The organism is Pseudomonas sp. M47T1 (assembly GCF_000263855.1).
GTDB lineage: Bacteria > Pseudomonadota > Gammaproteobacteria > Pseudomonadales > Pseudomonadaceae > Aquipseudomonas.
The window spans coordinates 1-56,463 of record NZ_AJWX01000034.1 but is presented as its reverse complement, the minus strand read 5'-3'; the positions used below and the strand labels follow the sequence as shown (position 1 = coordinate 56,463).

The following is a 56,463-nucleotide window of genomic DNA, read 5'->3' as shown; positions in this document are numbered from 1 at the left end:
CGCGGTTGTTCCGCGGTGTCGAGCAAGTGGCCGCCACGCCCAAGTTTGTCATTCTAAAAGCCCGCAAATAGCGGCGACGACAAATCCCAGACGAAAAAAACCCTCCGAAGAGGGCTATAAAACCGCTGCCTGTGCTAAACAGCGGATGGGATGAGACGGGTGTTTCAATGCGACTTCATGCCCGCAGCGGTCATGAACATGCGCAGCAGTTCAGCGACGATGCCCAGGGCCACGATGCTGCCAGCCCAGATCACCAGCAACCAACCCACGCGCTTCCACCAGGGGGTGTTGGCGGCCGGGTCGGGTTCGTGTTCCTTGATGCTCATGCAAACTTCCTCCAAAGATCGCTGAAACCCGTAACGGCTCCCGTAGGAGCGGGTTCTACCCGCGAAAAGAACACCGCGTACTACCTGAAACACCGCGTTGCGTTTTTCGCGGGTAGAACCCGCTCCACAGACAGTTGCCGTTACACAGCACTGTCAGTGGTAGCCATCCTCATGGGTCACCTTGCCGCGGAATACGTAGTAGCTCCAGAAGGTGTACACCAGGATGAACGGGATGATGAACAGCGTGCCCACCAGGATGAACCCCTGGCTTTGCGGCGGCGAAGCTGCGTCCCAGATCGATACGGCCGGAGGGATGATGTTCGGCCACAAGCTAATGCCCAGGCCGCTGTAGCCCAGGAAGATCAGGATCAGGGTCATGATGAACGGCATGTAGTGAGCGCGTTGCGATACTGACTTGAGCAGCGCGTACACCGACAGCAGCACCAGCAACGGCACCGGCATGAACCACACCAGGTTAGGCATGCTGAACCAACGGGTGGCGATGTCGGCGTGGGTCAGCGGGGTCCAGATACTGACGATACCGGTAACCAGCAACAGCACCAGGGCCAGCGGCTTGGCCAGCTTGTGCATGGCCTCCTGCAGGCTGCCTTCGGTCTTCATGATCAGCCAGGTGCAACCCAGCAGTGCGTAAGCCGCGATCAGGGCCAGGCCGCAGAACACGGTGAACGGTGACAGCCAGTCCAGGCCACCGCCGGCATAGGCCCGGTTGACCACCGGGATACCGTCGATGTACGCGCCCAAGGCCACGCCTTGGGAGAAGGTGGCCAGCAGCGAGCCGCCGATGAAGGCCTTGTCCCAGATGTGACGCTTTTCCGGGCGAGCCTTGAAACGGAACTCGAACGCCACACCGCGAAAGATCAGGCCGATGAGCATCAGGATCAGTGGCAGGTACAGCGCTTCCAGCACCACCGAGTAGGCCAGCGGGAAGGCGCCGAACAAAGCCGCGCCGCCCAGTACCAGCCAGGTTTCGTTGCCGTCCCATACCGGGGCGACGGTGTTCATCATTACATCACGGTCCGACTCGCCCTTGATGAACGGGAAAAGAATCCCGATACCCAGGTCGAAGCCGTCCATGATCACGTACATCATGACGCCGAAGATAATGATCACGGCCCAGATCAGTGGAAGATCGATACCCATGACTCAGTTCCCCTTGCTCAGGCTGTCGACGGTGCCTTCTTCGCTGCCTTCGTGGGCGGCGGAGAGAGGACGGGCAGGCGTACGTTGCTGGCCAGGGCCACCGTGGGATGGAGCGTCACCTTCGTGGGTTTTAGGCCCTTTGCGCACCAGGCGCATCATGTAGCCGAAACCGGTACCGAACAGCGAGAAGTACACCACCACGAACAACACCAGGGTAATGCTCATCTGCGTGACGCTGTGGTTGGACACGGCATTGGCAGTGCGCAACAAGCCATACACCACCCACGGCTGACGGCCGATCTCGGTGGTGAACCAGCCCGCCAGCATGGCGATCAGGCCAGCCGGGCCCATGCACATGGCCAGGGTCAGGAACAGGCGGTTGGTGTACAGGCCACCGCGCCAGCGCAGCCACGCGCTCCACAGGCCGACGAAGATCATCAGCATGCCCAGGCCAGCCATGACGCGGAACGACCAGAACACGATGAGCGAGTTGGGACGGTCTTCAGGCGGGAACGACTTCAGGGCCGGGATCTGCTTGTCCAGGCTGTGGGTCAGGATCAGGCTGCCCAGGTACGGCACTTCAATGGCGTACTTGGTCTTCTCTTCCTTCATGTCCGGGATGCCGAACAGGATCAGCGGGGTCGGCTCGTTGCCAACGTTTTCCCAGTGACCTTCGATGGCAGCGATTTTCGCCGGCTGGTGTTCCAGGGTATTCAAACCGTGGGCGTCACCAACGACGGCCTGGATAGGCGCGACGATCAGTGCCATCCACATGGCCATGGAGAACATCTTGCGGATGGCCGCGTTGTCGCGGCCACGCAGCAAGTGCCAGGCAGCCGAGGCGCCAACGAAGAACGCAGTGGCGACGAAGGCGGCAATGGCCATGTGCGCGAGGCGGAACGGGAACGACGGGTTGAAGATCACCGCCAGCCAGTCCACCGGAATCACGCGACCGTCGACAATCTCGTAGCCCTGCGGGGTCTGCATCCAGCTATTGGACGCCAGGATCCAGAAGGTGGAAATCAGCGTACCCACGGCCACCATCACGGTGGAGAAGTAGTGCAGGCCACGGCCCACGCGGTTCCAGCCGAACAGCATGACACCGAGGAAACCGGCTTCGAGGAAGAACGCCGTCAATACTTCATACGTCAGCAACGGCCCGTTGACCGCCCCGGCGAAGTCCGAGAAACGGCTCCAGTTGGTGCCGAACTCATACGCCATGACCAGGCCCGAGACCACGCCCATGCCGAAGTTGACGGCGAAAATTTTCGACCAGAAATGGTACAGGTCGCGGTAGGTATCGTCCTTGGTCTTCAGCCACAGGCCTTCGAGCACTGCCAGGAAACTGGCCAGGCCGATGGTAATGGCAGGGAACAGGATGTGAAACGATACCGTAAACGCGAACTGCATTCGGGCGAGATCTAGAGCCTCTAAGCCGAACATATGGTTTCCTCTATCAGATGATTCATCTGCGTATGCCGGGGGAAAGCCCCGCCAACCCGCGCTACGCCCCTCACGGTTAATGAGTGCAGCACGCGAAAAAGTGTTGAAGTGCACCAATGACCCACGTTCGGTAAACCCTGCCGTGGAAAAGCGTTTTGACGTGGATCAAGGATTCCTGAAAGAGTAGACCCAATCTGCGCACACAACCGCGTGGTCTATTGTCACGCGGCACGTTGCCTCACCCGGCTACAGCAGGGGTCGCAGGCAATTTCGGGGATCGCGCAGGAGAATATCGGCGATCAGCGTCGACCTGCATTTGCGTAACCCGCCGTTACAAAGTAATGATAATCTCGCGCCTTCCGCTCGCGAGGTCGCCCTGCCCCATGTCCAGTTCCGCTGTGCTGCTGTTGCGTCGTCACCGACCTTTCATGGCTTTCTGGCTGGCGCGCGTATGCACCGCCAGCGGCTTCCAGATGCTGACCGTGGCCATTGGCTGGCACCTTTACCAATTGACCGGGAGCGTACTGGACCTGGGCCTGGTGGGCCTGGTGGAGTTCACCCCGCGGGTGCTGTTCATGCTGCACACCGGCCATGTGGCCGACCGCTATGACCGCCGCAAGGTGGCCGCACTGTGCCAGACCGCTCAAGCGCTGGTGGCCCTGGCGCTGGTGATCGGCAGCAGCACGGACAACGTCAGTCGCGACATGATCTTTGTGCTGGCCTTCCTGCTGGGTAGTGCGCGGGCCTTCGAAATGCCCACCACCCAGGCCCTGCTGCCCAATATCGTGCCTACCCAGCTGTTTCCCCGCGCCGTGGCCGCCTCGGCCTCGGCCATGCAAACCGCCACCATCGTCGCCCCGGCCTTGGGCGGCTTTCTATATGCATTCGGCAGCGTGTGGGTGTATGGCCCCACGGTGGTGCTCTATGTGTTGGCGCTGTCGCTGATGCTCAGCCTGCCCGCGCGCCAGACCCCGCTGAACAAAGGCAAAGCCACCCTGCAGTCATTGCTGGCGGGCATCAACTTTATCCGCAGCCGCCCGGACATCCTCGGCGCCATCTCCCTGGACCTGTTTGCCGTGCTGCTGGGCGGTGCCACGGCGCTGTTGCCGGTGTTTGCCCGCGACATCCTGCTGACCGGCCCCTGGGGCCTGGGCCTGCTGCGTTCGGCGCCGGCGGTGGGCGCGCTGCTGATGTCGTTCTGGCTGTCGCGTTTCCCCATCGAGCGCAAGGTGGGCCGCACCATGTTCGCAGGCGTGGGCGTGTTTGGCGTGGCCACCATTGCGTTCGGCCTGTCGACCTCGTTCTGGTTCTCGCTGGCGACCCTGGCGGTGCTGGGCGCGGCGGACATGATCAGCATGGTCATTCGCGGCGCGTTCGTGCAGTTGGAAACCCCGGACGAGATGCGCGGCCGGGTCAGCGCGGTCAACGGACTGTTCATTGGCGCCTCCAACCAGCTGGGCGAATTCGAGTCGGGCCTGACGGCGCACTGGTTCGGCACCGTGCCGGCGGTGGTCCTGGGCGGCGTGGGCACCCTGGTGGTGACCGGTACCTGGATCAAACTGTTCCCAAGCCTGGCCAAACGCGACTCTATGCACTCACGCGGCGCGTCTGTGTAGCGGCAGCCACCAGGCCGCGTCGCCAGGCATCGCGTAACGACCGGACGCAGCTTGGCGGCGGCTACGGGACGGTATGGGCACAAATCGCAAGCATGCTGGTATGATGCGCGGCTTTTTTCGGCCCCTCGGCGAGCTTGTGCTTTGCTTGAGGGGTCAATTCATTCACGGCGCCGGGGCGCGCCACGGGGAGCAGGCATGCTGGAAAGGCTGTTTCAACTCAAAGCACACAACACCAACGTGCGTACCGAGATACTGGCGGGCATCACCACATTCCTGGCCATGGCCTACATCCTGTTCGTCAACCCGAGCATTCTCGGCGAGACAGGCATGGACAAGGGCGCAGTGTTCGTCGCCACCTGCCTGGCAGCCGCCATTGGCTCGACGGTGATGGGCCTGATCGCCAACTACCCGATCGCCCTGGCGCCGGGCATGGGCCTGAACGCCTTCTTCACCTACACCGTGGTCCTGCACATGGGTTACACCTGGCAGACGGCGCTGGGTTCGGTGTTCATCTCGGCGGTGCTGTTCTTCCTGCTGTCGATCTTTCGCATCCGCGAATGGATCGTCAACAGCATCCCCCTGCCCCTGCGTTCGGCCATTGCCGCCGGTATCGGCCTGTTCCTGGCGCTGATTGCGCTGCACAACGCCGGCATCGTGGTGGGCAACCCGGCCACTTTGGTGGGCCTGGGCGACCTGAAGCAGCCTGCACCTATCCTGGCCACCCTGGGCTTCGTACTGATCGTGGCCCTGGAAGCCCTGAAAGTGCGCGGCGCGGTGCTGATCGGTATCCTGGCGGTGACCATCGTCTCCATCGTCATGCACTTCAGCCCGTTCGGCGGCGTGGTCTCGATGCCACCTTCGCTGGCCCCGACCTTCCTGCAGCTGGACATCAAGGGCGCGCTGAACGTGGGCCTGGTGAGCGTGATCTTCGCCTTCCTGTTCGTTGACCTGTTCGACAACTCCGGCACCCTGATCGGCGTGGCCAAGCGTGCCGGCCTGATGGGCAAGGACGGCCACATGCCGAAAATGGGCCGCGCGCTGATCGCCGACAGCACCGCCGCCATGGCTGGGTCCCTGCTGGGTACCTCCACCACCACCAGCTACATCGAGTCGGCGGCAGGCGTGAGCGCCGGTGGCCGTACCGGCCTGACCGCCATCGTGGTGGCCATCCTGTTCATCCTGGCGCTGTTCTTCGCCCCGCTGGCCGGCAGCGTGCCTGCGTTCGCCACCGCCCCGGCGCTGCTGTTCGTGGCTGTGCTGATGATGTCGGGCCTGGCAGAAATCAACTGGGATGACATTACCGAAGCCGCGCCGGTGGTGGTCACCGCCCTGGCGATGCCGTTCACCTACTCGATCGCCAACGGCATTGCCTTCGGCTTCATTTCCTGGACACTGATCAAGCTGCTGTCGGGCCGTACCCGTGACCTGAACCCGGCGCTGATCATTCTGTCGATTCTGTTCGTCATCAAGCTGGGCTGGTTCAACGCATGACTACGGTAGTGAACCCGGCGGACTACAGCCGCCAACTGGACGAGAAAACCGCGCGCCTGCGTGAATTGCTGGCGCCGTTCGATGCCCCGGAACCGGCGGTGTTCGACTCGCCGCGCGAGCACTACCGCCTGCGCGCCGAATTCCGCCTGTGGCGCGAAGACGGCCAGCGCCACTACGCCATGTTTGCCCCGGGCGAGAAGCACCAGGCCATCCTCATCGAGGAGTTCCCCATTGCCAGCCTGCGCATCAACGAACTGATGCCCAAGCTGAAAGCGGCCTGGCAAGGCAACGCGGCGCTGAGCAACAAGCTGTTCCAGGTGGAGTTCCTCACCACCCTGGCCGGCGACGCCATGGTTACCCTGTGCTACCACCGCCCGCTGGATGAGCACTGGCAGGTGGCGGCCGAGCAATTGGCTGCCGAGCTGAACATCAGCCTGATCGGCCGCTCCAAGGGCAAGCGTGTGGTGATTGGCCGCGACTTCGCCGTGGAAAAGCTGGAAGTGGCGGGCCGCGTGTTCAGTTATCAACAGCCTGAAGGCGCGTTCACCCAGCCCAATGGCACGGTGAACCAGAAGATGCTCAACTGGGCATATGAAGCCTTGGGCGAGCGCCAGGACGATTTGCTGGAGCTGTACTGCGGCAACGGCAACTTCACCCTGCCCCTGGCCACCCGGGTGCGCAAGGTGCTGGCCACCGAGATCAGCAAGACCTCGGTGTACGCTGCCCTGAACAACCTGGCCGACAACGCTGTGGATAACGTCACCCTGGTGCGCCTGAGCGCCGAGGAGCTGACCGAAGCGTTGAACGAAGTACGGCCGTTCCGTCGCCTGCAGGGCATAGACCTGAAGAGCTACGAATTCGGCAGCGTGTTTGTCGACCCGCCGCGCGCCGGCATGGACCCGGACACCTGCGAGCTGACGCGGCGCTTCGACAATATCCTGTACATCTCGTGCAACCCGGAGACGTTGGCGGCCAACATCGCGCAACTGAACGACACCCACCGTATCGAGCGTTGTGCGTTGTTTGACCAGTTTCCGTATACCCATCATATGGAATCGGGTGTGCTGCTGGTTCGCCGCTAAGGCACGCAAACCTCACAGGCTAACCATTTGTGGGAGCGGGCAGAGCCCGCTCCCACAAATGGCTCCCTGTGAACTAAAACGCAAAGCACGAACACCCAAACGCCCCCCAGAACCCCTGAAAATCACTGACCGGCACGCTCGACTGTCGCGCCCGGTCGTGGCTGTGGGCGTGCACGCCGCACGGGCCGCTGCACTGATGCACGTGCTGCAATACCGGCGACTGCGGCCGCCAATGGCCCGGCACGATCGCCACCGGCGACCAGTTCGGGGTGACCGGCAACGTCGGCGGCGCCAGCCTGTCGAACTCGCCGGCCGCATGCACCACCTTGCCACTCACCACGGTCAGCAACGACTCGATCCATTTGATGGCCTCTTCCTCGATGCTGAAATAGTCCGCCGACAACGCCACCAGGTCCGCCAGTTGCCCCACCTTGATCTGCCCTTTTTTGCCCTGCTCGGATGAAAACCAGGCACTGCCGTGGGTGTACAACTCAAGTGCGGTGTCGCGCTCCAGGCCCTGTTCATACAAGGCCAGGCCACCCACGGTCTTGCCGCTGACCATCCAGTACAGCGAGGTCCACGGGTTGTAGCTCGACACCCGAGTGGCATCGGTACCCGCGCCTACCGGCACGCCTTCGGCCAACATGCGCTGGATGGGCGGTGTCTGCTCGCCGGCCTTCTTGCCGTAGCGGTCGACGAAGTATTCACCCTGGAACGCCATGCGATCCTGAATGGCAATGCCGCCCCCCAGCGCCTTGACCCGCTCGATGTTCCTTGGGGTGATGGTCTCGGCATGGTCGAAGAACCAAGGCAGGTCGTTGAACGGGATCTCGCGGTTCACTCGCTCGAACACATCAAGCATTCGCGAGATCGACTCGTCATAGGTGGCGTGCAGGCGGAACGGCCAGCGCTGTTCGACCAGGTGGCGTACCACTGGCTCCAGTTCCTGCTCCATGGTGGCCGGCAGGTCCGGGCGCGGCTCCAGGAAGTCCTCGAAGTCGGCGGCGGAAAACACCAGCATCTCGCCGGCGCCGTTGTTGCGCAGGAAATCGTTGCCCTGGCCGTAGCGGGTGCTGGCGGTCCAGTGCTGGAAGTCGGCCAGCTCTTGCTTGGGCTTCTGAGTGAATAGGTTGTAGGCGATGCGCACGGTCAACTGGTCCTTGGCGGCCAGCTCGTTGATCACCTCGTAGTCATCGGGGAAATTCTGGAAACCACCGCCGGCGTCGATGGCGCTGGTCACCCCCAGGCGGTTGAGCTCGCGCATGAACTGCCGGGTCGAGTTGACCTGGTATTCCAGTGGCAGCTTGGGGCCCTTGCTCAGCGTGGAATACAGGATCATGGCGTTGGGGCGGGCAATCAACATGCCCGTGGGGTTGCCCTGGGCGTCACGCTGAATCTCGCCGCCCGGCGGGTTGGGCGTGTTGCGGTCATAGCCCACCACACGCAAGGCTGCGCGGTTGAGCAGTGCGCGGTCGTAGAGGTGCAGCACGAACACCGGGGTGTCGGGCGCGGCCTTGTTGAGCTCTTCGATCGTGGGCATGCGCTTTTCGGCGAACTGGAACTCGTTCCAGCCACCCACCACGCGCACCCACTGTGGCGACGGCGTGCGCAGCGCCTGCTCGCGAAGCATGGCCAAGGCGTCTACCAGTGACGGCACGCCTTCCCAGCGCAGTTCCAGGTTGTAGTTCAGGCCACCGCGGATCAGGTGCAGGTGCGAGTCGTTGAGCCCGGGAATGACCGTGCGGCCACGCAGGTCGATCACCTGGGTGGCGCTGCCGCGCAGGGCCATGGCTTCGGCGTCGGTGCCTACCGCCACAAACTTGCCGTCCTTGATGGCCACGGCGCTGGCGGTGGGCTTGGCGCGGTCCACGGTGTGCAGGCGGCCGTTGTGCAGGATCAGATCAGCGATGACAGCATTCATGACAGCATTCCTTGTTGTAGTGGGTTCAACGGGCTTGCAGCCAGCCGCTCAGCCAGCGGGTGGCCCGTGGCATGAACACGTAGACCACCAGCAGTACCACGCTCAGGGTGATGACGATGTTGGCCGGGGCGTAGCCGCCCAGCCAGGGAATCAGCTTGAAGACCGGGCCCCATAACAGCGGCACGATGAAACTCAGCGGCAGGATGACCATGAAGGTCACGCAAGCCTGCTTCCAGCGCGGAGGCTGGGGGGTGCCGGCGTCCACGGGGGTGAACCAGAATTCGCGGTCGTTGTTGATTTCAAGCTGGTCGCCGTCTGCCAGCATGGGCTTGGCTTCGTCCACCAGGCGCTGGCGGTCGCTGGAATCAAGCCAGGTTTGCAGCTGCTCGGTGCTGGCGAAGCGCAGCACGCTGGTGAACAGTTGCAGGCCGCCGCTGTTGCCACGCATGACATCAATGCCCAGGTGGCCGGGGTAGCTGCGGGCGGTACCGATGATGCGACGCAGCCATTCTTCGTAAGCCGATTCGCAACCTTTGCTGACGCGGTGGCGAACCAGCAAGGTAACCACGCCATCTGCCATTTCGATGTTCATGCCTGACTCCTTTCACACCCGTGCGGGAAGGCGAACCGGGGCCTGTCGGCCCCGGGCGCTGAGCTTAGTTGACTTGGCGTTGAGGCGCCTTGTGCACCATGGTGTAGGCGTAATCCACGCCCATGCCGTAGGCACCGCTGTGCTCGCGCACCAGGCCCATGACCGCGTCGTAGGTGTCTTTGTGCGCCCAGTCACGCTGGAACTCGAGCAGCACTTGTTGCCAGGTCACCGGCACTGCGCCTGCCTGAATCATGCGCTGCACCGACATGTCATGAGCTTCCTGGGTGGTGCCGCCACTGGCGTCGGTGACGATGTACACCTCGTAGCCTTCGGCCATGGCTTCCAGCGCCGGGAAGGTCAGGCACACTTCAGTCCACAGGGCGGCAATGATCAGCTTCTTGCGGCCGGTGGCTTTTACCGCTTCCACGAACTTGGCGTCTTCCCAGCTGTTCATCGAAGTGCGCTCGATGGGCTTCTGGCCAGGGTTCACGCCCAGCAGCTCGGGCCAGATGAAACCGCTGAAGCTTTCGGTTTCCACCGAGGTGTAGATCGTTGGCACGTTGAAAATCTTGGCGGCCTTGGCCAGGCCCACGGTGTTGTTCTTCAGGGTCTGGCGGTCGATGGACTGCACGCCGAAGGCCATTTGTGGCTGGTGGTCGATCAGTATCAGGGCGGCGTTGGACGGGTTCAGCAGTTCGCGGATGGACATGGTGTATTCCTTTTCAGATGTCGAGCATTCGGTTTGGGGTGGCTGGCGCTGTTCCCGTCGTGGGGAGGTGTGTGCGTCCGGCTTGGTGCTAATGTAGGCGCGTGCAACATTAGCGACAATCCCATAGAATTGAGAATAATTGATTCCATTTTGGGGACACTGATGGATCGCTTCGACGCCATGCGCGCTTTTGTTACCACCGTTAATGAAAACGGCTTCGCGGCGGCCGCCCGGGCCATGGATGTGCCGCGCTCGAAAATCAGCAAGCAGATTCAGGCACTGGAAGACGACCTGGGGGTGCAGTTGCTGCAACGCACCACCCGCAGCCTGCACCTGACCGAAGCCGGGGCTGAGTACTACGACGCGGTGCGCGAGGTACTGGCTTCGGTGGACGAGGCCGAACAGCGCGCACGTAGCGGCCTGGGCGAGGCGCGGGGGGTGCTGCGGGTAAACGCGCCCATGTCGTTCGGTTTGCGCAAGTTGGGCAGGCTTGTGCCGCTTTTTCATCAACTGCACCCGCAGATCGAATTGCAATTGGTGCTCAGCGACCAGCAGGTGGACCCGGTACGGGGCGGCTTCGACGTGACCATCCGAATCGCCAGCCTGGGCGATTCGAGCATGGTGGCCAGGCAACTGGCTCCGGCCCCGCGGGTGCTGGTGGCCTCTCCCGACTACCTGGCGCGCCATGGCACCCCGCAGGTGCCCCGCGACCTGGCGGGGCACCAGTGCCTGAACTACGGCTATTTGCAGAGTGGCGTCAGCCTGCAACTGAGCAACGGCCGCGAAACCCAGCGCGTACACGTAACCGGCCCGCTGCACGCCAACAACGGCGACCTGCTGGCCACCGCGGCAGAAGGCGGCATGGGCATCGCGCTGCTGCCTTCGTTCATCGTTGAGGACGCGTTGGCGGCCGGCCGCCTGGTGGCGGTGATGTGTGACTGGCAGGCACCGCCCATCAGCATCAATGCCGTATACCCGTCGGCGCGGCGCGTGCCGCAGAAGACCCGGGCGTTCATCGAATTCATGATTACCCATATGGCGCCATAACGGCGAAGGCCTGGAGCTGCCGCCAGGCTGCGAAGGCGCGCAACGCACGCCTGCGATCGGCCATACACCTTTGAAGGTCCTGCGGACCTTTTCGCCGCCTGGCGACGCATGACCGCCCCGCCGCGCCTACGTACCCCTTCGGAAATGCACGGCGGCCTCGTGCAGATCCGCCTCGTCCAGGATTCCTGCGGCCGCCTTGAGGTCCACCGAGGCCAACAGAGACGCGTGCTGTGCTTCACGCAACTGCAGCCGGGCGCGGAACAGTTGCTGCTCGGCGTCGAGCACATCGAGGTTGATGCGTTCGCCGCCCAACAGGCTGTTGCGCGTGGCCTGCACCTGCGCGGCCGCGCTGTCGGCGGCCAGCCGGTAGGCCTGGACACGCGCCGCGCCATTGCGGGAGGCGTTGTAATGTCGGCGCAGGGCATCCAGGGTTTCCAGCGTCTGGCCGTCCAGTTCATGACGGGCCTGGGCCAGGCGGCTGCTGGCCTGGCGTGTGGCCGCGCTGACGCCACCGCCGGCAAACAAGGGCACGGTCAATTGCAGCCCCACGCTGTGGGTGTCGATGGCCTGTTGGTAGGTGGTTTCCGATTCCGACCGCGATTGACGGCTGCTGGCGTACAGGCCCAGCTTGGGCAGGTGCCCCGCGCGCTGGCGCTGCACTTCCTGTTCCGCCACTGCCAGGCCCTGCTGCCGCGCCGCCAGTTGCCGATTATGCTGCAAGGCCAATTGCTGCCAAGCGTCGAAGCCGGCCGGCAGCAACGGCGCCGGCTGGAAGTCGTCAACCAGCGCGTGCAGACGCTGCAACGCCACCGGCTGGCCGAGAATGCCCTGCAAGGCGCGCTCAGCGGCATCCTGAGCATCCAGCGCCTCGATCTGCTCGGCCAGTGCCAGGTTCAGCCTGGCCTGGGTTTCCAGCACATCGGTGTGGGTCCCTTCACCGCCGTCCCACAAACGCTGGTTGAGCGCCAGCCGCTCGCCCAACGCGTGCTTGCGCTCGCGGCTCAAATGGCTGCGCTGCGCCGCCAGCAGGGCATTGCTGTACAACCGCACCACCCGCGCCAACAACGCCTGGCGGTCAGCCTGCCACTGCAACTCGGCCATGGTGGCCTGGGCATTGCCCTGGCGATAACGCGCCAGGGCTTCGAAGTCGAGCAAGGGTTGTTGCAAGCTGAGAGTAGCGGCCTGGCTGCGATAGTCACGGGCTTGAGACGGGTTGCCCTGGCTGCTGACCTCGGACTGATTGCGCGACGTGGTGTACCCCCAGCTCAGGGTTGGCAGCAGCGCCGCACGGCCAATCTGACGCTGTGCCCCCCCCGCTTCACGGGCCGGCTCGGCAGCCAGCCAGGCGGGGTCATTGCGCTGCGCCAACTGGTAGGCATCGAGCAAGCCCAAGGCCTGGGCGCCCGGAGCAACAGCCAGGCAAAGCAGGGTAAAAAACAGCCGACGCCTCATCATTCCTCCACCAGCGCCAGTCGGCTGCGATCGCGTAACGGTTTGAGCAAATAGTTGAGCAGCGAACGCTCACCGGTGCGCACAAAGGCCTCCACCGGCATGCCGGGCTGCAAGGTCAGGCCGGCCAGTCGCGCCTGGCCGGCCACTTCGGCGCGCATCAGGTAGAAGGGGTCGCCGGTGCGCTCATCCTGTTGGCGGTCTGCTCCTATCAGGGTGACCACCCCCGCAACCCGCGGCGTGGTGCTCAGGTTGAAGGCCGGAAACAGCAACTCTACGGGCAGGCCGACGCGCACCTTGTCGACCATGGCCACCGGTACCCGCGCCTCCACTTGCAGCGGGCGCTGGCTGGGCACGATGTGCAACAGCACCTGCGCCGGTTTGACCACCTCGCCCAGGGTGCTGACCTGCAGGCCGCTGACCTGCCCCGCCACCGGCGCCACCAGAGTGCTGGCGGCCAGTTCCTGCTCGGCCACCACCAGCCGGTGGCGAAGGTCTTCCGCCAACTGGCGGGTATCGGCCAGTTGGCTGCTGGCATCGCGCCGGAATGCCTGTTCAAGGTGGCCATGGCGCAGGCGCTGCTCGTCTATCTGCCGGCGCAATAACCCTGCGCGCCCCTCGTCCACACTGATAGCCGCCGCCAACTGTGCCAGCTGACGTTCATCCACGCCCACCCGGTGACGGCTGACATGGCCCTGGGCGGCCAGTCTGCGCAGGCTGACCAGTTGCGCCTGCAAGCTGCCATGCTGGGCCCGCAGGCTGCGCAATGACGCCCCCAGGCCGCGCAATTGCGCTTTGCTGCCCTCAATGCCCGCCTGTAATGCCGCGCGCTCGCTGTGCAGGCTGACCACGCGGCTGTCATGCACCTGGCGTTGCATGGCCTGCGCCTGCGGGCCCAGGCCTTCGGGAAAGACCAGCGCGCCACCCAGCTGTTCAGCAGCCAGGCGCGCCGCCTTGGCCTGCGCCGCCTGCCACTGGCTGCGCAGGTTCTGCACCTGGCTGAGCAAGGTCGGCTGCGCCAGGCGCATCAACACCTGCCCCGCCTCCACCCCCTGGCCGTCCTGTACCTCGATGCTTTCCAGCACACCGCCCACCGGGTGTTGCACGGTCTGACGCTGGCCCACTACCGTGAGCACGCCGGACACCGCCACGCCTTGGTCCAGCGGCGCCCACAAGGCCCAGGCCAGAAAGCCGCCCAGGCCCAATACCAGCAACGCCCACCCCAGGCGCGCCGGGCGCCGGTCGTCGGTGAGCGGTTGATCGTGGTTCATGCCGCCACCTCCTGGGCGGCCAGCACCGCACGGGTAGCGCCGAAGCGGTGCAGGCGACCATCGTGCAGCATCAACAGATGATCGGTGCGGGTCAGCACGTTGGGCCGGTGGGTGATCAGCACCACCGTGCGCTGCAGCGCCTTGAGCCGGTCGATGGCCGCAAGCAGGGCGCGCTCACCGGCTTCGTCGAGGTTGGCGTTGGGCTCGTCCAGCACAATCAGCGCCGGTAACCCATACAGTGCCCGTGCCAGGGCGATGCGCTGCTTCTGACCGCCTGACAGTCCGGCACCACCTTCACCCAAACACGTGTCGTAGCCCTGAGGCCATTGCAGCACCAGTTCGTGCACGCCGGCCAACTGCGCCGCCGCCAGCAGCTTGTCGGCATCGGCCGGGCCGAAGCGGGCGATGTTTTGCGCCACCGTGCCGGCGAACAGTTGGATGTCCTGAGGCAGGTAGCCGACCTGTGGCCCCAACTGCCGGGGCGACCAGTGGCTCAACTGCGCACTGTCCAGCCGCACCTGGCCGGCCAACGGTGGCCAGACCCCCACCAGCACCCGCGCCAGGGTCGACTTGCCGCTGCCGGATGGCCCGATCACCCCCAGCACACTGCCTGCCGGCAATTCGAAGGCCAGCTCGTGCAAGCTGGCGTGCGCCTGCCCTGGCGCTGCGGCACACAGGCCGAACAACGCCAGCGCCCCCTTGGGGGCTGGCAGGCGCTGCGGGTCTGGCACCTGCGGGTGCGCCTGCAGCAGGCGCACCAACCGCCCATAGGCGTCGCGCGCCGGCCCCCACTGTTTCCAGGCGCCAATCAACTGGTCGATCGGGCCCAACACCCGGCCCATCAGGATCGACCCGGCAATCATCATTCCCGGGCTGATCTGGTGGTTCACGGCCAACCAGGCACCCAGCCCCAGCACCAGCGATTGCAGGCCCAGCCGGATGCCCTTGGACCAAGCGCCCACCACGGCCGTACGTTCCGACGCCAGGCCGTACAGCGTCAGGAAACCACGTTGCTGGGCCAGCCAGCGCCCACGCAAGGCGTCGATCATGCCCATGGCCTGCACGGCCTCGGCGTTGGCCAGGTGCGCACTGGCTTGCTGGCTGGCCATGGCCGCCAGTTGGCCGGCCCGCGCCTGCGGGCCGCCGCACAGCCACTCGTTGAGCCACGCCAGCGCCACCAGCAGCACCGCACCGCCCAACGCCAGGGCGCCCAAGGCCGGGTGGAACATGAAGATCACCCACAGAAACAGCGCAAACCACGGCGCATCCAACACGGCGAACAACGCCGTGCCGCTGGCGAATTGCCGCAAGCTGGCCAGATCCTGCAACGCCTGCCCCGCTGCGCCCTGACCGTTGCGCAACTGCGCGGCGTGGGCGGCGTCGTGCACACGAGCGTGCAAGCCCAGCTCCAGCCGCGTGCCCAGGCGAATCACCAGCACGCCGCGCAACCAGTCCAGCGCGCCCATCAGCGCCAGCAGGCCAACCACCATGACGGTCAGCATCAATAGGGTCGTCTGATTGCCGGAAGCCAGCACCCGGTCATACACCTGCAACATGTACAGCGCGGGCGCCAGCATCAGCAGGTTGATTACCGCGGAAAACACCGCGATATCCACCAGCGAACGCCGGGCAGCCGCCAGCGCACTGCGCAATTCATTGCCAGAGCGATTCATTCAGAGGATTCCTTGCAAGATATCCACAGGAGCCCGCCGAGCGGCGTTGACGGAATGCCCGGCGTTCCCCACAATTCAAGAGCGCCATGACCTCGGCCTAGAGAACCTCGGGTCACAGCGCTGTGTCAGCGAAGCGGGTGGGGGAGCAATCTTCCACTCGCTTTTTTACGCCTGGCGTTTAGGCCGCGAAGGCCCAGTCCCACCAGGATTGCTCGACATTGGCGGCCGCCAGGGTTGGCAGTGCCACGGGCGCCGAAGCCGGGGTAACGGCGGCAACCTGGTCGAAGGTGGAGTGGGTGGACAGGTTGTAGTCCTTGAGCAGGTTGTTGAGAGTGGCCTCCAGCGGGTCGGCGTTGCCTTTCATCAGGCCGTAGACGACTTCCTGAACGGTGTTGCCTTCGCGACCGGCGTCTTCAAGGGCGTAGAGGTTGAGGCCGTTGAAGGAGACGTTGTTTTCGGCGAGGGAGAAGGTGGCGCCTTTGCCCCCGGTGAGGTCCTGGCCGAGTTGGATGTTGTCCAGGCTGCCCCAGAGGTAGTGGTTCAGGTTGGAGGTAGTGGGGGCGAACAGGCTGAAGACATAGTTCAAGCCGTTTGCCGAGTCACTTTCGGCGATCATCGCGTAGTCGGAAACCTTGCTCGGCGTAGCGTATTGTTCCCCATGAGTCGCAGCGAACATGCCCCCAGCGGTATTGAAGCCGCCGGTGGCACCTGCACCATGTCCTGCCGTCACGAAACCCGTCTCCCAGCTTTGAAGATAGTCGCTGATTTTGGTAGCGCCCAATTCAGTTTTGTAACTTACAGAAATGCTCATGATAATACCCTTACATCATTTTGACGGAATAGGCCGTCACCTGTTCGCCCTTCATTGGGCAAAGACCTGATACCGAATCAGCTTCAAACTTAGAACGTGTATTGAATGGTCCCGGTCAACGTGCGCCCCCGCGCCACAGCGAGATTCTCAAAATCCCCCTTTGGAACTATGTACGCCTCATTCGTCGCATTTTCCAACGCAAGCATTAACTCAACCTGCTTGTTCACTTTATAACTACCGTAAACGTCATAGGCCGTATACGATGGCCACGCAGAGAAATCAAATCGCTCACGCCTTACATTTTCGTCCAGGTCGTTCCCTAAACCGGCGCTGTACCTGACTCTAACTCCAAGATCCAAACTGCGATCCAGCCATCTGGAGCCAATAGTGACTGACCCTCTGTCTGCGGGGCGGTAGGACATGCTGCCGATAATCCCACCACATGACACCATGCCATTTGCCCGGCTATCGTCTGCCCATTCATAAAGGCCCTTGCCTTTTGAACGCCGCTTGGTAGCGCCACCTAAATAATGATCGTAGCCGCAAAAATCGTTTTTACCGATCATCTTCGTGTAAGTGAAACCAGCATAAACTCGTTCAATATCGTATTCAAGCTGGTATTCAACACCGCGCAGCCGCAGTTGTTTCAGATTATTAACGTTAGCCAGATTAGTAGCACTAGCATGAACATCCGTCCGTGGAGGTGCCACGCCAATCATCATGAACATCATGTCATCGATACTACTGTCAAAATAACTGACCTTCGCAGCAAATCGATCATTGGCAAACAGCACCCCCTCTTTAAATATATTCAGACCCAGCTCCCAATTCTTTGACGACTCGGGCTTCAGCGCTGGATTTGGAAACAATAAAGCACTGCCGCTGCCAACGTGAGGGCTGCCAGTCATGAATGCCTCTGTGACGCTAGGTGGCCGCCAGCCCTTCCCCCAGCGCCCGTAAACTTGGGCCCAATCGACCCCAGGTTTAATTCCCACGCCGAAATTGGGTGACCAGTGGCCTTCCTGGAGGTTAACCTTGTAACGATGTTCGACCTCCCTCTTTATAAACTTATGGATACCGTTTGGGGGGAATTGGTTGAGTGTTGCATGCAGTTCCCCATACGTTCTGTAATAGTCGTAGCGCAGCCCGCCGTCCATGGTCAGCCAATCACCGTACTCATACGTCAGTTTATTGAAGATGCTGGCCATATAACGACTCCCTTGCGGAGTGGCGCCTATGATAACGGGGGTGCTGGATTGATTTTCCGAGGGCTTCCAATCCGTTTTCGGTTCGAAGGAGTCTTTAAAAAACTCACCACCCGCAGACCACGTGGAACGCCCCCAGGCACCGTGATCAATACGTGCGGTATTTTCCGCCTGAAGGCCCCAGGTTACAGTATTGTATTGACTATCAAATGGCGCGACATAGTTACCAGAATACTTTGAAGCCGCGCGCCCCGCACTCCAACGATCGAGCGTATTATTGACAACGTACGATTTCGCCTTGAAGTCGACCCACGGATCGTCTGGTTGGTAACTGTAGTCGAGTGCGTAATTCTGGGCATGCATTCGGTCTCGGGCTCTAAGCACATACCCTTTAAACCCACCTTGAACCTCTGCCCCGGCGGTGGAGCCGTCCGCACCGGTTTGCAAGTAACTCGCTTGCACGCGCTGGTGATTGGGCAGGTTGAGTCCAAACTTTATTAAGTGCGAGCGAGTGGTTCCATCCATAAATTCAGTGTCCGCCGCCAACCAGTCCTGTACGGCCTTTTTATATCGCGGCTCTGGGAAGTGCCGGTTAAACAGCTTTGCCCCCAATCTCTTATCATTATTATTCCCCGCTTTGTAATCCCCAAACCGCCGCTCACTCACCCCCAACAAGATATCCCCGCGCTCATCCCCAATGGCCAGCAACCCACTGCCATTGAAGTGCGTGCCATTGCTCAACTTGCCGATACCGTGCCCTACCCGCACCCGGCCGCCCACGTCCTTGCCGTCCTGGAGAAAATCCCGCGCATCGAAGGTTCGAAAGGTGGCGATGCCGCCCAACACGCCTGCGCCGCCCTGCCCGGCCTGGGTGCCTTTTTCGATGTCGATGCCGGCGATCATTTCCGGGTCTACCAGAATGACGCCGTTGCGCTGCTGGTGGCCGCTGACGTTGAAGTTCTGGCGCATGCCATCGATGTTCATATTCACCCGGCCGTAGTCCTGGATGCCGCGGATGTTCACCGACAGGCCAGGGTCGCGCTGGTTGACGGCGGTGTAGACGCCGGTGGTTTCCTCAAGCATGTCGGCGGCGTGGCGCGGGGGGCGGTCGTCGATCATTTTGCGGGTGATGTGCGATACCCCGCGCGGCTGCTGGTACACCCAGTCGCCCGCCTTGGCGGTGTCGACCTCGGCGTTGATGTCGATCATGTCCAGTTCAAGGGCGCCAGCGTCGTCGGCACCGGGGCGTGGCATCAGGACAATAAGGCCTTCCTCGTTGCGCCGATGGATCAGCGGGTGGTCGCCGAACAGCACATCCAAGGCGGCTTCGGGGCTGTAGTTGCCCTTGAGCACGGAGCTGCGCAGGCCAGACAGCAGCCGGTTGTCGTACAGCAGCGCAAGGCCGGTGCGCCGGGTGAACTGCTCGATGGCCTGTTGCAGGGGTTGCGCGGGGATATCGAAGGTTGTCGTGCGTGACTGGCCAGCAGCATTGCGACGCTCATCCGCAAACGCCAGCCCTTCCCCGGCCAGCAGCGCGAACAGCCCCATGTGAATGGCAAGCGCCAGCCGCCGGGTGACCGGGGTTGCCTTGCGTTGGGTGACATTCATTGCGTTTCCCTTTGTTGGCAGTTTCTTGTGATGAGAACTGATCTCAGTAGCAAGACGCTGAACGGGGGCAAACTCAGTAAATTATTTTTGAAGCTGGCTGTAGCCGCTGAAGATCTTCAGTGAACGTGAGGGCCAGCTCAGCCGGGCGGCAGCGGCTACAACGGTCGGCGTAAGACGGCGGGCGATGGAGGGGCGTCAGGCCAGGCTGGCGAGCGCAGCCCAGGTGTGGCGAGCGAAGGCCAGCGCTTCGCTGTGGCGCGGGTCTTGGGCCAACCAGTGGGCCAATTCGGCCTTTTCGATCAGGCTAAGTTCGCCTGCCTCCTGGCGAACAAGCCACTGGGCGGCGGTTTCAATCAAATGTGGGGGCAGCGGCGGTGGGTTCACGACAAGGCTCGACAGTGCGTTATGCCCCTACTATGCCACCCATCCCCCCGCTTTGTCGTAGTCCATTTCCCACAGTTTTACTGCAAACGCTGCATGATTATTGCCAGCCCCTTTGCCAGATGCTTCTGTACGCTGCTGTCGGAAATTTCCAATTTGCACGCGACCTCTGCGTGGGTCAGGCCCTCCAGGCGGTTGAGTCGCAGCACCTCGCGGGTCCGCGGTGGCAGGCTTGCCATGGCGTGGCGCAGGCTCTGGCGCTGCTGCTCGGCCATGGCCAGCAATTCCACACAGGCGCTGGGGTCTTCCAAGCCGGTCAGCGCTTCGGGGGGCACCGAATGGGTGTTGCGCCGCGCTTGCTGACGCAGGTGGTCCACCAGCAGGTTGCGAGCAATTTGGTAAAGGTAACCCGCGCAATGCTCAACCTTGCCCTGGCGCTGCTGTTCGGCCAGGCGCAGAAAACTTTCCTGCACCAGGTCTGCCGCCAATTGGGGGTCTGCCAGGCGCTTTGCCAGGTAACCGCGCAAGGCGCGGGCGTGGCCAAGAAACAGGCCCGTGAGTTCCTTTTCAGACACACCGATTCCCTGGAGTGTGAAGCGTGAGGGCGGCATCTTAGGGCTTATCGAGAAACATTATCAAATGTAACAGTATGTTGACGACGTCGATTGCGCGCGATGACCGACCATTCACGCAAATTAATTTGACCAAATTAACCGGTTAGTACAATTTATAGGCACCCTCGCTCCATAGCCTCACACCAAAAATAACAAGGGAGAGTCTCCATGAGCCGTACCGTACTGGTGCTTAACGGCCCGAACCTCAATATGCTGGGCACTCGTGAACCTGCCACCTATGGCCACGAAACCCTCGCCGACGTCTGCGCCCTGTGTGCCCGCACTGCCGTTGAACATGACCTTGTGGTCGAGTTTCGCCAGAGCAACCATGAAGGCGAAGCCATTGACTGGATACACCAGGCCCGCGGTCGCTGCGCAGCGATCGTCATCAACCCGGGTGCCTGGACCCACACTTCCATTGCCATTCGCGATGCCCTGACCGCCAGCGATGTACCGGTGATCGAGGTGCACATCAGCAATGTGCACGCGCGCGAATCGTTCCGTCATCACAGCTACATCTCCGGCATGGCCGTGGCGGTACTGTGTGGCTTTGGCACCCATGGTTATCGGTTGGCGCTTGAACACGTCGGCCACCTGTTGAATAAAAAGGGTTAACTCGCATGTCCCAGAACAAGAAAACCAGCGTCTTGGCCGGCCTGATCGGCGCTGGCATCCAGGCTTCCCGCACCCCTGCCCTGCACGAGCGCGAAGGCGCCGCCCAGGACATCAACTACCTGTACCGGTTGATCGACCTGGACCAGCTCAAGCTCGACACCAGCCACCTGGAAGAACTGCTGACCGCCGCGCAGCGCATGGCCTACACCGGCCTGAACATCACGTTCCCGTGCAAGCAGGCGATCATCCCGCTGCTCGATGACCTGTCGCCCGAGGCGCGTGGCATTGGCGCGGTGAACACCGTGGTGCTCAAGGACGGCAAGCGTGTCGGCCACAACACCGACTGCCTGGGCTTTGCCGAAGGCTTCCGCCGTGGCATGGACGGCGCCGCACGCCAGCGCGTGGTGCAAATGGGTGCCGGCGGTGCCGGTGCGGCCGTGGCCCATGCGCTGCTGATTGAAGGTGTGCAGCAGTTGACCCTCTTCGACGTGGACGCTACCCGCGCCCAGGAACTGGCCGACAACCTCAACCAGCACTTCCCCGGCAACCGCGCCCGCGCCGGCAGTAACCTGGCCGCGGCCATGAACGAAGCCGACGGCATGGTCAACACCACGCCGATGGGCATGGCCAAGCTGCCGGGCATGCCTGTGCCGGCAGAACTGCTGCGCAAAGACCTGTGGGTCGCGGAAATCGTCTACTTCCCGCTGGAAACCGAACTGCTGCGCACCGCTCGCGCCCTGGGTGCCCGCACCCTGGATGGCGGCACCATGGCCGTGTTCCAGGCAGTGAAGGCGTTCGAACTGTTCAGCGACATCGTGCCGGATGCCGATCGCATGACGGCGCATTTCAACAGCATGTAACGCACCAGGATCACACGATACCTGTAGGAGCGGGCCATGCTCGCGAACCAGGCGCCGCGTTATGTGAATGCGCGGCCTTCGCGGACAGGGTCCGCTCCTGCAAGGTTCTGTGGCAGGTTCACAGCACCGGGCGCAGCAGCGCCTGGGCTTCGTAGAGCGCCGGCAGGTAGCGCTGCTGCATGACCTGGGTGCTCAGCCGCGCCACCTGGGTGGTGATCGACAGCGATGCCTTGAGCTCGCCCTTGCGGTCACGCAGGGGCACGCTCAATACCGCCATGCCCACTTCGTATTCCTGATCCACGCAGCAAAAGCCCTGCTCGTGCACCCGCGTCAATTCCTCTTCCAATGCCGCCACGCTGGTGCGGGTATACGGCGTCAGCGCACGCAGTTCCACGCCTTGCAGATACTCGGCCAGCTCCTGTGCCTCCAGCGCCGCCAGCCAGACACGGCCGCTGGCCGTGCAGTACAACGGCAGCCGCGAACCCGGACGGATGGACAGTGACGACACGTGGCTGTAACGGCTGCGCACCACGTGAATGATGTCATCGCCATCTCGCACACCCACTGACACGTGCTCCTGAGTGGTACGCGCCACCTGCTCGACAATGGGCCGCAACATGCGCGGCAACTGCGCCGAATCCACGTACGCCTGGCCTATGCGCAGGGCCTTGGCAGTCAGCCAGTACTGGCGGCCATCGGTTTCCACGAAACGCTCGTGCACCAAGGTCAGCAGAAAGCGCCGCGCGGCACTCTGGGTCAGGCCCGACAGGCTGGCCGCCAGCGGCACGGTGAGGCGCGGGTTGTCTTCGCTGAACAGTTGCACCAGCGCCAGGCCCTTTTGCAGGCCGGCAATCAGGTCGCGGTCGTGAATGGTCGGTTGTTTCATCAAGGCACCGCCAGGCAAATTCCAGGTTCACTGCGATTATCGCAGTGCGCCCGCGATTAACAACCAAAACCGCCAACAGCCACGTTGTGGCTCACGGCTGGCCGCCGCACCATGGGTCCACAACAACAGTGAACGGTCCAGGAGATCGACATGATTGGCGGCTCTACGCAACTGGTGGCCATTCTTGGCACCCCTATCGCCCAGGTTAAATCCCCGGAAAACTTCAACCGCTGGTTCGCCGAGCACGACCACGACATCGCCATGCTGCCCGTGGACATGAGCGCCCAGGCGCTGCCGGCCTTCATCGCCACGCTGCGAGGCTGGAACAACCTGCGCGGCTGCGTGGTGACCGTGCCCTACAAGCAGACGGTGGCACCGCTACTCGATGAATTGACCCAGCGTTCCGCAGCGCTGGGCATGGTCAACGTGATCCGCCGCGACACCGACGGCCGCCTGGTGGGCGACCACCTGGACGGTACCGGTTTTCTAAAGGCCGCTGCCGCCCACGACTTCCAGCCGGCCGGCAAGCGTGCCCTGGTGGTGGGCGCCGGTGGGGTGGGCGCGGCCATTGCCTACGCCCTGGGCGAAGCCGGCCTGCAACAACTGGTGATTGCCGACGTGCGCCAGGCTCAGGTCGAGGCGCTGCGCGGCGTGCTGGCCAAGGCATTTCCCGGGCTGGACGTGCAGACCACCTACACTGACCTGAGCGCCTTCGACCTGGTGGTCAACGCCACCCCGGTGGGCATGGGCGACACCGGGCAGGTGCCGCTGGCGCTGGCCCCATTGGCCACCTTGCGCCCCCACACCCTGGTGGCCGATGTGGTGACCTCGCCCCACATCACCCCGCTGCTGGCCCATGCCCAGCGCCACGGTTGCCGTATCCAGACCGGCCCCGAAATGGCCCGGGCACAGATGGGCAACCTCGGTGCCTTCATGGGCGTGACACCGGAAGACGCCTGAGGAGCCCGTCATGAATGCAGCCATGCAACCCCAAGGCTGGACCCACCATTTTGACCTGGTGGTGCTGGGCAGCGGCGCCGCCGGTTTCGCTGCGGCCACCACGGCCGCTTGCCGAGGCCTGAGCGTGCTGGTGGTGGAAAAAGCCGATACCTTCGGCGGCACCTCGGCCATTTCCGGCGGCGCGGTATGGGTCTACGGTACCGACCAGGCCCGCGCCGCCGGGGTGCAGGACAGCCCCGACGCCGTGCGCACCTACCTCAAGACCACCATCGGCAAGGGTTACCGCGCCGACCTGGTGGACGCCTACCTTGCGCGCGGCGCCGAGGCCCTGCGCTACCTGGAAAGCCACAGCGAACTGAAATACGCCCTGCGGCCCTTCTCGCCCGACTACTACCCCGACGAGCCCGGTGCCACTGACAGCGGCCGCGCACTGGAAATGGTGGAGTACGACGGTCGGCGCCTGGGGGCGGCGTTCAAACACCTGCGCACACCGCCGCCAGGCATGCTGCTGTTCGGCGGCATGATGGTGAACCGCGTGGATATCCAGCACTTCCTCAGCTTGCGCCGCTCGCCTCGTTCACTGTGGCATTGCGTGAAACTGATGGCCCGCTACGGTTGCGACCGCCTGCGCTACACGCGGGGCACTCGGCTGACCGTGGGCAACGCATTGATCGCCCGCCTGGCCACCACGGCCTTCGAGAAAGGCGTGCAGCTGTGGCTGAGCGCGGAAACTCAGTCACTGATCAGCGAAAACGGCGCCATTACCGGCCTGACCATTCGCTACAACGGGCAAACCCTGCGTGTTCAGGCCTGCGGCGGCGTGGTCTGCGCCGCTGGCGGTTTTGCCGCCGCCACCGATGCCGGGCAACGACGGCCAGGTACGGGCAGCGGCCACTTGAGCATGTCACCGCCCAACAACAACGGCGACAGCCTGGCGTTGGCCACGGCCGCCGGCGCACGCCTGGGCGAAGGGCTGGCGGCCGATTTCTTCTGGGCACCGGTGTCGCAGCTGCTGCGCCCCAACGGTGAACTCGAACGCTTCCCGCACCTGGTCACCGACCGCGCCAAGCCGGGCATCATCGCGGTAAACCGTGCCGGCCAGCGCTTCGTCAACGAAGCCAACTCCTATCACTGCTTTGTCCAGGCCATGCAGGCCGAAGGCAACGCGCCATGCTGGCTGATCACCGATGCCCAGGCGTTGAACGCCTACGGCATGGGCCTGGCACGGCCCAAGCCTGTGGATAACGGCGCCTTGATCGAGGCCGGCTACCTAATGCGCGCCGACAGCCCGGAGCAGTTGGCACACCTGCTCGGCATCGACCCCAAGGGCCTGGCCGCCACCCTGCGCCAGCACAATGCCGACGCGTTGACGGGCGCCGACAGCCAGTTCAACAAGGGCGGCAACAGCTATAACCGCTCCCTGGGCGACCCCCATCACACGCCCAATCCGTGCCTGGCGCCGCTGACTCGCGCACCGTGGTATGCCATTCGTGTCGAAACCGGCGACCTGGGCTCGGCTCGCGGGCTGGTCACGGATGCCAACGCCAATGTGGTCGACGGGCAGGGCCAGCCCATTCCCGGGCTGTACGCCGCCGGCAATGACATGAACTCGATCATGGACGGTACCTACCCCGGCCCCGGCATCACCATCGGCCCGGGCCTGACCTTCGGCTACATCGCTGCCACCCATATTGCCGAGCGCTTGCGCGCCGGCACCCACGCCACCACCGAGGCTTGAACATGTTCTACGAACTGCGCACCTACACCCTGAAACCCACCAAACTGGCCGACTGGCTGGCCCTGTATCAAAGCGATGCGTTGGCGGTGCAAACCGAGCACCTGGGCCAGTTGATCGGCTTTTTCACCACCGAGATCGGTGACGTCAACCAAGTGGTGCACATCTGGGCGTGGAATAGCCTGGACGATCGCATGGCCCGCCGCACGGCCATGGCCGCCGACAGCCGGTGGATGGAGTTCAGCCGCAAGAACAAGGAGCTGGATGCGGTGGTGAAGTTGGAGTCGCGGATGATGCGGCCTACGGCGTTTTCACCGCTGAAATAACTGAAACTCGCGCGGCCTGCATCGCGAGTTGATAACACCCCATGAAAGGGCTGCCATGAACGCTTCCAAGTTTTACGACTGCGATGTATTGGTCATAGGTTCGGGGGCCTCGGGGCTGGCCGCTGCCGTGACCGCCGCGCACCATGGGCTGAAGGTGATCGTAGCCGAAAAGCATCACCAACTGGGCGGCACCAGCGCCTGGTCCGGCGGCTGGCTGTGGGTGCCTGGCAACCCGCTGGCGGTGGCCGACGGCCAAGTGGAGACACCCGGCGCGGTGGAAAACTACCTGCGTCACGAATTGCTCACCCCTGTGCTGGACGAGCGCCTGCAGACCTACCTGCAACAGGCGCCACAGATGGTGGACTTCTTCCAACAGCATACCCAGGTGCAGTTCTACTCCGGCAGCCATATGCCCGACATGCACGCTTCACCTGGCGCGGCCACGGGTGGCCGATCCTTGTGCGCACAGCCGTTTGACGGCCGACAGCTGGGTAACTGGCTCAACAAACTGCGACCACCCCTCGATCTGATCAGCCTGGGCGGCATGGGCATTGCCGGCGGCGCCGACCTGGCGCACTTCTTCAACGCCACGCGCTCGCCGCGCTCGGCGTTTTACGTGGCGGGGCGCCTGCTGCGCCATTGGCGCGACCGCCTGCTGCAGGGGCGCGGGCTGCATTTGGTCAACGGCAATGCCCTGGTGGCGCGGCTGCTGCGCAGTGCGCTGGACCTGAACGTCGAACTGCGAGTGGGTACGCCGGCGCTGGCGTTGCTGCGCGAAGGCCAGCGCGTGGTAGGCGCGAAGTTATCCACAGGGGCACTTCGCGCGCGGTGCGGGGTAGTACTGGCCGCTGGCGGCTTTGCCCATGACCCCGCGCGCATGGCCGCCCTGTCCCACCATGACAACTACCTGTCGGCGGCGCCAGCCGAAAATACCGGTGACGGCTTGCGATTGGGCGAACAGATGGGTGCAGTGATGCCAGCCCTGGCCCATTGCGCAGCCTGGGCCCCTGTGTCGAAGGTGCAGGGCAGCGCTTTTCCCCACCTGATGGACCGCGCCAAGCCCGGCTTCATCGCCGTGCGCGACGACGGTAAACGGTTTACCAACGAAGCCGACTCTTACCATGATTTCATGCAGGCGTTGTTCGCCGCCGCCCCCGGCGACCGCCAGCCCCACTGCTGGCTGATCTGCGACCACAAGGCCCAACGCCGCTATGGCCTGGGGGCTGCGCGCCCGTTTCCGCTGCCCACCTGGCGCTTGCGCCGCCAGGGTTACCTGATGAAGGGCCGCACATTGAGCGAACTGGCCGAGCGCTGCGGCATCAATGCCAACCAACTGAAGCGCACGGTGGATCACTTCAACGCAGGCGCGCGACACGGCAGGGATGATGAGTTCCAGCGCGGCGAATCGGCCTATAACCGCGCCCAGGGTGAAGCGCTGCATAACCCCAATCCGTCATTGGGCGAGCTGCGCAAGGGGCCGTTCTATGCGGTGAAACTGGAACCGGGAAGCCTGGGCACGTTCAGCGGCCTTGCCACTGACTGCCACGCCCGGGTGCTGGACGCAAACGCCGAGGTCATCGAGGGGCTGCATGCCGTGGGCAATGACATGTCCAGTATCATGGGCGGCCATTACCCCAGTGGTGGCATCACCCTGGGGCCGGCGCTGACATTCGGTTACCTGGCAGGCCTGAGCCTGGCCGAACAACCGATCAGGGCTGCAGGAAACGCAGCACCGTTTCCACGATCATCTCGCGATGACGCACCTTGTGCGCTTCCTCACTGAAGTCGATCTGGAAGATTTCACCGAAGGTGTGCTTGTTGGACACGCGGTAGAAGCAGAACGAGCTGATCAGCAAATGCACGTCCAGCGCAGCCAGCCCCTGACGGAACAGGCCGGCCTTGGCGCCACGCTCCAGCACTTCGTCCAAGGCATGCAGCACGGTCTTGTTCATCGCGCGAATCGCCGAGGATTGCTTGATGTACTCGCCCTTGTGCATGTTTTCGTTACAGACGATGCGCACGAAGTCGACGTTGCGGTCGTGGTGATCGAAGGTGAACTCCACCAGGCGGCGAATACCCTCGCGCGGCTCCAACTCGCCCAGGTGCAGGTCTACCTCGGTGCTGCGGATGTCGCCGTAGAGTTTTTCCAGCACCTCGACGTACAACTGTTCCTTGCTGCCGAAGTAGTAGTAGATCATGCGCTTGGAGGTTTGCGTACGCTCGGCAATAGCGTCCACCCGTGCACCCGCCAGGCCTTGCTGGACGAACTCGGCGATTGCCGCCTGGAGAATGTTCTCGCGGGTTTTCTCGGGGTTGTTCTTGCGGCTCTTGCGTGGCGGCGCTTGGGCAGCGTCCACGGAGCTTTCTGTCATTGTTGTCATTCTGGGCTCACGGCCATCGTTAAACAGCGGCAATTATGGAGCGGCCAGCGCGGCGAAGGAAGCCTGCAAGCCTTTGTATACAACCAAAGGCTTGCCACTTTTTAAAAATGGTTACAGTTTGGCGTGGCGGACACCCTTGCTGCGCGCCTTGGCCATGGCTGCCAGGCGCACCGCCACGTTCGCCGCCCCGTAGCCGGCATAACCATTGCGACGCTGGATGATTTCGAAGAAGAAGCGGTCTTCGAAGGGTTCGGTGTACACGTGGAACAGCTCGCCACCGTTGGCATCACGGTCGTAGAGCACGTTGTAATACGCCAGCTCGCTGAGGAATTCGTCATCGAAATCGAAGCGCGCGGCCAGGTCATCGTAGTAGTTGAGCGGGATGTCCAGCAGCGCCAGCCCCGATTCCTTGGCCTTGGTCACGGCCGCGAAGATGTCGTCGCAATCGAAGGCGATGTGGTGCACGCCCGACCCACGGTAGGTAGACAACGCGTGGGAAATCGCCGTGTTGCGGTTTTCCGAGATGTTCAGCGGCAAGCGGATCGAGCTGTCGCGGCTGCGCACGGCGCGGCTTTTCACCAGGCCGTAAGGATCGGGCAGCACCACTTCGTCGTCGGCGGTGAAGTCCAGCAGGCTCTTGTAGAACAGCGTCCAGTTGTCCAGGTTGTCCGGCGGCAGGGCCATGGCCATGTGGTCGATACGCTTGAGGCCCAGAGCGCTGGGCTTGACGTCCTGCACACTGAAGTCGGTGTCATAGATGGTGCGGCCCTGGTCGTCCTGGTCCACCAGGTAGATCAGGCTGCCATCAGGGGCGCGCACGGCGGCCAGTTCGCGCTCGTTGGGGCCTACCAGGCCACGGAACGGCTGGCCCTTGTAGGCCACTGCCCGCTCCAGCGCCTTGGCGCTGTCTTTCACGCGAATGGCCGTGGCGCACAGCGATGGGCCATGGGACTCAAAGAAGTTGTGGGCGAACGAGTATGGCTCCGAGTTTAGGATCAGGTTGATGTCGCCCTGACGCATCAGGCTCACGGCCTTGGACTTATGCTGGCCAGCCTTGGCGAAGCCCAGTTGCTCCAGCCAGTTGGCAAGCTTGGCGCCCTGGGCCTCGTCGACGGCGAATTCAAGGAATTCGATGCCGTCGTACGGGGCGGCCTCAGGCGGCGAGAACAGGATGTCCAGATTCGGGACCGGGGTGTTTTCCTTTTCCAGCAGCTTGCGGGTTTTCTCTTCAAGGTACAGCAGCGAGCGCAGGCCGTCGGCGGCATTGGCACGTGGCGGCGCGGCGCGGAAGCCATCGTTGAAGATTTCCAGCGACAGCGGGCCGGTATAGCCCGACTTGATGATAGGCGCCAGGAAGCCCGGCAGGTCGAACTCGCCCTGGCCAGGGAAACAGCGGAAGTGGCGGCTCCACTCCAGCACGTCCATGTTCAGGATGGGCGCGTCGGCCATTTGCACGAAGAAGATCTTGTCGCCGGGGATGTCGGCGATAGCCGCCGGGTCGCCCTTCAGCGACAGGGTGTGGAAGCTGTCCAGCAACACGCCCAGGTTGGGGTGGTCGGCGGCTTTGACGATGTCCCACACCTGCTGGTAGGTGTTGACGTGCTTACCCCAGGCCAGGGCTTCGTAGCCAATGCGCAGGTCGCGCTTGCCAGCGTGTTCGGCCAGCAGGTGCAGGTCGTCGATCAGGATCTGGCGGTCGCCCACCGAGTCGGCAGAGGCGTTGCTGCAAACCAGTACCAGGTCGGTGCCCAGTTCCTGCATCAGGTCGAATTTGCGCTCGGCGCGTTCGATGTTGCGTGCCAGGCGGTCGCGGCGGCAGCCTTCGAAGTCGCGGAAGGGTTGGAACAGGGTGATGGCGATGCCCAGATCAGCGCACATCTGGCGGATCTCACGGGGGCTGCCGTCATAGTAAAGCAGGTCGTTTTCGAAGATCTCGACGCCGTCGAAGCCCGCGGCGGCGATGGCTTCGAGTTTTTCCGGCAGGGTACCGCTCAGGGAGACGGTGGCAATCGAACGATGCATGTTTCAGCTCCATGGGGCTGCTGCATGGGCACCCTCGGGTGCACAATTTCGGCAGCTAACCGGTGTCCGCTACAGGGCGTCAAGCACACCTGCGGCGGGTTGAAAGAATTCTTGGAAGCTAATTTATACCGCAATTTCAGCGCGTACGAACCAGTTAGTTTTGTGTGCGATTATCGACCGAAAACCGGCCGGTTCAATTGACGATTTTTCGAGCAATGGCCAACATCCCCACCCCTCATTGAAGTCCGTCCTACGGCCAAAAGCCAACTGACGAGTGAAACTGGTTTTCTCAGACCCAGAGAACACCAGCGCTGCGCTACTCCATAAAAATGTCAAGAATCGGGTAACTACCATGCACGCTGTAAATGCTCTTGCCCCTCGCCACGTCAGCATGGGCGAGAAAATCCGCGGTGCCCTGGCCGTCGGCAAAACCCGCTGGGGCATGTTGGCCCTGGTGTTCTTCGCCACCACCCTGAACTACATCGACCGCGCCGCCCTGGGCGTGATGCAGCCTATCCTGGCCAAGGAAATGAGCTGGACGGCGATGGACTACGCCAACATCAACTTCTGGTTCCAGGTGGGCTACGCCATCGGCTACGTGCTGCAAGGCCGGTTGATCGACAAGGTCGGCGTCAAGCGCGTGTTCTTCTGCGCGGTACTGCTGTGGAGCCTGGCCACGGGCCTGCACGGCCTGGCGACATCCGCCGTGGGCTTCATGGTATGCCGATTCATTCTGGGCATGACCGAGGCCGCCAACTACCCGGCGTGCGTGAAGACTACCCGCCTGTGGTTCCCGGCTGGCGAACGCGCCGTGTCCACCGGCATTTTCAACGCCGGTACCAACGTCGGAGCCATGATTACCCCGGTGATGCTGCCGTTGATCCTCGCCGTGTGGGGCTGGCAGGCTGCGTTCATCTGCATGGCGTGCCTGGGCCTGACCTGGACCGTGCTCTGGGGCCTGAAGTACTACAACCCCGAAGATCACCCGCGGGTGAAGCAAAGCGAGCTGGATTACATTCAGGGCGAGCCCGAGCCTGAACAGAGCACCGTGCCCTTCCACCGCATCCTGCGCATGCGTGGTACCTGGGCCTATGCCGTGGCCAACGCGCTGACGGCGCCGGTGTTCTGGTTCTATCTGTACTGGCTGCCGCCGTTTCTGAACCAGCAATACCAGTTGGGCATCAACGTGACCCAGATGGGCATCCCGTTGATCATCATCTACCTGAGCGCCGACTTCGGCAGCGTTGGCGGCGGTATCCTGTCGTCCTTCCTGATTGGCCGGGGCGTGTCGCCGGTCAAGGCGCGCCTGACTTCCATGCTGCTGTTCGCCCTGTGCATCATCGCCGTGATCGGCGCGGCCGGCGCCAGCAACCTGTGGGTGGCGGTGTTGGCGATTTCACTGGCCATCGCCGCGCACCAGGCCTGGACCGCGAACATCTGGGCGGTGGTGATGGACTACACGCCCAAGCACATGATGAGCACGGTGTTCGGCTTTGGCGGCATGTGCGCGGCCGTGGGCGGGATGTTCATGACGCAGATCGTGGGTTACATCCTGACGGCGACGAACAACAACTATCACGTGCTGTTCATGATTATCCCGGGCATGTACTTCATTGCCCTGGCCTGGTTGTACCTGATGGCCCCGCGCAAGGTGCCGCTGGTCGACTGACCGCGGGTTACCACACAACCTACTGTGGGAGCGGGCTCTGCCCGCAAAGCAGACATCGCTATCTACTTGATACACAGCGGTGACCGTTTCGCGGGCAGAGCCCGCTCCCACACACTCTGTCCAGGCCGTCAAAGGCTCGCGAGCAGCGCCAGGGTCTTGTCCAGCGCCATCTTTGCGCGCTCCTCCGCGCTGCGGCCATCGCGGGTCGGGATCTCCAGGCTCAGCGGCAGGCCGGCTGGCAACGCGCGCAGCAGCCCGTGCAAATCGCAATCACCGTCCCCCGGAAAGCGCCGCTCGTTGCGCGCCTGGCGCAGGATCTCGGCCATGTCGTCAGGCCGTGGCCCGGCCACGTCGCACAGCTGTGCATAGTGCATGCGCGAAGGAGACAGCGTGCGCAGGTCTTCCAGGCGCGAGGCCGAGCGGTCGAAGTGGAAGGCATCCACCAGCACGCACCCATTGTCCCGCCCCGCCGCCTCGACGATGCGCATGGCCTGGGAGAGGTTTTTCGCATCGGTCCAAGGCATGAACTCCAGGTGCGGGCGAATGTTGTAGCGCTTGGCCAGGTCGCACAGGGCGGCGAAATTGTCGGTCAGGCGCGCTTCGTCCGGGTCGTTGCCGGCCACCAGCAGTTCAGTGGCGCCAAACTCGGCGCCCACGGCCAGGTGTACGTCGAAATCAGCCACGCGGGTATCAGGCTTCAGGCGCAGGATCTCGATGTCCAACACCTTGATGCCGGTGTCACGCAGGTGCGCGGCCGTCTGGCGGCGCAACTCGGCATCGCGCACCAGCGCGAAGTGGTACTCCTCGGGGGTGGCAGGCTCGGTACGCAGGCCAACATGGCTGTAGCCAGCGCGGGCGGCGACTTCGACCATATCGGGCGGAGACAGCTCGAGGACCGTGAGGGCGGCCAGGGACATGATGCGTTGCACAGGGGGAACCTCTTGGCTGGATCTGGATTTGAATATTTAGAACCCAGTTCCACTTTTACGCAAGAGGCAAAATCCTGTCGCCGCCGCCGGGGCTAGCTGAACAATTCCGAAGCCGGGCAGGCGCTGGACAGTTCATCGGCCGCTGCCAGCAGCACCACCGACAATTCCTGCAAACGCGCCTCACTCAGTCGCGCGGTAGGCCCGGCCACGCTCAGCACGCCCACTACCCGGCCGTCCTGGGGCCTGCATACCACGGCGGCGATGGCCGAGGTGCCCACCGCCGAACTTTCCATCACCAGCGAATAGCCGCGCTGGCGGGTCTGCTCCAGGCAGGCCAGCAACTGGGTGTTGGACGTGGGCGCGTTAGGGCCCAGGTTCGACGGGCTGGCAATGCCCTGGCGCTCCACCAGCGCCAGCGCCTGGGCATCGCTCATGCTGGCCAGCCAGGCGTGGCCCGAAGCGGTGTAGAACAACGGCGCTTCCTGGCCCATTTCCGGGTCATAGCGCAGGCCGGAACGGGCGCCCTGCGCCTTGGCGATCCAGGTCTGGCGTTCGCCATCGATCACGCCCAGCCGCACCAACTCACCGGTTTCCTGCGCCAGCCGATCCAAGATAGGCTGCACGATGTCGGCACCGCTGCTGGCCAGGTAGCGAAAGCCCATGGCCACCAGCTTGGTGGACAAGTGATAACGGCTGTTGTCGGGGTTCTGGCGCACGTAACCCAGGCGCATCAACTCACCCAGCATGCGGTGGGTGGCGCTCTTGGGAATGTCCAACTGCTCGGCCAGGGCCTGCATGGGCAAGCCCCGCGGGTCGCTGGTGAGGCTTTCGAGTAGGCTGAAAGCGCGTTCGATCTGACTGCCGGCCATGGGTACGGGTCCTTGGAAATTGCTGGCGATTCTAATCGCGGGGAAACGAAGCGCAACCACTGTCCGATCTTCGCCCAACTTTGCCATCCACCCCTTGGCGGCGCCGTCAGCCGGCCATAGAATATGGAACGCGGTTCCAGAATACTACAAAACCCATCAATCTACTGAGCCGCTATCCGGAGACTTCGTTGATGCCTGCCGATACCCCTCTTCACTCCACCGTGGACTGCGATGTACTGGTGATCGGCTCCGGCGCCGCCGGCCTGGCTGCTGCCGTGACTGCCGCCTGGCACGGCCAGACAGTCATCCTGGTGGAAAAGGACAACGTGTTTGGCGGCGCCACGGCCTGGTCCGGTGGCTGGATGTGGGCCCCGTGCAACCCGCTGGCCAAACGCGCCGGCATTCACGAAGATGTGTCGCAGCCGCGCACGTACCTGGAACATGAACTGGGCGAGCAGTTCAACGCCGCCATCGTCGATGCCTTCCTGGAAGCGGCGCCTAACATGGTGGCGTTCTTCGAGACCCACACGGCCCTGCAATTCAGCGACGGCAATGGCATTGCCGACATTCACGGCGACACCCCCGGCGCCGGTACCGGTGGCCGCTCGGTGATTGCCGCGCCTTACAACGCACGCCAGGTGGGCAAACTGCTCAACCGCCTGCGCCGGACCATGCCCGAGACCTCGTTCAAGGGCATGCCGATCATGGCCGGTGCCGACCTGACCGCGTTCCTGACCATGACCCGCTCGTTGACATCACTGGTGCACGTGACCAAGCGCGTCAGCCGTCACCTGTGGGACCTGGCCCTGCATGGCCGGGCCATGCACCTGGTGAACGGCGTGGCGCTGGTGGCGCGGCTGGCCAAATCGGCCGAGGACCTGGGCGTGCTGTTGTGGGAGTCGGCACCGGCGAAAAGCCTGATCCACGAGGACAGCCGCGTGGCCGGCGCCGTGGTCGAGACGGCCAAGGGCCGCATTGCCATCCGCGCACGCAAGGGCGTGGTGCTGGCCGCCGGCGGCTTCCCCAATGACATCGAACGGCGCAAGGCGCTGTTCCCGCGCACGCCCACCGGCCACGAACACCTGGCCCTGCCGCCGCTGGGCGCCAATGGCGACGGCCTGCGCCTGGGCGAAAGCGTCGGCGGCCAGGTAGCCGATGACCTGGTGTGCGCTGCGGCCTTGTGCCCGGTGTCGAAAGTGCCGCACAGGGACGGCAGCATCGGCCACTTTCCGCACATCATCGAGCGCGGCAAGCCGGGCATTATCGGCGTACTGGCCAACGGCAAGCGCTTCGTCAACGAGGCAGACGGTTACTACGACTATGCCAATGCCATGGTCCATGCCGCTCCGGGTGAAGAAGTAGCCTCCTGGTTGATTTGCAGCCATCGATTCCAGCGTCGCTACGGGCTGGGCATTTCCCGCCCCTTCCCTCTGCCTGTGGCACCCTGGATCAGCAACGGCTACCTGAAAACCGGCAATAGCATCGAAGAGTTGGCCATTGCCTGTGGCATCGACCCAGCCGGCCTTACGCAAACGGTGGATAACTTCAACCGCCACGCGCGCAATGGCCAGGACCCCGAGTTCGGCCGCGGCGACACCCCCTACAACCGCAAGCAGGGCGATGCCCTGCACCAGCCAAATCCCTGCGTGGCGCCGATCGAACAGGGCCCCTTCTATGCGGTCAAGGTACACCCGGGCAGCTTTGGTACCTTTGCCGGCCTGCGCACCAACCAGCACGCGCAGGTGCTGGATGGCAGCGGCCAACCCATCCTGGGGCTGTACGCCGCCGGCACCGACATGGCCAGCATGATGGGCGGCTACTACCCCGCCGGCGGCATCAACCTGGGGCCGGCCACCACCTTTGGCTACATCGCCGGCCGCCACCTGGCGGGCGTCACGGCCTACGAATGAACACTTCAACCACGAATGCAGGGAGATCGAGCATGCAGAGCATCACCAACCGTCAGGGGCTGAACATGCCCAAGCTGGGCCTGGGCACCTGGCCCATGGTCGGCGAGGAATGCACGGCCGCGGTGGTCCAGGCCCTGGAGGTAGGCTATCGCCATATCGACACGGCCGCCGGTTACAACAACGAAGACGCCGTGGGCAAGGCCCTGCTGCAGTCGTCGGTGCCGCGCGAGCAGATTCACGTCACCAGCAAGGTGTGGTGGGACAAGCTCGCCCCGGCCGATATGCGCCAGTCGTTCGACAACACCCTCAAAGCGCTGCAAAGCGACTACGTGGACCTGTTCATGATTCACTGGCCCACCAAGGACTGGGACCTGGAACGCACCATCGAGACCCTGGTGTCGTTCAAGGAAGACGGCCGCGCCCGCAACATAGGCGTGGCCAACTTCCCGCTGCCGTTGCTCACCAAGGTACTGGAAGAACTGGGCGCGCCGCTGTCGGTGTTGCAGGTGGAATACCACGTCACCCTGAACCAGGCGCCACTGCTGCAACTGGCGCGCAGGCACGACATGGCCTTGACCGCCTACAGCCCGATTGTGCGCAACCGCGTGTCGGACATCCCCGAGCTGCAAGCCATCGCCAGGAAGCACGGCGTGCTGCCGACACAAGTGGCGCTGAAGTGGCTGCTTGACCAGGATGGCGTTGCGGCCATTCCGAAAGCGGCCAGCAGGGCCAACCAGCTGAGCAACCTGGCGTCGTTGCAGGTGCCGCTGGATGATGAAGATCGCAAGGTGATTGCCGCGCTGCCGAAAAACCAGCGCCTGGTAAGCCCGCCGTTCGCCCCGCAGTGGGATTAAGCGTCCCGTAGCAGCGGCAGGCAGGCCGCGTCACAGGCGCCACGGCCTTCAGGCGAGGCCCCGACGCGGCCTGGCGGCCTGATGGTGGTATTTCGGGATCGCCCTAAAATAAAAAACCGCCAGAAGGCGGTTTTTTTGTGGCTGCAAACAGGCTTAGAAGTCGAAGAACACAGTCTCGCCTTCGCCCTGGATGCGAATGTCGAAGCGGTAGGCAGTCTTGCCGTTCACTTCGCAGCGGGTGGCGATCAGGGTTTCGCGGCGTGCTGGCTGCTCGATCAGGTTCAGCACCGGGTCCTTCGCGTTGGCCTCGGCTTCGTCGCTGAAGTACAGGCGGGTTTGCAGGTGGATGTTGATGCCACGGGCAAACAGGCTGACGTTGATGTGCGGTGCCATGGGCACGCCGGCGGCGTTCTTGACCACGCCCGGCTTGATGGTGTGCAGGTCCCACTCGCCACCGTCGAAGGTGGTGGCGGTACGGCCGAAGCTGTTGAACGGCTTCTCCAGGTTGTACTCGGTGTCGTAGTGGCCGTTGGCGTCAGCCTGCCAGAACTCCAGGAACGAGTCGCGCACCTTGTGGCCGTTGCCGTCGTAGACGTCGCCCAGCAGGATGATGTGCTCGCCAGGGGCACCGGGCTTGGCCATCTGGTTCCAGATTTCCTGGTCGCGCGGCGGGTTGCCGGCAGCGCAAAGGGCCAGGCCGATGTGCACGTACGGACCAGCAGTCTGCGAAGGTGTTTCCTTGAGCAGGGTAATAGGCATGGTGGCGCTCTCCTCAGCAGTTTTCGAAGTGGGTCTTGCGCTGGCCGCGCAGCACGATGTCGAAGCGATAAGCCAGGCAATCCATCGGGTTTGCGTGGTTCATGTCGAGCCGGGCGATCAGGCTCTGCACCGCTTCAGGGTCGGCGATCGACTTGACGATCGGGCACATCGGGATCAGCGGGTCGCCTTCGAAGTACAGCTGGGTGATCAGGCGCGTGGAAATCGACGGGCCGCTGATCGATACGTGGATGTGCGCCGGGCGCCAGTCGTTGGGGCCGTTGCGCCATGGGTACGGGCCCGGCTTGATGGTGCGGAAGTTGAAATAGCCTTCGCTGTCGGTAACCATGCGGCCAACACCACCGAAGTTAGGGTCCAGCGGGGCCAGGTAGCGGTCGTTCTTGTGACGGTAACGGCCGCCGGCATTGGCCTGCCAGATTTCCACCAGGGTGTGCGGGATTGGCTTGCCGTACTGGTCGCATACACGGCCAGCCAGAATGATGCGCTCGCCGATGGGCAGGCCACCGTTGTTGAAGTTCAGCAGCAGGTCGTTGTCGTACTTGCCGAATTTCAGGTGCGAGAAATCAGGACCGGTGGACTCGCTGGCAGACTGGGGAATGCTCACCAGCGCCTGGCGTGGCGAACGCGCCACCGAGGTCTTGTAGTCGGGGGTCAGAGCTTTGGGGTGCCAATTACGATCACGGATAACGAAGCGACTGGTGTCTTGGGAAGACATGCCGTTCTCCTATTATTTGATTTATTGGGTCCTGCGGACAGGCTTCGGGCTAGTCTCAATGAAATTGCCTGTATCGAAAATTGAATAGTCGACTTGCATACATATCCATATGGTTATCTTAAGTCCTACCATGGAGTAACTCGCCCATGTTGTGGAAAAAAGGCCGACGCAGCGACAACGTGGTAGATGCTCGCGATGACGATTCCGCTGCAGGCGGCTCGGGCGGCGGCCTGCGCATCGGTGGCAAAGGCTTGAGCCTGACCGCAGTGGTATTGATAGTAGGCTTCGGCCTGCTGACCGGCCAGGACCCCATGCAGATTCTCGGACAACTGACCGGGCAACTGACACAGCCTCAGTCGGTGCCGGTGGACACCCGCAATCGCCCTGCACCACCGGCCAACGATGAGCAGGCCGATTTTGTCCGCGCTATCCTGGGCGATACCGAAGACACATGGGGCCAGATATTCCAGCAGGCCGGGCGCCAGTATCAGGACCCCAAACTCATTCTCTTCCGTGGCCAGGTCAACTCGGCCTGCGGTTTCGCCACCTCGGCCACCGGCCCGTTCTATTGCCCGGGCGATCAAAGGGTGTACCTGGACATGGATTTCTTCAAGGAACTGAGCCAGCGCTTTCACGCGGCCGGCGACTTCGCCCAGGCATATGTGATTGCCCATGAAGTGGGCCACCACGTGCAAAACCTGTTGGGTATCCCGGCCAAGGTGCAGGCAGCACGGCAACGGGGCGAACAAATGGAGGGGGCGAACGGTTTGTCGGTCAGGCAGGAGTTGCAGGCCGATTGCCTGGCTGGGGTGTGGGCCTACCATGCGCAGCAGCGGCTGCACTGGTTGGAACCGGGGGACGTGGAGTCGGCGCTGAACGCCGCCAATGCCATTGGCGACGATCGCTTGCAGCAGCAGAGCCAGGGACGCGTGGTCCCCGACTCCTTCACCCATGGTACTTCAGCCCAGCGCGTACGCTGGTTCAAGACCGGTTTCGCCCAGGGTCAGATCAACCAGTGCGATACCTTCGGCACGAAGAACCTGTGATCAGAATGCAGCCTTGATCTGTACACCGGCCATCAGTGCGTTCTGCGTGTTGACGCCGTAGAACGCGCCTGGCTCCTTGATGTACTGCACGTCAGGACGCACGGTCAGCCACTTGGTGACTTGGGCGGTGTAGCTCAGCTCGATCAGTTGCTCGCCGCTGTCCAGGTTGCTGATGTCATCCGCGGCAGCTGCGGTGGAGGCTGCGGCAATCTGGTTGTCACGGGTGTGCGGGTTCAGCACTGCGCGGCCGTAGGCAAGGCCGATGGCGTCGTCAGGACGGCTGTCGAACGGCTTGTGCAGCACCACGCCTGCCGAGTACCAGTGATGGAAAGGCGAGGTGGCCACGTCGGTCTGGGTAGCCTGGCCGAACACGTGCAGGTTGCGCTTGGGGTCGGTAGCCGAATGCCATACGGACTGGTCGGCCAGCACGTAGGAGCCGGAACGGCCGGCAGCGGTACCGTTGTGGTCGATACGCGCGGTGTCGGAGGTGTCGTAGTACCAGCCGAACTTGTACTGGCCGTCGTATTCGCCGGCGTGGGTGTAGATCAGCTCGATCGGCATGATGGTGCCGGTGTAGTGATCAGGGCTCATGCGCAGCGCGTATTTGGACTCGCTGTTGGTGATAGGGTTGACCTCGAACGCTGCGGTCTGGATAGCCCACTCGTCGTTGATCTTGTACTTGAGCATGCCGCCCCAGTGGCCGGTCGGGGCGTTGGTCCAGCCGCTGCCACCGGACATCGACAACGGGTGGGCGCAGAAGCCGGCGTTGACGAAGTTGGTCAGGATGCTCATGCCGCCGAAGTCGTTACCCATGGGCATGAAGCCCACTTTCATGTCCAGGTTGGGCGTGAAAATGGTGCGCTCGTAGCTGACTTCGCTGATACGGGTGTACTGGCCACCGTAGATTTCCTGCACCGGCAGGCGGTTGCCTACCAGGTCGTTGGAAGCACTGTTGCCGCGACGGTCAGTGACCATGACCTGCACGGTACCGCCGTTGTCGATGCCCAGGATCTTGCTCAGATCGAAGCGTGCGCCGATGCGCAGTTGCTGGGCGTAGCGGGCACCGTGGGACTCGCCACCGTGAACGGTACCGAAGGTTTCCGACACGTAGTCGCTGGTGATCTTGATGCCTTCGTTTTCCAGGCGCGTGCGCTCGCCGCCCCAGTTACCGGTCATCAGCGAGTCATCGGCCTGGGCCACGCCCGGAACGGCAACCATCAGGGAGCCCAGCGACAGGCCGGCCACAAGGCTCGAAGTCTTGATGCAACGCGAGGATTTGATCAGCATGATTCTCTACGGTTTGTTGTGTTCAGAGGGGGTGTCGGCAGGGCGGGGCAAATGCTGAGCCTAGTTCGAGGGGTGCATCATAATGACGCACCCGTACTGAATTAAGACCAATGGTAACAAAAAACTATTTCAAATTTTAATAAAATGATCGGAATAGTTAGTTTAAGTTCATTTGCAGGTATGCGAAGGTCGTGCGGGGCATTCGCGCCACAAAAGCGGCATTGCAAGAATCAGCTTTCGGCCGCTTGTGGCCGTCTCGTAGCTGCCGCCAGGCTGCGAAACTGAGCTGCGGGGCGGTCATCCGCCGCCAGGCTGCAAAGGCGCGCGCAGCGTGCCCGCGATCAACATGACACCGCAGGAAACGCCTGCGGGCCTTTCGCAGTCTGGCGGCAGCTTCTACGACAGTGACTCCTCGCAAGGCAATTGCGGCTAATGGATTTAGCGGTTGGCGAGGTGCAGCAGGTCTGTGCAGGTGGGGGCGTGCCAGTCGGTCAGCTCTGGCCAGGGGTTGTCGGGCAGGTTGACCAGTACGGTGTGGGTGCCCGCTGCCCGGCCGCAGTCCAGGTCGAAGCGGTAGTCGCCGACCATGACCATCTGCGACGGTGCCACGCCCCAGCCTCGGGCCAGCTTGAGCAGGCCATCGGGGTTAGGCTTGGGCAATGCGTCGTCGCGCCCCAGCACATCCTCGATGGCAAAGCAGTCGGCAATGCCGATGGCTTCCAGGGTGATGTGCGCCAACTCCCGCGCGTTGCGGGTCAGGATGCCCAGCGTATGTCCGCGGGCCGCCAGGCTGCGCACCAGTTCCACCGCGCCGTCGGCGGCACGGGACGCTACCGCCAGTTCGCGTTCGTGCTCCAGCAACCAGGCGTGCTTGGCCGCAGCTACGTCGGCCGGCAGGGCGGCCAGATGGGTGAGGATGTCATCCTCGGGCGGGATCTCCAGCGCCACGCGAATGGCCGCGAAGTCATGCACGGCCACCGTCAGGGTACCGTCCATGTCGAACACCCAGTGGCTGACCCCACCCAGGCTCATGCCCAGTCCTTGCGATGACGAATCAGCCCTTCCTGGGCCGACGACGCCACCAACTGGCCGGCGCGGTTGTACACGCTGCCGCGGCAGAAACCACGCGCATTGCCCGCCCAGGGGCTGTCCATGGCATACAGCAGCCAGTCGTCGGCACGCAGGTCACCGTGGAACCACAGGGCGTGGTCGAGGCTGGCCAGTTGCATGTCCTTGTGCCATACCGATTTGCCGTGGGGCAGCAACGAGGTGGTCAACAGACCGAAGTCCGAGGCGTAGGCCATGATGTATTTGTGCAGTGCGGGGATGTCGGGCAGCGTGCCGTCGGCGCGGAACCACACGTATTTGACTGGATCACCCGCCGCCGGGTTGTAGGGGTTGCGCTCAGTTACCGGGCGTACTTCGATAGGCTTGGGGCACAACAGCTTGTCGCGGATGTGCTCGGGCAGCAGGTGAGCGTTCTTCTGCGTCAGCTCAAGCTCGGTGGGCAGGTTTTCCGGGCCGACCACCGCCGGCATCGATGCCTGGTGCTCGTAGCCTTCCTCGTCGTACTGGAACGATGCGCTGCAGGTGAAGATCTGCTGGCCTTTCTGCACCGCCGTGACCCGACGGGTGCTGAAGCTGCCGCCGTCGCGTACCTTGTCAACCATGTACACCACTGGCAACTGGGCGTCGCCGGGGCGCAGGAAATAGCCATGCAGTGAATGCACGTGGCGCGCGTCCTCGACCGTCTGGCTGGCCGCCGACAGCGACTGGCCCAACACCTGGCCGCCGAACAGCTGGCGGAAGCCCAGGTCCTGGCTGCGCCCGCGGAACAGGTTTTCCTCGATCGGCTCAAGGGTCAACAGGTCGACCAGATCGTCCAACACATGGCTCATTCGAACTCTCCAAAAAACAGTAACTGTGCCCGTGAGGCGAGACGGTAGTGGCAAATGATACAGAACTTTGCCGGGGCAAACCCCAGTGCCGCGACGTTGGTCTAGCCGTGCAGGGTTTCGCGCCACTGGTCGCGGTTGATGCGGTACAGCACCTGGCGCTCCAGCTCGTGCCCCCGGGGCAGTCGCGGGTGGTCGAAATCGCCCCAGGGGTCGCGCTGCATGCCGATGGCCTGCATTACCTTTTCCGACGGCAAATTGCACTGCGCGGTGAACGACACCACCTCGTCCAGGTTGAGCTGCCCGAAGGCCACGCGCAGGCTGGTCCACGCCGCCTCGCTGGCAAAGCCCAGGCCCCAGTGCCGGCGCGCCAGGCGCCAGCCAATTTCCACTGCGGGCGTAAACGGGGCGTCGAAGCTGACGTTGGCAAGGCCGGTGAAGCCGATGAATGCCCCGGTGTCCTTGCGCTCCAGCGCCCACAGGCCAAAGCCGTACTCATTGAAGTGCCCGCGAATACGGCCAATCAACGCGGCGCTTTCAAGGCGGCTGAGCAGCGCTGGAAAATAGCGCATCACCTGCGGGTCGGCCGACATGGCGGCGAATTCCGGCAAGTCTTCGTCGCGCCACGGGCGCATCAGCAGCCGCGCACTTTCCAGCTCCAGGATTGGTTTCATTGATTGAATCCCCCATGCAGTCCTTGAAGTTTACCGTGACCGTGGCAAGAATCGGACACCCTCCAGCCTAGAAATGCTCATGCCGCTGCCACTGATCTACCACGACGATTACAGCCCGCAGTTCCCACCCGAGCATCGCTTCCCCATGGACAAGTTCCGCCTGCTGCGCGACCACCTGGTGGACAGCGGCCTGACTCGGGATGCCGACCTGCTGCGCCCGGCCGTGTGCCCCGCCGATACCCTGGCCCTGGCCCATGACCGTGACTACATCGAGCGCTTCATGAGCGGCCAATTGGGCCGCGAAGACCAGCGCCGCCTGGGCTTGCCGTGGAGCGAGGCACTGGCCCGACGTACCGTGCGCGCGGTGGGTGGTTCGTTGCTGGCCGCCGAGCAGGCGCTGCAACACGGGCTGGCCTGCCACTTGGCCGGCGGCACCCATCACGCCCATTACGATCACCCGGCCGGGTTCTGCATTTTCAATGACCTGGCGATCATCAGTCGCTACCTGCTGGCCAGCGGCCGCGTGGGCAGTGTGCTGATCTTCGACTGCGACGTGCATCAGGGCGACGGCACGGCGCGCATCCTGGCCAATACGCCGGACGCTATCACCGTGTCGCTGCACTGCGAAAAAAACTTCCCCGCGCGCAAGGCCGACAGCGACTGGGACATTCCCCTGCCCATGGGCATGGGCGATGCCGACTACCTGCAAGTGGTGGACGACACGCTCAATTACCTGTTACCGCTCTACAAGCCCGACCTGGTGCTGTATGACGCCGGGGTGGATGTGCACAAGGACGACGCCTTGGGTTACCTGCAACTCACCGACGCCGGGGTGTCGGCCCGCGACGAACGGGTACTGCGCCATTGCCTGGGCCGCGACATTGCGGTGATGGGCGTGATTGGCGGCGGCTACAGCAAGGACCGCCCGGCCCTGGCCCGTCGCCACGGCCTGCTGCACCACAGCGCCCAGCGGGTGTGGACAGATTTGGGGCTCTGACTTATTCACAGCGACTTACCCACATCCGCTGTGGAACCGCCTGTGGATAACCTGCGGGCAAGCTCTGCCACGCCAGTAACAGCGCGGCCTGCAGGCTGCTGTACGTTTTTTATCCACTGGCGATGAGATACACTGCACGGCTTGTTTAGCACCGTGTAGCCGCCCATGTCCGATTCCCTGCCCACCCCTGCCCATCACGTCGCGATCATCGGCGGCGGCCCTGCCGGGTTGATGGCAGCCGAAGTCCTCAGCCAGGCCGGCGCGCGCGTCGAGGTGTTCGACGCCATGCCGTCGGTGGGGCGCAAGTTCCTGCTGGCCGGGGTGGGCGGCATGAACATCACCCATTCCGAGCCCTACCGCGCCTTTATCGGCCGCTACGCCGAACGCCAGGAAGAAGTAGGCGCCCTGCTCACAGGTTTCAATGCGGATGATTTGTGCCAGTGGATTCATGGCCTGGGCATCGCCACCTTCATCGGCACTTCCGGCCGCGTGTTCCCCACCGACATGAAAGCGGCGCCGCTGTTACGCGCCTGGCTCAAGCGCCTGCGTGAACAGGGCGTAGTTATCCACACCCGGCACCGCTGGCTGGGCTGGAACGCCGACGGCAGCCTGCACATCAGCTATCCGGACGGTGAACGGCTGCTCAAGCCCAACGCCACGGTGTTGGCCCTGGGCGGCGCCAGCTGGGCGCGGCTGGGCTCGGACGGCGCCTGGTTGCCCTGGCTGGCGGCACGCGGCGTGGGCATTGCGCCCTTGCAGGCGGCGAACAGCGGTTTTGAAGTGGCCGGGTGGAGCGACCTGCTACGGGAGAGATTCGCCGGTGCGCCGCTGAAAAACGTCGCCCTGCACCTGGCTGGCGCAGCCCCGCGGCTGGGCGAAGCGGTCCTCACCGCAGGTGGTATCGAAGGCAGCCTGGTGTATGCGCTGTCGGCGCAGATCCGCGAGCAGATCAACGCTTGCGGGCGATCGACCGTCTACCTGGACCTGCTGCCGAACAAGCCTGTGGATAAGGTCGCTGCCGCGCTGAACAAGCCACGGGGCTCGCGCTCCATGGCCAAACACCTGCACAGCGCGCTGGGCATCGACGGGGTCAAGGCAGCGCTGCTGCGAGAATTGACCGACAAGGCCACCTTTGATGACGCCCAGGCACTGGCCGGGGCCATCAAGGCGCTACCCATCGTGCTGGTGCGGCCACGGCCGCTGGATGAAGCCATCAGCACCGCGGGCGGCGTGCGTTTCGAGGAAATGGACGCCGGGTTGATGCTCAACGCGGTACCGGGGGTGTTCTGTGCGGGGGAGATGCTGGACTGGGAAGCGCCTACCGGCGGTTACCTGCTGACCGCCTGTTTCGCCAGCGGGCGCAGGGCCGCCGAGGGTGCACTGCAGTGGTTACGCCAGCCGCGATGCTGATTGATGCCACAGCTGCCGCCAGGCCGTAGGCTGCCGCCAGGCCGTAGGAGCTGCCGCCAGGCTGCGAAGGCGCGCGCAGCGGGCCCGCGATCGACATGACAACGCCAAAGGTCCTGCAGACCTTTTCGCAGCCTGGCGGCAGCTACGGGGAGCCAGCCTCAGGGCTTGCGCTTGCGCGGGCCGGTGTTGAACGCGGGCACTTTGCGTACCGGCCGGGCCGCCGGGGCGACGATTTCGGTTGGCGTTTCGCCGCTGTCCATCCACTTGCCAAGCGTGCGCTTGCCGCCCGAAACCTTGGGCTTCTTCGGCTTTTTCGGTTTCTTCAGCACATCGCCGGTGGCGTTGGTTTCCGGCACACGGTGATCAGGTTCAAAACCGCTTTCTTCCTGACGCTTCAGAGTCTGGCGGGTCAATACCTCGATGGCCGACAGCAGTTGCACTTCATCCGCGCACACCAGCGAAATCGCTTCGCCAGTCAGGCCAGCACGGCCCGTACGGCCAATGCGGTGCACGTAGTCTTCGGCCACGATGGGCAGGTCGAAGTTGACCACAGTGGGCAGGTCGTCGATGTCCAGGCCACGGGCCGCTACATCGGTGGCCACCAGAACCTGTACTTCTCCGGCCTTGAAACGGTCCAGGGCGCGCTGGCGCGTGGCCTGGGGCTTGTCACCGTGAATGCCGTCGGCGTTGATGCCCAGGCCTTGCAGGCGCTCCACCAGTGCGTCCACGCCGTTGCGGGTCTTGGCGAACACCAGGGTCTGCTTCAACTTGAGCTTCTTCATCAGGTGGATGAACAGCTCGGGTTTGCGCTTCTTGTCCACGGTCACCACCCACTGCTTGACCGTGGAGGCAGCGACGTTGCGCGGGCTTACTTCAATGCTTTGCGGGTTGTCGAGCATCTGCCCGGCCAGCAGGCGAATGGCGTCCGAGAAGGTGGCCGAGAACAGCAGGGTCTGGCGCTTTTTCGGCAGGGCGGCGTAAATGTCGCGCAGCTCTTCGGCAAAGCCCAGGTCCAGCATGCGGTCGGCTTCGTCCAGCACCAAGGTTTCCAGCTGGGTGAATTTCACCGCGTTCTGGCGATACAGGTCCAGCAAGCGGCCCGGGGTAGCCACCAGCAGGTCGACACCCTTGCGCAGCTTCATCATTTGCGGGTTGATGCTTACGCCGCCGTACACCGCGTAAGTGCTCAGCGGCAGATGCTCGCCGTACTCGCAAATATTCGCGTGCACCTGCTCAGCCAGCTCGCGGGTAGGCACCAGCACCAGCGCACGCACGTGGTTGCTGGCCACTTTCGGGCCTTCCATGGTCAGGCGCTGCAGCATCGGCAAGGCAAAACCGGCAGTCTTGCCGGTGCCTGTCTGAGCTGCGGCCATCAGGTCGCGGCCGGCTAGCACGGCCGGGATGGCCTGGGCCTGTACCGGCGTCGGGGTCTGGTAGCCGAGGGTTTCCAGGGCGCGCAGCAGGGGTTCAATCAGGCCAAGGGTGGCGAATGTCATCAAGGGTACCGTCAGGTGAAGTTCTGCAATGCGCTCAGTTTACCTTGTCAGAGCCTGTTGCGGCTTGCGCCATTGCGGCAGACCGATCAATACCACGGCGCCGATGATCACCGCCATGGCCAGGCACTCCGGCGCACCAATGTGCTCACCGGCGAAAACGATGCCCAGCATCACTGCCACGGCCGGGTTCACGTAGGCATAGCTGGTGGCCGCTGCCGGACGCACGTGCTTGAGCAGGTAGCCGTAGGCGCTGAACGCCAGGATGGAACCAAACACCACCAGGTAGGCCAGCGCGCCCCAGCCGGCGGGCGTGGGCCATTGGCTCATGCGCTCGCCGCTCAGGGCGCTGCCCAGCAACAGCACCACGCCACCCATCAGCATCTGCGCGGCACTGGCCATGGGCCCGGCAGGCAATGACAGCTGGCGGCTCCAGATGGAGCCGAAGGCCCAGGCGGCGGCCGCGAACAGAATCAACGCCGCGCCCATGGGGCTGGCCTGCAGGTTGGAGCCCAGGTTGAGCAGGCCGATACCCACCAGCCCCAGGGCCACACCGGCCCATTCCAGGCGGGTGTTGCGGTGCCCCCAGAGCATGGCGAACAGCAACGCAAACAGAGGCACCGTGGCCACCGCCAACGCCGCAACGCCCGAGGCCACGCCAATGTGCTCGGCCAGGGTCACCCCGCCGTTGCCACAGCTGAGCAACAGAAAGCCGATGGCGCCCGCGCTTTTCCATTGCTGCCAGGTGGGGGCCGGCACCCCGCGCCAGCGCAGGAAGCCATACAAAAGACTGCCGGCGGTGACGAAGCGGATGCCGGCCATCAACAGCGGCGGCCAGGATTCCACGCCAATGCGGATGAACAGGTAGGTTGAACCCCAGATGAAATACAGGGCGAGAAACGCGCCGATCAGGGGCAGCGGAAAGCGGCGAGTGGCAGACAAGGGAGGGCTCCGTGCTCAGGTTATTATTGAGTGCGCACTTTAGAAGACTAGGCGCCGCGGTGCTTGCGCAGGGCGTCGCCGATCTTGGCCGCCGGCACTTTCTGCAGGGTGCAGAACAGGTCGTGGTTCACCTGGCTCAAGCCATGGGTACCGCGCAGCTCACCCGCCAAATGCTGGGTCAGGTTGGCCGCCATCTCGGCATCGGCCATGGCCCGGTGAGCGGTGCCAGTGTCCGGCAGGCCGGCCCAGCGGGTCAGGGTACCGAGCTTGTGGTTGGGCGCCGAGGGCATCAGCCGGCGCGCCAGCAGCATCGAGCAGGCAAAGCGCTGGCGGCGCTCGCGGCGCAGCAGGCCGAGTTCGAAATCCCAGAAGCGCTGGTCGAACGACGCGTTATGCGCCAGCAGCGGCGTGTCACCCACGAAGTCCGCCACCTCCCCCATCACCTGAGCCGCTGGCGGCGCGCTGCGCACCATGGCGGTGGAGATGCCGGTCAGGCTGGTGACGAAGGCCGGCACGCTGATACCCGCGTTCATCAGGCTCTGATAACGGTCCACGATCTGCCCGCGCTCGAGCATCACCACGGCAATTTCGGTGGCACGGCAATAGGCACCCGGCGAAATACCGGTGGTTTCAAAGTCGATGACGGCAATACGGTCCAAAACAACTCCAGGGGTTCAGTTCTTGAGCAACAACGCGCCTTCGATGGGCACGTAGCGGCTGGCGGCGCGGATCAGTGAATTGGCGGTCAGCCCGGGCACGCCGTAGGCCACTGCCTGCACGCCGTGCTTGTGGATGATGCGTTCGAGCAGCATGTCGAAGTCGCCATCGCCGGAGGCCAGTACCACTTCGTCGACGCGGTCGGCCACGTCCATGATATCGATGGTGATGCCCACGTCCCAGTCGCCCTTGGCCGAACCGTCACTGCGCTGGATATACGGCTTGAGCTTTACCGTGAACCCCAGGTTGCGCAGGATCTGCTGGAACTGTTGCTGCTTGCTGTCGCCGCGGTCGATGGCATAGGCATACGCCTCGACGATCTGGCCGCGCTGGCTGATGTCAGCCCACAGGGCCGCATAGTTGAAATGACAGCCATACGCCTGACGAACGGTGTAATAGAGGTTTTGTACATCGGCGAACACCGCGATTCTTTTCACCGCACATCCTCGTGGCGCCGGAGCGCTCGACCTTGATCAGGCCGTCAGTATGCCAGTTGCAACGCGGGTGCTGGGAATTGTCTGGCGAAAACGACCCGCCGCAGGTGGCGGGCCGTTTACCGAGAGGGTCAGACGAAGGTGTCGTCGTCGTCGAAAAAGCTGCCGCCGCTGTCGTCGTTGAAGTCGGTGTCGGCAAAACCACCGCTGTCGTTGTTGTTGCCCCACGAATCATTATTGGCAAAACGCTCGGGTTCGTTGCCCCAACCGCCCTGGTCCTGGATCGGTGCGGGCTCTTGCAGCACCTCGACGATTTCCTGAGGCTGGTTGTTGTGGTGGAACAGGCTGCTGATGCCTTCGGCCAGCATTACGCCACCGGCCACACCGGCTGCGGTTTGCAACGCACCACGCATGAAGCCGCCACCGGCCGGGGCCGCTGCCTGTTGAGGCGGTGGTGGTGGCGCGTACTGCGGCTGCTGCTGCGGTGGTTGCTGGTATTGATTGCCAGGCTCGCGCCAGCCACCGGAAGACTGCGGTGCCGGGGCCTGGGCCGGTTCGGAACGCGAACCGCCACCAAAGATGCTCGACAGGAAACCACCACCGCCGCTGGGCTGCTGGCTGGCGGCCGCTGCCTGGGCCTGGGCTTGAGCCAGGTCGGCCTGCAGTTTCTTGACCTGCTCGTCCATGCGCTTGAGGGCCGCTTCCTGTACCAGGATGGCCTGGGCCATGTAATAAGGGACTGCCGGTTGCGCGGCCACATGTTCCTTGATCCGCTCGAACGCCTGGGCGTCGCGTGGTGCTGCTCCCGTTTCGGCTTGCTTGAGCCGGGTAAACAGACCATCGATCAGGGTTTGCTCTTCGCTGTTCATGGCGACCTCGTTAGATTGCCGGTAAAAATTCGGCCCGGCCCGGTATGGGCGGCCTGTGTACAAAATGGGGCACCTGCGTAACGGTTTCAATGGCTGCACTCGATGAAACTTCCTTCAGGCAGCCCGCCCCCGTCACGGTTGGAGCGGCTCGGCGCTTGGGCTAAAGTGTCGGCCTGCTTTTCCATATGCGATACCGACTGATGAACCCCTTGAGTGTACTGCGCGACTCCCTGTATTTCTTCCGCCGCAACCTGGCGGCCATTGCCCAGCTGTGCCTGCCATTGGTGGTGCTGGAAGCACTGGCCACGCAAATGGTGCAACACACCGTGGGGCCAGATGCCTCTCCTTTGTATGACATCAGTGTTGGCCTGCTGTTCTACCCGCTGTACGCCGGCGCGCTGATTCTGTTTCTGGACGCCCGCAGCAAGGGCCTGCAACCACTCAAGCGCAACCTGTTGGCCGTGACCCTGCGCATGTGGCCGTATTTCGCCCTGCTGGCCGCCAGCAGCACCCTCTTGATCATGCTGGGTATTTCGCTGTTCGTGCTGCCGGGGCTGTACGTGATGGTCAAGCTGGTGTTCGCCGAATACCTGCTGGTGCTGCGTGGGCTAACGCCCATGGCCGCCATGCGCGACAGCTTCCAGCTGACCCAGGGGCATTTCCTGCGCATCATGACCTGCGTGTTTGGCGCCTTGGTGCCATTGTGGGCCATCGACATCGCCAGCAATGCCATATGGCCAGACCCCAGCAACTGGCAGGCGCTGATGCTCGACAGCATCAACGGCTTCCTGCAGTTGTTCACCAGCGTGGTGGTGTACCGCCTGTTCATGCTGCGCATGGAAAACGTTGACCCGGCATGAGGCTTGGGCCGGGCCGCAGGCTCGGTTATGCTCGGGTGATATTGCCGAGCCATAAGCCGAGCCCATGACGCGACTACAGCGCAATACCCTGCTGGTACTGGTGGCCCTGGCGCTGCTGTTGGCCCTGCTGGTGTACACCTTGACCTGGCACCCGCTGCCACGGGAAAAGCTAGGCCAGCTGTGCCGCGGGGCCGCGCCGCAACTGGTGCCGGGCCAGGCGCTTAAGGTGATGACCTGGAACGTCCAGCACCTGGCCGGCAAGCAGTACGTGTTCTGGTACGACGTGCCCGATGGCAGCGGCCCGGACGACCGCGCCAGCGCCGAAGACCTGGCCTACAACCTGGACGAAGTGACACGGGTCATCCGCGATGAACAGCCCGACCTGTTGCTGTTTCAGGAACTCGACGACGGCGCCAAGGCCAGTGACTACCAGGACCAGCTGTCGTTGCTGCGCGCGCGGATCGTCGACTTGTACCCGTGCAGTGTGGATGCCTTCGACTGGAAAGCCGACTTTATTCCCAACCCGCATATCCTCGGCAGCGTCGGGCGCAAGCTGGCGACCTTGAGCCGCTTCCAGATCGTGCAAGCCGAGCGCCAGCAACTACCCCAGCCCGAAGGCCATTGGCTGACGGCGCCATTCAGGCCGCATCGCGCGCTGCTGACCAGCTACCTGCCGATTCAGGGTGGCGGGCAACTGGCCGTGCTCAACACGCATCTGGATGATTACGTGCCCGGTGAGGACACGCAAGTGCGCCAGATGCAGGCGATCCTCAAGCGCGTCGACCGCATGGAAAGCCATGGCACGCCCTGGCTGCTGGGCGGCGACTTCAACGCCCTGCCCCTGGGCCAGGCCGTGCGCCTGGCCGCCAGCCAGCGCCCGGCCTACCCGGCCGACAGCAGCCTGCACCTGCTGTGGGATCGCTACCCGATGATCCCGGACAACCGCGAAGCCAGCGGCGAAGACCGCAGCGACTGGTTCACTCACTACCCCAACGACCCGGCAATACCGGCGCCTGACCGCACCCTGGACTACCTGTTTCACAGCCCCAAGCTCAAGCGCATTGAGGCGCGCGTGCGGCAGGATGATACCGAGGAGATTTCGGACCATATGCCGCTGACGGCGCGGTTGATGTTGCCGCCGCCGAGTCGTTGATTGCACTTGCGGGAGCTGGCTATTTGCGCGGTTTGATGCGCGCGGTGGGCTCGGCGATCAACGGGTCATCCGGCCAGTAGTGCTTGGCACCACGTGAGTGCTCTGGAGATTGACAGGCTCCATAGCCAATAATATAGGCACTTTCCGAGAAATACCCGTGACACTGGTTGACCGTCAATCTGTAAGCACTTGATTGACAGTGAATAGACGGGAATGCCGCTTGATTGACACTCGTACCAGGGTGACTGCCTGCGAAGGCAGTAACAGGATTGACACGCCCTCTTGGTAGCCATGGGATAGAACAATTCCGACATTCCAATAACGCTGAGAAATGAGCTTCGAGGCGCACCGTTACCCACCCACTAAGCCTGCATCTTACTCAACGCAGGAATGTGCTCAAAAACAAACTAAGACCTCCCCATTCATCGAGCCCTAAATACTTCGTCACACGACAGCCTCCGCTGTGGGTTAGGCTGCTTGAGCTTTCTCACCTCATCGCAAACTAGGTCGACAACTCGGCAAGCTTGAGCCACCATCTCAACCCTGCGCACGGATGTTTTTCAATTTCAGCCAACTACTAAGTCTTGGCGCATCCTTCGCATTGATTGCCGAGCAAGCATCCTAGGAGTCATAATTCCGTGAAAGAATTCACTCATCCGGTATCAAATATTGCCGTATTTCACGATGAGGAAAGACATTTCCTAGAAGCCTTGACACGCTGGAATTACTTCCCAAACCAAAAGGACTCCGCAACCGAATTACCCCCATGCTTCTCAACAAGTAGGTTCACGCCAGAAATCGCTGATGAACTAGCAACCATAAACCCAAGTCAAGAGCGTAAAAAATATTGGTTCGACCTTGTGGAATACAAGGCTACGCGATTCAACAATGTTCCTCGGGTGCTCAGCCTAATACACCCCCGCGCCTATGCCAGAGTATATTCAAATCTGAAGAAAAACAGAGTAGAAATACTCGAATCAATGAAAGATGATAACAGCGTCATCACTGCCGAACAGCACAATGATGGTCGCATGTTCATCATGAATTATGAAGACCATGAAACCAAAACCAAAAACACCTTGGAAATTAGTTTTGGTGCAAGCTTTCGGGCTCATGCTGACGTGGCAAATTGTTTTGGCTCTATCTATACGCACTCTCTAGAATGGGCTGTTCAAGGTTATGAAAAAGCCAAAGAGCGGCTGCAAGAACGTGGAGAAAAGCACTGGAGTTCGACCCTCGACATAACGCTGCGCAATGCAAAACGCAACGAGACTTCCGGCCTACCTGTAGGCCCTAGCTCCTCAAGCATTGCGGTGGAAATAGTTCTGGCTGCGGTAGACAGGGAGCTTGCAGGGAAATTTCGCTTTGTACGTTACATAGACGATTATACGGCCTATTGCGAGACGCATATTCAGGCTCAAGAATTCATTCGTGCTTTGAGTATCGCCCTATCTCGATATCGTTTAACGCTAAATCTCAGCAAAACAAAAGTAACTGAGCTACCTGAACCACTGGTGGACTCTTGGGTTACCAAATTAGCTAACGCCACCCCATGGAGAACAGACTCCAACGGCGCCTTGACCCTCTTCACTCATGAGGCAATCAACTTCCTTGACTATGCCGTACATTTGAACAAGGAGGTGCCTGATGGCAGCGTATTGAAGCTAGCGGCAGGCCTAATCTGCCATAGAGCTCAGGGTGATACAGCCGCCACAGTATTTCAATACATTCTCAGCCTAAGCTGGCACTACCCAATACTTCTGCCTCTTCTTGAAAAGATTGACGCCACCTCGGACTACTACAAAAAAGAAACCGTCATTGCAAAACTCAATGAAATCCTGAAAACCAATGCCATACACCGCCGTTCGGACGGCATGTGCTGGGCGCTATATTACCTGAACCAGCTAAGCTCTCACCCAACCGATGGAAACGTAGAATTGGTTATTCAGACAGGTGATGCAACAGCGATTGCTCTGCTTAGCATCTTCGAGCCTGCTACAGATGCTGTTGTTGCGCATGCCCGGCAGGTGATTGAAAACTGCACCCTGTACGAACTTGATCAAAATTGGATTCTGCTTTATCAGCTTTTCCTCCAAGAAAAGATAGAGAACCCCTACGCGGACGATCCCACATTCGAAATCCTGAAAAAGCATGACGTCCAGTTCATCAACCCACCAAAGAAAGCTTCCAAGGCTGAAGACTACTGCTTCTATTATTCGAACCCATTTAGAGAAAAAAATGAATCGCCGGTAGGATTCCAGGATTACTTGGACGGAAAGTATTGACCGGCGGCTTTTCTCACCAATCAGGGGTACGCCTGTCGTGCCCCCCTTGGCCTGAAGAAACCTTCACCCTCAAGCCTCCTGCCTAATGTGAGCAGCGCCCCCCCTTGCCGAGTCTGGCAGGACGTTGCAGATCTGTCCGAAAAATTCACCCGACGTGACCAGTATTCAAGAGACAGGCTGAACGCCCATTGATTAGGATTTAGTAGTTTTTGATCCACAATCCTTTGCAACCAATCCAGCACTAAAACGCCAACGCCTCAATTGATATCGCCCCCCCCAAAGGAATGCTCATGACCGCCACCAATGCCCTGGCTCAACAATTAAGGACAGCTCAGCACGTTGTTGTCTTCACAGGCGCTGGTGCATCAGCTGAGAGCGGCATCCCGACTTTCAGAGACGCATTGACGGGACTATGGGAGCGCTTCGATCCTGCTCAACTCGCCACCTGCGAAGCATTCAGAGCCGATCCTGCCTTGTGTTGGGGGTGGTACGAGTGGCGTCGGCAGAAGGTTGGGCAGGCGAAGCCGAATGGAGCGCATCTCGCTATCGCCGAGCTCGCCAGGCATGTGCCCAATCTAACGGTGATCACTCAAAATGTTGATGACCTTCACGAGCGCGCTGGCAGCCAGGATGTGATTCATCTACATGGCAGCCTGCATTCGCCTCGGTGCATCGATTGTGGGCAGCCGTATACCCTACCTCTCACGTCTGACGCCTTGCCTGAGTATGGGAGCCGGATTGAGCCGCTGAGATGCAGTGCGTGCAATGGGTATGTGAGGCCTGGAGTTGTATGGTTTGGCGAGATGCTGCCCGAAAGCGCATGGAACGCAGGTCTCGCAGCCGCAGAGGAATGCGATGTCTTCCTCTCGATTGGTACTTCCGGGATTGTTTACCCAGCTGCTGAGCTACCGCTACGTGCACTGGGCCATGGGGCGACCGTTGCTCACGTTAATCCTGCGCGGTTCGATATCAGCGGTCAGGAGCACTTTCTCGTAGGCCCTGCCTCGGTGATGATGCAGAGCCTGCTTCGCGAAGCCTTTGGCGACTATCCTGTCTCTTAGCTGGATGGCTACTTCGGTAGATCCGTTTTGGGCTTGACCCCTTAGGGGCACGGCTGGCGTGAACCAAACCCTGGCTTGCGCCAAGTTTTGGCCCTGCGGGCTTTCATCCTCACGCTTGTGGCCCGTCGCGTGGCCGGCGCGCTCCGTTTGCGCTGGAGATGTACACCACGAAGGAGTCGCCGCGACGACGGTAACGTTCCCCCACCGACGCGCAGAGCCTCTGCTGCACCGTTTCAAGGAAAACCGGCGTGGCTCAATTTCGACCCTTGAAACATTCGATTGTTTTGCCTTCGTTCACAGTATGCTTCGTGAGAATGGTAAAATGTAAGTGTGCTTCATACGATGAAAAATCAAAAATCAGATAAAGGATTATAATTTGAAGTCCCTACCATTTCATGGAATTATCTTTTTAGAAAAATCAGAAAAGATTGGATATTTAGATGGCACCGTGCATGTTGCATTGTGCACGATGGCTGCAGAGGTTTTTCTTGAGGATCTAAAAAGCTACTACCAGTCCGTTGCCAAGCTGCGTCCGTACTCGTCCCCAAGTACACTATTCAACATGAATCCTCAAACAAAATACGCCGGGGGAGGACTTTTCATTAACGGCCACATGGAGTACCTCCAGCCAAGCGAGCGCGAACTGGAAGACTTGATAAATAGAATCGAGAAAGATCGACTTATTGATAAGTATGAGACAGTCATAAAGAGCTTGAACAAAAACTGGAAAAAGGGAGAAGATGAAGACTACAAAAATTTGAAGCGATTAATAACTCTAAGAAATAAACTCGTTCACATGAAATCAGATGAAATCGAGCTGGATGCGGACGGTAATGTCTCCGAACACCCGTGGGTTCTTAGCGAGCTTAAACGACTTAATGTCCTTGAAGACGAAAGCCACCACACTTCGTGGATTTACATGCTTGATACTGAAAAGGTTGTGAACTGGGCAAGGGTTACGGTAGTGAATGCAATAGCAGCAATGCTGGAAATCATCCCCGACACCCCTATTTCCAAAGGATTTCGCGACAGCTACGCTTCAGCTCTTAAAACCTTTAAATTCAAGTAAGTATTACCGTAGTTAAATGCCTTTGTTTTTTCAACACTTTGAACGACTGCAACGGATCGTACGGCAATCATCGCTGCGGTCGTTCAAGGTTTCTACGCGGGAACCTCGATTAAGCGAAACATGCGGACGTGAGGAGGAAATCCATTAGGGCCAGCATGCCTGCCCATGCATACGGCCTCTGGTATGGCTAACCATCTACCTGTAGTGGTCTAATGAAACCGGACACCCATTTAGGCGAGAATGCTCGCCACAGAGAGGTGTCTGATGACCAAGCAACGTCGTACCTTTACCCCTGAGTTCAAGCGCGAGGCGGCGTGCCTGGTGCTCGACCAAGGCTACAGCCATACCGAAGCAGCCCGTTCA

The 56,463-nt window shown here is 62.3% G+C and carries 52 protein-coding genes (1 of these 52 only partly in view); 23 read left to right on the top strand and 29 right to left on the bottom strand.

Annotated elements, in window-relative coordinates; translation table 11 throughout:
• A protein-coding gene (locus tag PMM47T1_RS25855) for a methyltransferase (protein ID WP_008374647.1) crosses the window boundary here: on the top strand, positions 1 to 71 show its end. The gene continues 1,054 nt to the left of window position 1, outside the view; only the last 71 of its 1,125 coding nucleotides appear in the window; its start codon lies beyond the left edge, outside the window; it ends in the stop codon at positions 69 to 71.
• Positions 72 to 164: 93 nt separating this feature from the next.
• On the opposite strand, the gene PMM47T1_RS29345 is transcribed toward PMM47T1_RS25855, so the two are convergent.
• From PMM47T1_RS29345 to PMM47T1_RS25845, 3 genes are all read right to left on the bottom strand, one after another.
• Positions 165 to 326: a DUF2474 domain-containing protein gene (locus tag PMM47T1_RS29345; protein WP_008374645.1), complete on the bottom strand. Its 162-nt coding sequence runs from the start codon at positions 324 to 326 to the stop codon at positions 165 to 167.
• A 153-nt stretch (positions 327 to 479) separates the two neighbouring features.
• Entirely contained in the window at positions 480 to 1,487 is a 1,008-nt protein-coding gene (gene cydB / locus PMM47T1_RS25850) for a cytochrome d ubiquinol oxidase subunit II (RefSeq protein WP_008374643.1), read from the bottom strand.
• Between the two features lie 3 nt (positions 1,488 to 1,490).
• On the bottom strand, positions 1,491 to 2,930 hold the full coding sequence (locus PMM47T1_RS25845) for a cytochrome ubiquinol oxidase subunit I (protein ID WP_008374641.1): 1,440 nt from the start codon (positions 2,928 to 2,930) through the stop codon (positions 1,491 to 1,493).
• Positions 2,931 to 3,313: 383 nt separating this feature from the next.
• On the opposite strand from PMM47T1_RS25845, the gene PMM47T1_RS25840 reads away from it, so the two are divergent.
• The 3 genes from PMM47T1_RS25840 to trmA all read left to right on the top strand — a co-directional run bounded on the left by PMM47T1_RS25840 (position 3,314) and on the right by trmA (position 7,119).
• Positions 3,314 to 4,546, top strand: a complete 1,233-nt coding sequence (locus PMM47T1_RS25840) for an MFS transporter (protein WP_008374639.1) — start codon at positions 3,314 to 3,316, stop codon at positions 4,544 to 4,546.
• 195 nt (positions 4,547 to 4,741) lie between these two features.
• Positions 4,742 to 6,037: an NCS2 family permease gene (locus tag PMM47T1_RS25835; RefSeq protein ID WP_008374638.1), complete on the top strand. Its 1,296-nt coding sequence runs from the start codon at positions 4,742 to 4,744 to the stop codon at positions 6,035 to 6,037.
• Entirely contained in the window at positions 6,034 to 7,119 is a 1,086-nt protein-coding gene (gene trmA / locus PMM47T1_RS25830) for a tRNA (uridine(54)-C5)-methyltransferase TrmA (RefSeq protein WP_008374636.1), read from the top strand. Before PMM47T1_RS25835 ends, trmA begins: the two co-directional genes overlap by 4 nt.
• A 73-nt stretch (positions 7,120 to 7,192) precedes the next feature.
• Here the strand turns inward: trmA and PMM47T1_RS25825 are convergent, their stop codons facing one another.
• From PMM47T1_RS25825 to PMM47T1_RS25815, 3 genes are all read right to left on the bottom strand, one after another.
• Positions 7,193 to 9,040: an amidohydrolase gene (locus PMM47T1_RS25825; RefSeq protein WP_008374634.1), complete on the bottom strand. Its 1,848-nt coding sequence runs from the start codon at positions 9,038 to 9,040 to the stop codon at positions 7,193 to 7,195.
• A 25-nt stretch (positions 9,041 to 9,065) separates the two neighbouring features.
• Positions 9,066 to 9,632: an antibiotic biosynthesis monooxygenase gene (locus tag PMM47T1_RS25820; RefSeq protein WP_008374632.1), complete on the bottom strand. Its 567-nt coding sequence runs from the start codon at positions 9,630 to 9,632 to the stop codon at positions 9,066 to 9,068.
• Between the two features lie 64 nt (positions 9,633 to 9,696).
• Positions 9,697 to 10,341, bottom strand: coding sequence for a hydrolase (locus PMM47T1_RS25815; protein WP_008374630.1), 645 nt, complete (start codon positions 10,339 to 10,341; stop codon positions 9,697 to 9,699).
• A 162-nt stretch (positions 10,342 to 10,503) separates the two neighbouring features.
• On the opposite strand from PMM47T1_RS25815, the gene PMM47T1_RS25810 reads away from it, so the two are divergent.
• Positions 10,504 to 11,388, top strand: coding sequence for a LysR family transcriptional regulator (locus tag PMM47T1_RS25810; protein WP_008374628.1), 885 nt, complete (start codon positions 10,504 to 10,506; stop codon positions 11,386 to 11,388).
• Positions 11,389 to 11,514: 126 nt separating this feature from the next.
• On the opposite strand, the gene PMM47T1_RS25805 is transcribed toward PMM47T1_RS25810, so the two are convergent.
• The 7 genes from PMM47T1_RS25805 to PMM47T1_RS25775 all read right to left on the bottom strand — a co-directional run bounded on the left by PMM47T1_RS25805 (position 11,515) and on the right by PMM47T1_RS25775 (position 20,361).
• Entirely contained in the window at positions 11,515 to 12,840 is a 1,326-nt protein-coding gene (locus PMM47T1_RS25805; protein WP_008374626.1) for a TolC family outer membrane protein, read from the bottom strand.
• On the bottom strand, positions 12,840 to 14,108 hold the full coding sequence (locus PMM47T1_RS25800) for an HlyD family type I secretion periplasmic adaptor subunit (RefSeq protein WP_008374624.1): 1,269 nt from the start codon (positions 14,106 to 14,108) through the stop codon (positions 12,840 to 12,842). Before PMM47T1_RS25800 ends, PMM47T1_RS25805 begins: the two co-directional genes overlap by 1 nt.
• Positions 14,105 to 15,781 carry a type I secretion system permease/ATPase gene (locus PMM47T1_RS25795; protein WP_008374623.1) on the bottom strand — a complete coding sequence of 559 codons (1,677 nt, stop codon included), beginning with the start codon at positions 15,779 to 15,781 and terminating at the stop codon, positions 14,105 to 14,107. Before PMM47T1_RS25795 ends, PMM47T1_RS25800 begins: the two co-directional genes overlap by 4 nt.
• Positions 15,782 to 15,959: 178 nt before the next feature.
• On the bottom strand, positions 15,960 to 16,592 hold the full coding sequence (locus PMM47T1_RS25790) for a heme acquisition protein HasA (RefSeq protein WP_043301536.1): 633 nt from the start codon (positions 16,590 to 16,592) through the stop codon (positions 15,960 to 15,962).
• A gap of 89 nt (positions 16,593 to 16,681) precedes the next feature.
• Positions 16,682 to 19,405: a TonB-dependent receptor gene (locus tag PMM47T1_RS25785; RefSeq protein ID WP_008374618.1), complete on the bottom strand. Its 2,724-nt coding sequence runs from the start codon at positions 19,403 to 19,405 to the stop codon at positions 16,682 to 16,684.
• A 195-nt stretch (positions 19,406 to 19,600) separates the two neighbouring features.
• A complete protein-coding gene (locus tag PMM47T1_RS25780; protein WP_008374615.1) occupies positions 19,601 to 19,789 on the bottom strand; it encodes a FecR/PupR family sigma factor regulator in 189 nt (62 codons plus the stop codon).
• A 77-nt stretch (positions 19,790 to 19,866) separates the two neighbouring features.
• A complete protein-coding gene (locus PMM47T1_RS25775) occupies positions 19,867 to 20,361 on the bottom strand; it encodes an RNA polymerase sigma factor (RefSeq protein WP_008374612.1) in 495 nt (164 codons plus the stop codon).
• Positions 20,362 to 20,568: 207 nt separating this feature from the next.
• Here PMM47T1_RS25775 and aroQ point away from each other — a divergent pair, with 207 nt between their 5' ends.
• Together aroQ and PMM47T1_RS25765 are read left to right on the top strand one after the other, a co-directional pair.
• Positions 20,569 to 21,015: a type II 3-dehydroquinate dehydratase gene (aroQ, locus tag PMM47T1_RS25770; RefSeq protein ID WP_008374610.1), complete on the top strand. Its 447-nt coding sequence runs from the start codon at positions 20,569 to 20,571 to the stop codon at positions 21,013 to 21,015.
• 5 nt (positions 21,016 to 21,020) lie between these two features.
• The gene (locus PMM47T1_RS25765; RefSeq protein WP_008374609.1) at positions 21,021 to 21,875 is read left to right on the top strand and encodes a shikimate dehydrogenase; all 855 of its coding nucleotides are present in this window, start codon (positions 21,021 to 21,023) and stop codon (positions 21,873 to 21,875) included.
• 118 nt (positions 21,876 to 21,993) lie between these two features.
• Here the strand turns inward: PMM47T1_RS25765 and PMM47T1_RS25760 are convergent, their stop codons facing one another.
• The gene (locus tag PMM47T1_RS25760; protein ID WP_008374607.1) at positions 21,994 to 22,761 is read right to left on the bottom strand and encodes an IclR family transcriptional regulator domain-containing protein; all 768 of its coding nucleotides are present in this window, start codon (positions 22,759 to 22,761) and stop codon (positions 21,994 to 21,996) included.
• A gap of 150 nt (positions 22,762 to 22,911) precedes the next feature.
• Here PMM47T1_RS25760 and PMM47T1_RS25755 point away from each other — a divergent pair, with 150 nt between their 5' ends.
• Genes PMM47T1_RS25755 through PMM47T1_RS25740 form a run of 4 tightly spaced genes read left to right on the top strand, consistent with a single transcriptional unit; the run spans position 22,912 to position 27,565 of the window.
• Positions 22,912 to 23,721 carry a shikimate dehydrogenase family protein gene (locus PMM47T1_RS25755; RefSeq protein ID WP_008374605.1) on the top strand — a complete coding sequence of 270 codons (810 nt, stop codon included), beginning with the start codon at positions 22,912 to 22,914 and terminating at the stop codon, positions 23,719 to 23,721.
• Positions 23,722 to 23,731: 10 nt separating this feature from the next.
• A complete protein-coding gene (locus tag PMM47T1_RS25750; protein ID WP_008374603.1) occupies positions 23,732 to 25,459 on the top strand; it encodes an FAD-dependent oxidoreductase in 1,728 nt (575 codons plus the stop codon).
• Positions 25,460 to 25,461: 2 nt separating this feature from the next.
• Complete coding sequence (locus tag PMM47T1_RS25745; protein WP_008374601.1) at positions 25,462 to 25,782, top strand: NIPSNAP family protein; 321 nt, start codon at positions 25,462 to 25,464, stop codon at positions 25,780 to 25,782.
• A gap of 55 nt (positions 25,783 to 25,837) precedes the next feature.
• A complete protein-coding gene (locus PMM47T1_RS25740; RefSeq protein WP_008374598.1) occupies positions 25,838 to 27,565 on the top strand; it encodes an FAD-dependent oxidoreductase in 1,728 nt (575 codons plus the stop codon).
• On the opposite strand, the gene PMM47T1_RS25735 is transcribed toward PMM47T1_RS25740, so the two are convergent.
• Both PMM47T1_RS25735 and quiC read right to left on the bottom strand, forming a co-directional pair.
• A complete protein-coding gene (locus PMM47T1_RS25735) occupies positions 27,492 to 28,154 on the bottom strand; it encodes a TetR/AcrR family transcriptional regulator (RefSeq protein ID WP_008374596.1) in 663 nt (220 codons plus the stop codon). The two genes, PMM47T1_RS25740 and PMM47T1_RS25735, sit on opposite strands and share 74 nt — an antisense overlap.
• Positions 28,155 to 28,274: 120 nt before the next feature.
• Positions 28,275 to 30,185, bottom strand: a complete 1,911-nt coding sequence (quiC, locus tag PMM47T1_RS25730) for a 3-dehydroshikimate dehydratase QuiC (RefSeq protein WP_008374594.1) — start codon at positions 30,183 to 30,185, stop codon at positions 28,275 to 28,277.
• Between the two features lie 352 nt (positions 30,186 to 30,537).
• Here quiC and PMM47T1_RS25725 point away from each other — a divergent pair, with 352 nt between their 5' ends.
• Positions 30,538 to 31,854, top strand: a complete 1,317-nt coding sequence (locus PMM47T1_RS25725) for an MFS transporter (RefSeq protein ID WP_043301533.1) — start codon at positions 30,538 to 30,540, stop codon at positions 31,852 to 31,854.
• A gap of 128 nt (positions 31,855 to 31,982) precedes the next feature.
• Here the strand turns inward: PMM47T1_RS25725 and PMM47T1_RS25720 are convergent, their stop codons facing one another.
• Both PMM47T1_RS25720 and PMM47T1_RS25715 read right to left on the bottom strand, forming a co-directional pair.
• A complete protein-coding gene (locus PMM47T1_RS25720; protein ID WP_043301539.1) occupies positions 31,983 to 32,771 on the bottom strand; it encodes a sugar phosphate isomerase/epimerase family protein in 789 nt (262 codons plus the stop codon).
• Positions 32,772 to 32,875: 104 nt separating this feature from the next.
• On the bottom strand, positions 32,876 to 33,652 hold the full coding sequence (locus tag PMM47T1_RS25715; protein WP_008374587.1) for an IclR family transcriptional regulator: 777 nt from the start codon (positions 33,650 to 33,652) through the stop codon (positions 32,876 to 32,878).
• A 191-nt stretch (positions 33,653 to 33,843) separates the two neighbouring features.
• Between PMM47T1_RS25715 and PMM47T1_RS25710 the strand changes: the two genes are divergently transcribed.
• Together PMM47T1_RS25710 and PMM47T1_RS25705 are read left to right on the top strand one after the other, a co-directional pair.
• Positions 33,844 to 35,562 carry an FAD-dependent oxidoreductase gene (locus PMM47T1_RS25710; protein ID WP_008374585.1) on the top strand — a complete coding sequence of 573 codons (1,719 nt, stop codon included), beginning with the start codon at positions 33,844 to 33,846 and terminating at the stop codon, positions 35,560 to 35,562.
• Positions 35,563 to 35,594: 32 nt separating this feature from the next.
• The gene (locus PMM47T1_RS25705; RefSeq protein ID WP_008374583.1) at positions 35,595 to 36,416 is read left to right on the top strand and encodes an aldo/keto reductase; all 822 of its coding nucleotides are present in this window, start codon (positions 35,595 to 35,597) and stop codon (positions 36,414 to 36,416) included.
• Between the two features lie 153 nt (positions 36,417 to 36,569).
• Here PMM47T1_RS25705 and pcaG read toward each other — a convergent pair whose 3' ends face one another.
• The gene (gene pcaG / locus PMM47T1_RS25700) at positions 36,570 to 37,175 is read right to left on the bottom strand and encodes a protocatechuate 3,4-dioxygenase subunit alpha (protein ID WP_008374581.1); all 606 of its coding nucleotides are present in this window, start codon (positions 37,173 to 37,175) and stop codon (positions 36,570 to 36,572) included.
• Positions 37,176 to 37,188: 13 nt separating this feature from the next.
• Positions 37,189 to 37,908 (bottom strand): protocatechuate 3,4-dioxygenase subunit beta, encoded by a 720-nt coding sequence (gene pcaH / locus PMM47T1_RS25695; RefSeq protein ID WP_008374579.1) that lies wholly within the window; start codon positions 37,906 to 37,908, stop codon positions 37,189 to 37,191.
• A gap of 146 nt (positions 37,909 to 38,054) precedes the next feature.
• On the opposite strand from pcaH, the gene ypfJ reads away from it, so the two are divergent.
• Positions 38,055 to 38,954, top strand: a complete 900-nt coding sequence (gene ypfJ, locus PMM47T1_RS25690; protein ID WP_008374577.1) for a KPN_02809 family neutral zinc metallopeptidase — start codon at positions 38,055 to 38,057, stop codon at positions 38,952 to 38,954.
• Here the strand turns inward: ypfJ and PMM47T1_RS25685 are convergent, their stop codons facing one another.
• The 4 genes from PMM47T1_RS25685 to PMM47T1_RS25670 form a co-directional block, all read right to left on the bottom strand.
• Positions 38,955 to 40,241: a carbohydrate porin gene (locus PMM47T1_RS25685; protein ID WP_008374574.1), complete on the bottom strand. Its 1,287-nt coding sequence runs from the start codon at positions 40,239 to 40,241 to the stop codon at positions 38,955 to 38,957.
• Between the two features lie 438 nt (positions 40,242 to 40,679).
• Positions 40,680 to 41,273 carry an HAD family hydrolase gene (locus PMM47T1_RS25680; RefSeq protein WP_008374573.1) on the bottom strand — a complete coding sequence of 198 codons (594 nt, stop codon included), beginning with the start codon at positions 41,271 to 41,273 and terminating at the stop codon, positions 40,680 to 40,682.
• Positions 41,270 to 42,139 carry an acyl-CoA thioesterase II gene (tesB, locus tag PMM47T1_RS25675; protein ID WP_008374571.1) on the bottom strand — a complete coding sequence of 290 codons (870 nt, stop codon included), beginning with the start codon at positions 42,137 to 42,139 and terminating at the stop codon, positions 41,270 to 41,272. Before tesB ends, PMM47T1_RS25680 begins: the two co-directional genes overlap by 4 nt.
• 101 nt (positions 42,140 to 42,240) lie before the next feature.
• Entirely contained in the window at positions 42,241 to 42,810 is a 570-nt protein-coding gene (locus PMM47T1_RS25670) for a GNAT family N-acetyltransferase (protein WP_008374570.1), read from the bottom strand.
• A 79-nt stretch (positions 42,811 to 42,889) separates the two neighbouring features.
• Between PMM47T1_RS25670 and PMM47T1_RS25665 the strand changes: the two genes are divergently transcribed.
• Together PMM47T1_RS25665 and PMM47T1_RS25660 are read left to right on the top strand one after the other, a co-directional pair.
• Positions 42,890 to 43,807, top strand: a complete 918-nt coding sequence (locus tag PMM47T1_RS25665) for a histone deacetylase family protein (RefSeq protein ID WP_008374568.1) — start codon at positions 42,890 to 42,892, stop codon at positions 43,805 to 43,807.
• 165 nt (positions 43,808 to 43,972) lie between these two features.
• Positions 43,973 to 45,217, top strand: a complete 1,245-nt coding sequence (locus PMM47T1_RS25660; protein ID WP_008374566.1) for a TIGR03862 family flavoprotein — start codon at positions 43,973 to 43,975, stop codon at positions 45,215 to 45,217.
• Between the two features lie 158 nt (positions 45,218 to 45,375).
• On the opposite strand, the gene PMM47T1_RS25655 is transcribed toward PMM47T1_RS25660, so the two are convergent.
• From PMM47T1_RS25655 to PMM47T1_RS25635, 5 genes are all read right to left on the bottom strand, one after another.
• A complete protein-coding gene (locus PMM47T1_RS25655; protein ID WP_008374565.1) occupies positions 45,376 to 46,713 on the bottom strand; it encodes a DEAD/DEAH box helicase in 1,338 nt (445 codons plus the stop codon).
• Between the two features lie 39 nt (positions 46,714 to 46,752).
• Positions 46,753 to 47,652, bottom strand: coding sequence for a drug/metabolite exporter YedA (gene yedA, locus PMM47T1_RS25650; RefSeq protein ID WP_008374563.1), 900 nt, complete (start codon positions 47,650 to 47,652; stop codon positions 46,753 to 46,755).
• A 47-nt stretch (positions 47,653 to 47,699) separates the two neighbouring features.
• Positions 47,700 to 48,311, bottom strand: a complete 612-nt coding sequence (locus tag PMM47T1_RS25645; protein ID WP_008374561.1) for a 3'-5' exonuclease — start codon at positions 48,309 to 48,311, stop codon at positions 47,700 to 47,702.
• Positions 48,312 to 48,326: 15 nt separating this feature from the next.
• Positions 48,327 to 48,806: a LabA-like NYN domain-containing protein gene (locus PMM47T1_RS25640; protein WP_008374559.1), complete on the bottom strand. Its 480-nt coding sequence runs from the start codon at positions 48,804 to 48,806 to the stop codon at positions 48,327 to 48,329.
• A 128-nt stretch (positions 48,807 to 48,934) separates the two neighbouring features.
• Positions 48,935 to 49,672 (bottom strand): DUF2076 domain-containing protein, encoded by a 738-nt coding sequence (locus PMM47T1_RS25635; protein ID WP_008374557.1) that lies wholly within the window; start codon positions 49,670 to 49,672, stop codon positions 48,935 to 48,937.
• 200 nt (positions 49,673 to 49,872) lie between these two features.
• Between PMM47T1_RS25635 and PMM47T1_RS25630 the strand changes: the two genes are divergently transcribed.
• The 6 genes from PMM47T1_RS25630 to PMM47T1_RS29595 form a co-directional block, all read left to right on the top strand.
• On the top strand, positions 49,873 to 50,532 hold the full coding sequence (locus tag PMM47T1_RS25630) for a membrane protein (RefSeq protein WP_008374555.1): 660 nt from the start codon (positions 49,873 to 49,875) through the stop codon (positions 50,530 to 50,532).
• Positions 50,533 to 50,596: 64 nt separating this feature from the next.
• Entirely contained in the window at positions 50,597 to 51,685 is a 1,089-nt protein-coding gene (locus tag PMM47T1_RS25625; protein WP_008374552.1) for an endonuclease/exonuclease/phosphatase family protein, read from the top strand.
• Between the two features lie 638 nt (positions 51,686 to 52,323).
• Complete coding sequence (gene drt4, locus PMM47T1_RS25620) at positions 52,324 to 53,970, top strand: antiviral reverse transcriptase Drt4 (RefSeq protein ID WP_238536660.1); 1,647 nt, start codon at positions 52,324 to 52,326, stop codon at positions 53,968 to 53,970.
• A gap of 290 nt (positions 53,971 to 54,260) precedes the next feature.
• Positions 54,261 to 55,031: an SIR2 family NAD-dependent protein deacylase gene (locus PMM47T1_RS25615; protein ID WP_008374549.1), complete on the top strand. Its 771-nt coding sequence runs from the start codon at positions 54,261 to 54,263 to the stop codon at positions 55,029 to 55,031.
• 376 nt (positions 55,032 to 55,407) lie between these two features.
• Entirely contained in the window at positions 55,408 to 56,100 is a 693-nt protein-coding gene (locus PMM47T1_RS25610) for a hypothetical protein (protein WP_043301529.1), read from the top strand.
• Positions 56,101 to 56,364: 264 nt separating this feature from the next.
• Positions 56,365 to 56,463: IS3 family transposase (locus PMM47T1_RS29595; protein WP_008364576.1), on the top strand; the 99-nt coding region annotated here is incomplete at its 3' end.

Bases quoted from the DNA above. Each gene is read 5' to 3' on its own strand.
- PMM47T1_RS29345 (WP_008374645.1), bottom strand. From the start codon at position 326: ATGAGCATCAAGGAACACGAACCCGACCCGGCCGCCAACACCCCCTGG.
- cydB (WP_008374643.1), bottom strand. From the start codon at position 1,487: ATGGGTATCGATCTTCCACTGATCTGGGCCGTGATCATTATCTTCGGC.
- PMM47T1_RS25845 (WP_008374641.1), bottom strand. From the start codon at position 2,930: ATGTTCGGCTTAGAGGCTCTAGATCTCGCCCGAATGCAGTTCGCGTTT.
- PMM47T1_RS25840 (WP_008374639.1), top strand. From the start codon at position 3,314: ATGTCCAGTTCCGCTGTGCTGCTGTTGCGTCGTCACCGACCTTTCATG.
- PMM47T1_RS25835 (WP_008374638.1), top strand. From the start codon at position 4,742: ATGCTGGAAAGGCTGTTTCAACTCAAAGCACACAACACCAACGTGCGT.
- trmA (WP_008374636.1), top strand. From the start codon at position 6,034: ATGACTACGGTAGTGAACCCGGCGGACTACAGCCGCCAACTGGACGAG.
- PMM47T1_RS25825 (WP_008374634.1), bottom strand. From the start codon at position 9,040: ATGAATGCTGTCATCGCTGATCTGATCCTGCACAACGGCCGCCTGCAC.
- PMM47T1_RS25820 (WP_008374632.1), bottom strand. From the start codon at position 9,632: ATGAACATCGAAATGGCAGATGGCGTGGTTACCTTGCTGGTTCGCCAC.
- PMM47T1_RS25815 (WP_008374630.1), bottom strand. From the start codon at position 10,341: ATGTCCATCCGCGAACTGCTGAACCCGTCCAACGCCGCCCTGATACTG.
- PMM47T1_RS25810 (WP_008374628.1), top strand. From the start codon at position 10,504: ATGGATCGCTTCGACGCCATGCGCGCTTTTGTTACCACCGTTAATGAA.
- PMM47T1_RS25805 (WP_008374626.1), bottom strand. From the start codon at position 12,840: ATGAGGCGTCGGCTGTTTTTTACCCTGCTTTGCCTGGCTGTTGCTCCG.
- PMM47T1_RS25800 (WP_008374624.1), bottom strand. From the start codon at position 14,108: ATGAACCACGATCAACCGCTCACCGACGACCGGCGCCCGGCGCGCCTG.
- PMM47T1_RS25795 (WP_008374623.1), bottom strand. From the start codon at position 15,781: ATGAATCGCTCTGGCAATGAATTGCGCAGTGCGCTGGCGGCTGCCCGG.
- PMM47T1_RS25790 (WP_043301536.1), bottom strand. From the start codon at position 16,592: ATGAGCATTTCTGTAAGTTACAAAACTGAATTGGGCGCTACCAAAATC.
- PMM47T1_RS25785 (WP_008374618.1), bottom strand. From the start codon at position 19,405: ATGAATGTCACCCAACGCAAGGCAACCCCGGTCACCCGGCGGCTGGCG.
- aroQ (WP_008374610.1), top strand. From the start codon at position 20,569: ATGAGCCGTACCGTACTGGTGCTTAACGGCCCGAACCTCAATATGCTG.
- PMM47T1_RS25765 (WP_008374609.1), top strand. From the start codon at position 21,021: ATGTCCCAGAACAAGAAAACCAGCGTCTTGGCCGGCCTGATCGGCGCT.
- PMM47T1_RS25760 (WP_008374607.1), bottom strand. From the start codon at position 22,761: ATGAAACAACCGACCATTCACGACCGCGACCTGATTGCCGGCCTGCAA.
- PMM47T1_RS25755 (WP_008374605.1), top strand. From the start codon at position 22,912: ATGATTGGCGGCTCTACGCAACTGGTGGCCATTCTTGGCACCCCTATC.
- PMM47T1_RS25750 (WP_008374603.1), top strand. From the start codon at position 23,732: ATGAATGCAGCCATGCAACCCCAAGGCTGGACCCACCATTTTGACCTG.
- PMM47T1_RS25745 (WP_008374601.1), top strand. From the start codon at position 25,462: ATGTTCTACGAACTGCGCACCTACACCCTGAAACCCACCAAACTGGCC.
- PMM47T1_RS25740 (WP_008374598.1), top strand. From the start codon at position 25,838: ATGAACGCTTCCAAGTTTTACGACTGCGATGTATTGGTCATAGGTTCG.
- PMM47T1_RS25735 (WP_008374596.1), bottom strand. From the start codon at position 28,154: ATGACAGAAAGCTCCGTGGACGCTGCCCAAGCGCCGCCACGCAAGAGC.
- quiC (WP_008374594.1), bottom strand. From the start codon at position 30,185: ATGCATCGTTCGATTGCCACCGTCTCCCTGAGCGGTACCCTGCCGGAA.
- PMM47T1_RS25725 (WP_043301533.1), top strand. From the start codon at position 30,538: ATGCACGCTGTAAATGCTCTTGCCCCTCGCCACGTCAGCATGGGCGAG.
- PMM47T1_RS25720 (WP_043301539.1), bottom strand. From the start codon at position 32,771: ATGTCCCTGGCCGCCCTCACGGTCCTCGAGCTGTCTCCGCCCGATATG.
- PMM47T1_RS25715 (WP_008374587.1), bottom strand. From the start codon at position 33,652: ATGGCCGGCAGTCAGATCGAACGCGCTTTCAGCCTACTCGAAAGCCTC.
- PMM47T1_RS25710 (WP_008374585.1), top strand. From the start codon at position 33,844: ATGCCTGCCGATACCCCTCTTCACTCCACCGTGGACTGCGATGTACTG.
- PMM47T1_RS25705 (WP_008374583.1), top strand. From the start codon at position 35,595: ATGCAGAGCATCACCAACCGTCAGGGGCTGAACATGCCCAAGCTGGGC.
- pcaG (WP_008374581.1), bottom strand. From the start codon at position 37,175: ATGCCTATTACCCTGCTCAAGGAAACACCTTCGCAGACTGCTGGTCCG.
- pcaH (WP_008374579.1), bottom strand. From the start codon at position 37,908: ATGTCTTCCCAAGACACCAGTCGCTTCGTTATCCGTGATCGTAATTGG.
- ypfJ (WP_008374577.1), top strand. From the start codon at position 38,055: ATGTTGTGGAAAAAAGGCCGACGCAGCGACAACGTGGTAGATGCTCGC.
- PMM47T1_RS25685 (WP_008374574.1), bottom strand. From the start codon at position 40,241: ATGCTGATCAAATCCTCGCGTTGCATCAAGACTTCGAGCCTTGTGGCC.
- PMM47T1_RS25680 (WP_008374573.1), bottom strand. From the start codon at position 41,273: ATGAGCCTGGGTGGGGTCAGCCACTGGGTGTTCGACATGGACGGTACC.
- tesB (WP_008374571.1), bottom strand. From the start codon at position 42,139: ATGAGCCATGTGTTGGACGATCTGGTCGACCTGTTGACCCTTGAGCCG.
- PMM47T1_RS25670 (WP_008374570.1), bottom strand. From the start codon at position 42,810: ATGAAACCAATCCTGGAGCTGGAAAGTGCGCGGCTGCTGATGCGCCCG.
- PMM47T1_RS25665 (WP_008374568.1), top strand. From the start codon at position 42,890: ATGCCGCTGCCACTGATCTACCACGACGATTACAGCCCGCAGTTCCCA.
- PMM47T1_RS25660 (WP_008374566.1), top strand. From the start codon at position 43,973: ATGTCCGATTCCCTGCCCACCCCTGCCCATCACGTCGCGATCATCGGC.
- PMM47T1_RS25655 (WP_008374565.1), bottom strand. From the start codon at position 46,713: ATGACATTCGCCACCCTTGGCCTGATTGAACCCCTGCTGCGCGCCCTG.
- PMM47T1_RS25635 (WP_008374557.1), bottom strand. From the start codon at position 49,672: ATGAACAGCGAAGAGCAAACCCTGATCGATGGTCTGTTTACCCGGCTC.
- PMM47T1_RS25630 (WP_008374555.1), top strand. From the start codon at position 49,873: ATGAACCCCTTGAGTGTACTGCGCGACTCCCTGTATTTCTTCCGCCGC.
- PMM47T1_RS25625 (WP_008374552.1), top strand. From the start codon at position 50,597: ATGACGCGACTACAGCGCAATACCCTGCTGGTACTGGTGGCCCTGGCG.
- PMM47T1_RS25615 (WP_008374549.1), top strand. From the start codon at position 54,261: ATGACCGCCACCAATGCCCTGGCTCAACAATTAAGGACAGCTCAGCAC.